At 50.2% G+C, this 47,033-nt stretch carries 52 protein-coding genes and 3 tRNA genes; 47 read left to right on the top strand and 8 right to left on the bottom strand.

From position 1 onward, the window contains the following. Nucleotides 1–93: 93 nt before the first annotated feature. From rpmH to SLIP_RS11795, 11 genes are all read left to right on the top strand, one after another. On the top strand, nt 94–228 hold the full coding sequence (gene rpmH, locus SLIP_RS12495; RefSeq protein WP_013176523.1) for a 50S ribosomal protein L34: 135 nt from the start codon (nt 94–96) through the stop codon (nt 226–228). A 42-nt stretch (nt 229–270) separates the two neighbouring features. Continuing rightward, complete coding sequence (gene rnpA, locus SLIP_RS11835) at nt 271–609, top strand: ribonuclease P protein component (RefSeq protein ID WP_013176522.1); 339 nt, start codon at nt 271–273, stop codon at nt 607–609. Next, nucleotides 606–812, top strand: a complete 207-nt coding sequence (yidD, locus tag SLIP_RS12490; RefSeq protein WP_013176521.1) for a membrane protein insertion efficiency factor YidD — start codon at nt 606–608, stop codon at nt 810–812. The genes rnpA and yidD overlap by 4 nt, the downstream gene beginning before the upstream one ends. A gap of 69 nt (nt 813–881) precedes the next feature. Further along, a complete protein-coding gene (locus SLIP_RS11830) occupies nt 882–1,661 on the top strand; it encodes a YidC/Oxa1 family membrane protein insertase (protein WP_013176520.1) in 780 nt (259 codons plus the stop codon). Next, nucleotides 1,624–2,247 carry an RNA-binding cell elongation regulator Jag/EloR gene (gene jag / locus SLIP_RS11825; protein WP_041433108.1) on the top strand — a complete coding sequence of 208 codons (624 nt, stop codon included), beginning with the start codon at nt 1,624–1,626 and terminating at the stop codon, nt 2,245–2,247. Before SLIP_RS11830 ends, jag begins: the two co-directional genes overlap by 38 nt. 194 nt (nt 2,248–2,441) lie before the next feature. After that, the gene (mnmE, locus tag SLIP_RS11820) at nt 2,442–3,824 is read left to right on the top strand and encodes a tRNA uridine-5-carboxymethylaminomethyl(34) synthesis GTPase MnmE (protein WP_013176518.1); all 1,383 of its coding nucleotides are present in this window, start codon (nt 2,442–2,444) and stop codon (nt 3,822–3,824) included. 11 nt (nt 3,825–3,835) lie between these two features. After that, entirely contained in the window at nt 3,836–5,767 is a 1,932-nt protein-coding gene (gene mnmG / locus SLIP_RS11815) for a tRNA uridine-5-carboxymethylaminomethyl(34) synthesis enzyme MnmG (protein ID WP_013176517.1), read from the top strand. After that, the gene (gene rsmG, locus SLIP_RS11810) at nt 5,712–6,362 is read left to right on the top strand and encodes a 16S rRNA (guanine(527)-N(7))-methyltransferase RsmG (RefSeq protein WP_013176516.1); all 651 of its coding nucleotides are present in this window, start codon (nt 5,712–5,714) and stop codon (nt 6,360–6,362) included. The genes mnmG and rsmG overlap by 56 nt, the downstream gene beginning before the upstream one ends. A gap of 21 nt (nt 6,363–6,383) precedes the next feature. After that, a complete protein-coding gene (noc, locus tag SLIP_RS11805) occupies nt 6,384–7,226 on the top strand; it encodes a nucleoid occlusion protein (RefSeq protein WP_013176515.1) in 843 nt (280 codons plus the stop codon). Nucleotides 7,227–7,484: 258 nt separating this feature from the next. Further along, nucleotides 7,485–8,246 carry a ParA family protein gene (locus SLIP_RS11800; RefSeq protein WP_013176514.1) on the top strand — a complete coding sequence of 254 codons (762 nt, stop codon included), beginning with the start codon at nt 7,485–7,487 and terminating at the stop codon, nt 8,244–8,246. Beyond that, nucleotides 8,239–9,066 carry a ParB/RepB/Spo0J family partition protein gene (locus tag SLIP_RS11795; protein ID WP_013176513.1) on the top strand — a complete coding sequence of 276 codons (828 nt, stop codon included), beginning with the start codon at nt 8,239–8,241 and terminating at the stop codon, nt 9,064–9,066. The genes SLIP_RS11800 and SLIP_RS11795 overlap by 8 nt, the downstream gene beginning before the upstream one ends. Before the next feature lie 542 nt (nt 9,067–9,608). Here the strand turns inward: SLIP_RS11795 and larC are convergent. Further along, nucleotides 9,609–10,811: a nickel pincer cofactor biosynthesis protein LarC gene (gene larC / locus SLIP_RS11790; protein WP_013176512.1), complete on the bottom strand. Its 1,203-nt coding sequence runs from the start codon at nt 10,809–10,811 to the stop codon at nt 9,609–9,611. Between the two features lie 143 nt (nt 10,812–10,954). Here larC and SLIP_RS11785 point away from each other — a divergent pair, with 143 nt between their 5' ends. The 4 genes from SLIP_RS11785 to SLIP_RS11770 are packed head-to-tail and all read left to right on the top strand — an operon-like array spanning nt 10,955 to nt 13,446. Further along, entirely contained in the window at nt 10,955–11,455 is a 501-nt protein-coding gene (locus tag SLIP_RS11785; RefSeq protein ID WP_013176511.1) for a DUF4446 family protein, read from the top strand. 4 nt (nt 11,456–11,459) lie between these two features. Further along, a complete protein-coding gene (locus SLIP_RS11780; RefSeq protein WP_013176510.1) occupies nt 11,460–12,380 on the top strand; it encodes a M23 family metallopeptidase in 921 nt (306 codons plus the stop codon). A gap of 3 nt (nt 12,381–12,383) precedes the next feature. Continuing rightward, nucleotides 12,384–12,773: a bactofilin family protein gene (locus tag SLIP_RS11775; protein WP_013176509.1), complete on the top strand. Its 390-nt coding sequence runs from the start codon at nt 12,384–12,386 to the stop codon at nt 12,771–12,773. A gap of 46 nt (nt 12,774–12,819) precedes the next feature. Further along, on the top strand, nt 12,820–13,446 hold the full coding sequence (locus SLIP_RS11770; protein ID WP_013176508.1) for a phosphoribosyltransferase: 627 nt from the start codon (nt 12,820–12,822) through the stop codon (nt 13,444–13,446). Nucleotides 13,447–13,525: 79 nt separating this feature from the next. On the opposite strand, the gene yyaC is transcribed toward SLIP_RS11770, so the two are convergent. Then, nucleotides 13,526–14,164: a spore protease YyaC gene (yyaC, locus tag SLIP_RS11765; RefSeq protein WP_013176507.1), complete on the bottom strand. Its 639-nt coding sequence runs from the start codon at nt 14,162–14,164 to the stop codon at nt 13,526–13,528. Between the two features lie 160 nt (nt 14,165–14,324). On the opposite strand from yyaC, the gene SLIP_RS11760 reads away from it, so the two are divergent. The 13 genes from SLIP_RS11760 to SLIP_RS12645 all read left to right on the top strand — a co-directional run bounded on the left by SLIP_RS11760 (nt 14,325) and on the right by SLIP_RS12645 (nt 27,526). Further along, entirely contained in the window at nt 14,325–15,356 is a 1,032-nt protein-coding gene (locus tag SLIP_RS11760; RefSeq protein ID WP_148216579.1) for a YkvI family membrane protein, read from the top strand. A 96-nt stretch (nt 15,357–15,452) separates the two neighbouring features. Beyond that, complete coding sequence (gene selA, locus SLIP_RS11755; RefSeq protein ID WP_013176505.1) at nt 15,453–16,853, top strand: L-seryl-tRNA(Sec) selenium transferase; 1,401 nt, start codon at nt 15,453–15,455, stop codon at nt 16,851–16,853. Nucleotides 16,854–16,860: 7 nt separating this feature from the next. Continuing rightward, the gene (gene selB / locus SLIP_RS11750; RefSeq protein WP_013176504.1) at nt 16,861–18,771 is read left to right on the top strand and encodes a selenocysteine-specific translation elongation factor; all 1,911 of its coding nucleotides are present in this window, start codon (nt 16,861–16,863) and stop codon (nt 18,769–18,771) included. Between the two features lie 92 nt (nt 18,772–18,863). Beyond that, nucleotides 18,864–19,868, top strand: coding sequence for an acyl-CoA dehydratase activase-related protein (locus tag SLIP_RS11745; protein WP_013176503.1), 1,005 nt, complete (start codon nt 18,864–18,866; stop codon nt 19,866–19,868). After that, nucleotides 19,858–20,961 (top strand): hypothetical protein, encoded by a 1,104-nt coding sequence (locus tag SLIP_RS11740; protein ID WP_013176502.1) that lies wholly within the window; start codon nt 19,858–19,860, stop codon nt 20,959–20,961. Before SLIP_RS11745 ends, SLIP_RS11740 begins: the two co-directional genes overlap by 11 nt. Then, a complete protein-coding gene (locus SLIP_RS11735; protein WP_013176501.1) occupies nt 20,958–21,938 on the top strand; it encodes an acyl-CoA dehydratase activase in 981 nt (326 codons plus the stop codon). The genes SLIP_RS11740 and SLIP_RS11735 overlap by 4 nt, the downstream gene beginning before the upstream one ends. An 87-nt stretch (nt 21,939–22,025) precedes the next feature. Beyond that, nucleotides 22,026–23,225, top strand: coding sequence for an ABC transporter substrate-binding protein (locus SLIP_RS11730; RefSeq protein WP_013176500.1), 1,200 nt, complete (start codon nt 22,026–22,028; stop codon nt 23,223–23,225). Nucleotides 23,226–23,367: 142 nt separating this feature from the next. Beyond that, nucleotides 23,368–24,255, top strand: a complete 888-nt coding sequence (locus SLIP_RS11725) for a branched-chain amino acid ABC transporter permease (RefSeq protein ID WP_013176499.1) — start codon at nt 23,368–23,370, stop codon at nt 24,253–24,255. Nucleotides 24,256–24,265: 10 nt separating this feature from the next. Further along, nucleotides 24,266–25,243 (top strand): branched-chain amino acid ABC transporter permease, encoded by a 978-nt coding sequence (locus tag SLIP_RS11720; RefSeq protein ID WP_013176498.1) that lies wholly within the window; start codon nt 24,266–24,268, stop codon nt 25,241–25,243. Beyond that, the gene (locus SLIP_RS11715; RefSeq protein WP_013176497.1) at nt 25,212–25,979 is read left to right on the top strand and encodes an ABC transporter ATP-binding protein; all 768 of its coding nucleotides are present in this window, start codon (nt 25,212–25,214) and stop codon (nt 25,977–25,979) included. The genes SLIP_RS11720 and SLIP_RS11715 overlap by 32 nt, the downstream gene beginning before the upstream one ends. Further along, nucleotides 25,980–26,684 (top strand): ABC transporter ATP-binding protein, encoded by a 705-nt coding sequence (locus SLIP_RS11710; protein WP_013176496.1) that lies wholly within the window; start codon nt 25,980–25,982, stop codon nt 26,682–26,684. It abuts the gene before it with no gap. Nucleotides 26,685–26,718: 34 nt separating this feature from the next. Next, on the top strand, nt 26,719–27,369 hold the full coding sequence (locus SLIP_RS11705) for a CBS and ACT domain-containing protein (RefSeq protein WP_013176495.1): 651 nt from the start codon (nt 26,719–26,721) through the stop codon (nt 27,367–27,369). 58 nt (nt 27,370–27,427) lie between these two features. After that, nucleotides 27,428–27,526: transfer RNA gene (locus tag SLIP_RS12645), tRNA-Sec, on the top strand. Between the two features lie 397 nt (nt 27,527–27,923). On the opposite strand, the gene SLIP_RS11700 is transcribed toward SLIP_RS12645, so the two are convergent. After that, nucleotides 27,924–28,352, bottom strand: a complete 429-nt coding sequence (locus tag SLIP_RS11700; protein WP_013176494.1) for a HEPN domain-containing protein — start codon at nt 28,350–28,352, stop codon at nt 27,924–27,926. Then, nucleotides 28,349–28,834: a nucleotidyltransferase family protein gene (locus SLIP_RS11695; protein WP_013176493.1), complete on the bottom strand. Its 486-nt coding sequence runs from the start codon at nt 28,832–28,834 to the stop codon at nt 28,349–28,351. Before SLIP_RS11695 ends, SLIP_RS11700 begins: the two co-directional genes overlap by 4 nt. A 396-nt stretch (nt 28,835–29,230) precedes the next feature. On the opposite strand from SLIP_RS11695, the gene SLIP_RS11690 reads away from it, so the two are divergent. The 5 genes from SLIP_RS11690 to SLIP_RS11670 are packed head-to-tail and all read left to right on the top strand — an operon-like array spanning nt 29,231 to nt 32,634. Continuing rightward, nucleotides 29,231–30,649, top strand: a complete 1,419-nt coding sequence (locus SLIP_RS11690) for an aminopeptidase (RefSeq protein WP_013176492.1) — start codon at nt 29,231–29,233, stop codon at nt 30,647–30,649. Nucleotides 30,650–30,690: 41 nt separating this feature from the next. Next, nucleotides 30,691–31,737: a selenide, water dikinase SelD gene (gene selD, locus SLIP_RS11685; RefSeq protein ID WP_013176491.1), complete on the top strand. Its 1,047-nt coding sequence runs from the start codon at nt 30,691–30,693 to the stop codon at nt 31,735–31,737. A 3-nt stretch (nt 31,738–31,740) separates the two neighbouring features. Next, the gene (yedF, locus tag SLIP_RS11680) at nt 31,741–32,139 is read left to right on the top strand and encodes a sulfurtransferase-like selenium metabolism protein YedF (protein ID WP_049765058.1); all 399 of its coding nucleotides are present in this window, start codon (nt 31,741–31,743) and stop codon (nt 32,137–32,139) included. Between the two features lie 17 nt (nt 32,140–32,156). Further along, on the top strand, nt 32,157–32,366 hold the full coding sequence (locus tag SLIP_RS11675) for a DUF951 domain-containing protein (protein WP_013176490.1): 210 nt from the start codon (nt 32,157–32,159) through the stop codon (nt 32,364–32,366). Continuing rightward, the gene (locus tag SLIP_RS11670; RefSeq protein WP_148216578.1) at nt 32,356–32,634 is read left to right on the top strand and encodes a hypothetical protein; all 279 of its coding nucleotides are present in this window, start codon (nt 32,356–32,358) and stop codon (nt 32,632–32,634) included. The genes SLIP_RS11675 and SLIP_RS11670 overlap by 11 nt, the downstream gene beginning before the upstream one ends. Before the next feature lie 45 nt (nt 32,635–32,679). On the opposite strand, the gene SLIP_RS11665 is transcribed toward SLIP_RS11670, so the two are convergent. Next, nucleotides 32,680–33,459, bottom strand: a complete 780-nt coding sequence (locus SLIP_RS11665) for an alpha/beta hydrolase (RefSeq protein WP_013176488.1) — start codon at nt 33,457–33,459, stop codon at nt 32,680–32,682. 211 nt (nt 33,460–33,670) lie between these two features. On the opposite strand from SLIP_RS11665, the gene rpsF reads away from it, so the two are divergent. From rpsF to SLIP_RS11610, 11 genes are all read left to right on the top strand, one after another. Continuing rightward, entirely contained in the window at nt 33,671–33,964 is a 294-nt protein-coding gene (gene rpsF, locus SLIP_RS11660; protein ID WP_013176487.1) for a 30S ribosomal protein S6, read from the top strand. Between the two features lie 13 nt (nt 33,965–33,977). After that, nucleotides 33,978–34,427 (top strand): single-stranded DNA-binding protein, encoded by a 450-nt coding sequence (locus tag SLIP_RS11655; protein ID WP_013176486.1) that lies wholly within the window; start codon nt 33,978–33,980, stop codon nt 34,425–34,427. Between the two features lie 15 nt (nt 34,428–34,442). After that, nucleotides 34,443–34,667 carry a 30S ribosomal protein S18 gene (gene rpsR, locus SLIP_RS11650; RefSeq protein WP_013176485.1) on the top strand — a complete coding sequence of 75 codons (225 nt, stop codon included), beginning with the start codon at nt 34,443–34,445 and terminating at the stop codon, nt 34,665–34,667. A gap of 162 nt (nt 34,668–34,829) precedes the next feature. After that, nucleotides 34,830–35,144, top strand: coding sequence for a MazG-like family protein (locus SLIP_RS11645; RefSeq protein ID WP_041433103.1), 315 nt, complete (start codon nt 34,830–34,832; stop codon nt 35,142–35,144). Nucleotides 35,145–35,244: 100 nt separating this feature from the next. After that, nucleotides 35,245–35,691 carry a 50S ribosomal protein L9 gene (gene rplI, locus SLIP_RS11640; RefSeq protein WP_013176484.1) on the top strand — a complete coding sequence of 149 codons (447 nt, stop codon included), beginning with the start codon at nt 35,245–35,247 and terminating at the stop codon, nt 35,689–35,691. A gap of 97 nt (nt 35,692–35,788) precedes the next feature. After that, entirely contained in the window at nt 35,789–37,063 is a 1,275-nt protein-coding gene (locus tag SLIP_RS11635; protein ID WP_013176483.1) for an adenylosuccinate synthase, read from the top strand. 207 nt (nt 37,064–37,270) lie between these two features. Then, entirely contained in the window at nt 37,271–37,894 is a 624-nt protein-coding gene (locus SLIP_RS11630) for a TetR/AcrR family transcriptional regulator (protein WP_013176482.1), read from the top strand. Beyond that, on the top strand, nt 37,887–38,993 hold the full coding sequence (locus SLIP_RS11625) for an HlyD family secretion protein (RefSeq protein ID WP_049765057.1): 1,107 nt from the start codon (nt 37,887–37,889) through the stop codon (nt 38,991–38,993). Before SLIP_RS11630 ends, SLIP_RS11625 begins: the two co-directional genes overlap by 8 nt. Nucleotides 38,994–39,017: 24 nt before the next feature. Continuing rightward, complete coding sequence (locus tag SLIP_RS11620) at nt 39,018–40,595, top strand: DHA2 family efflux MFS transporter permease subunit (RefSeq protein WP_013176480.1); 1,578 nt, start codon at nt 39,018–39,020, stop codon at nt 40,593–40,595. A 66-nt stretch (nt 40,596–40,661) separates the two neighbouring features. Then, nucleotides 40,662–41,852, top strand: a complete 1,191-nt coding sequence (locus SLIP_RS11615; protein WP_049765120.1) for an MFS transporter — start codon at nt 40,662–40,664, stop codon at nt 41,850–41,852. A 144-nt stretch (nt 41,853–41,996) separates the two neighbouring features. Next, nucleotides 41,997–42,071: transfer RNA gene (locus SLIP_RS11610), tRNA-Val, on the top strand. Between the two features lie 433 nt (nt 42,072–42,504). On the opposite strand, the gene SLIP_RS13165 is transcribed toward SLIP_RS11610, so the two are convergent. Continuing rightward, complete coding sequence (locus tag SLIP_RS13165; protein WP_423218569.1) at nt 42,505–42,741, bottom strand: helix-turn-helix domain-containing protein; 237 nt, start codon at nt 42,739–42,741, stop codon at nt 42,505–42,507. A gap of 125 nt (nt 42,742–42,866) precedes the next feature. Between SLIP_RS13165 and SLIP_RS11600 the strand changes: the two genes are divergently transcribed. Then, nucleotides 42,867–43,988 carry an AAA family ATPase gene (locus SLIP_RS11600; RefSeq protein ID WP_013176478.1) on the top strand — a complete coding sequence of 374 codons (1,122 nt, stop codon included), beginning with the start codon at nt 42,867–42,869 and terminating at the stop codon, nt 43,986–43,988. Between the two features lie 367 nt (nt 43,989–44,355). Here SLIP_RS11600 and SLIP_RS11595 read toward each other — a convergent pair whose 3' ends face one another. Both SLIP_RS11595 and SLIP_RS12215 read right to left on the bottom strand, forming a co-directional pair. Then, a complete protein-coding gene (locus SLIP_RS11595) occupies nt 44,356–45,126 on the bottom strand; it encodes a toxin-antitoxin system YwqK family antitoxin (protein WP_013176476.1) in 771 nt (256 codons plus the stop codon). Between the two features lie 59 nt (nt 45,127–45,185). Further along, nucleotides 45,186–46,538: an HD domain-containing protein gene (locus SLIP_RS12215; RefSeq protein ID WP_013176475.1), complete on the bottom strand. Its 1,353-nt coding sequence runs from the start codon at nt 46,536–46,538 to the stop codon at nt 45,186–45,188. Between the two features lie 219 nt (nt 46,539–46,757). Between SLIP_RS12215 and SLIP_RS11585 the strand changes: the two genes are divergently transcribed. Both SLIP_RS11585 and scfA read left to right on the top strand, forming a co-directional pair. Next, nucleotides 46,758–46,832 (top strand) — tRNA-Gly (locus tag SLIP_RS11585). Between the two features lie 58 nt (nt 46,833–46,890). Further along, complete coding sequence (scfA, locus tag SLIP_RS12485) at nt 46,891–47,031, top strand: six-cysteine ranthipeptide SCIFF (protein ID WP_013176474.1); 141 nt, start codon at nt 46,891–46,893, stop codon at nt 47,029–47,031. The last annotated feature ends 2 nt before the right edge of the window (nt 47,032–47,033 follow it).

Here is a 47,033-nt window from a genome sequence, read left to right as displayed (position 1 = left end):
TTAGAAGATGGTGGGGGGTTTTCTTGACAGGCCCAGGGGGAGAAAATATAATTGAAATGTGCATTGGTGAACATAAGGGAGGAAATCTGCGTTATGAAGAGGACGTACCAGCCAAAAAGGAGAGTTCGAAAACGGGTTCACGGATTCAGAACTAGAATGGCGAGTGCCGGAGGTAGGAGGGTTATTGCGAGACGACGGAGAAAAGGAAGGAAAAGACTCACAGCATAGGCCGGGAGCGGCCTTTCATTTGCTTTATGGGGTTTGTTTGACATGTTGAAGTCCGACCAACGGTTACGAAAGCGTAAGGATTTTGAGAAGGTTTATTCCAAGGGTAAGAAGGTTTTCGGGCGCTACTTGATACTGTACGTTGGTGAAAACGCGGCAGGAAAAAACCGCTATGGAATTGTGGCGAGTAAGAAAGTAGGGAAAGCAGTCATACGTAACAAAAGCAGGCGGAGGGTCAGGGAAGTTGCGCGAACCTTGGATTCGAAGCTGAGGCAAGGCTATGACGTGATTGTCATCGTAAAACCCCTGTGCAGGGAGGCTGATTTTGCAAGCGTGAAGAGTGATTATGAAAGACTGCTGAAGAGGAGCAAATTGTTAAAGTGAAAAGGGCATTGGTCGGGCTCATAAGGCTGTATCAGGTATTGTCCAAAGGGAAGATACCTTGTTGTCGGTTTGTACCTTCTTGTTCCGAATACATGATTAGAGCGATTGAAAGATACGGTGCCTTAAAGGGAGTATGGTTAGGGGTTAAGAGAATAGCAAAGTGCCACCCTTTTCATCCAGGAGGGTTTGACCCAGTTCCATGATAGAGAAAAGGAGGTGAACCTGCTGTCAAACAGTAGCCAAGGGATAGGGTTTGACAGACGGGGATAAGCTTGTGGTCTAGCATTGTCCAGGGTTTTGCTGATCTGATACAAGGCTTTTACCACATAACAGTAGCAATAGGTCTGCCAAATTATGGGTTTGCGATTATATTGGTAACGATAGCAATAAAGCTGCTTCTTTACCCGCTTACCCACAAGCAAATGAAGTCGATGCGGAAAATGCAAGAGCTTCAGCCTAGGCTGAAGCTCTTGCAGGAAAGGTATAAAGAAGATCCGCAGAGGATGCAAAAAGAAGTCTTCGATTTGTATAAAGAGCATGGGGTAAGCCCTTTGAGCGGTTGTCTGCCTCTGTTGATTCAGTTGCCTATCTTGGTAGCTTTTTACCGAGCCCTCTATCAATTAAAATATACGGTGCCCGCCCACGCGGCTTTTTTGTGGGTACCAACGCTCAGCAAACCCGATCCTTATTACGGTTTTGCAATATTAGCGGGTGTAACTACATACATTCAACAGAAACTTTCGACCCTGGATCCGAATGACCCGAGCCAAAAGAGCATGCTTTATGTCATGCCTGTTTTTATAGCGTGGTTGGCCGCGACTCTGCCGGCAGGGTTGGCTTTGTATTGGGTTACCTTTAACGTTTTAAGCATTGCCCAGCAAGCGTGGGTGAATGCGCGCAGCGGGGGAACAAAAGATAGCCCAGACGGTAGAGTGGAGAGGGGAAAAGTGGTGGCAGCAGGGGGAGAAGGCAAGAAAGAAAGTGTGATGAGCGACGAAGGAGGAAAGGATGGAGATGGAGAGCGTAGAAAAAAGGGGAAAAAGCGTGGATGAAGCGGTGAAAGCAGCTTTGGAAGAGTTGGGCGCAGAATTTGAAGACGTTGTAATTGAGGTTTTGGAAGAGCCGAGCAAAGGGATACTAGGGGTGATAGGCAAAAAGTCGGCCGTAGTTAGAGTGACCTTGAGGGAAAAACCGGAAGAAAAAGTCAGAGAAACTTTGGTTAACATTTTGAATAGTATGAAGCTGGATTATGAGATTCAGAAGGCAGAGTTTAACGATGGGGTGGTAAGGGTCAATATAGTAGGAAAAGACATGGGCTTGTTAATAGGCAGGAAGGGAGAGACCCTGAATTCGCTGCAGTTTCTCTTGGGGTTAATAGTAAACAAAGACAGGCAGGAGAAAGTAAGGGTAGTCCTGGATGTCGAAGATTATAGATTAAAGAGGGAAGAGTCCCTGAAAAACCTGGCTTTGAAATTATCAGATAAGGTAAAGCGCACGCGAAAAAGCATAGTGATGAGACCGATGAGTCCGCAAGAGAGGCGCATTGTACACACGGTGTTACAAAATGACCCGAGTATAGTCACTTTTAGCCAGGGCGAGGAACCAAATAGGAAAGTCGTCATTTCGTTGAAGCGGTGAGGGATGGGAGAGAAACCGAGAGAAGTCCAAGATAAAGTGTACATGTAGTACTATGGTGTATAAAAAGAACGAAAAAGGCCTTATAGAAGGCCTTTTTTTTAGGTAAATTTTAAATATAGAGTAAAGAAAACTGTCAGGCCGTCGGCGGGTTCGCCGGAAGCGTGTGTCATCATGTGCAGGAGGAGACGGATGGGATGATGGAGGATACTATTGCGGCTATCGCTACTCCCTTGGGTGAGGGCGGTATAGCCATCGTTCGGGTAAGCGGCCGTGAAGCGGTAGACATAGTAGAAAAGGTATTTCGGCCCGTGCCTGGGGGAAAGAGGCTGAAGGATCGAGGAGGTTATACCCTTGGGCTAGGCTGGATAGTGGACAGAAAAGGAAATCATGTTGACGAAGTTTTGGTCACAGTTATGAGGGGACCAAAAAGCTATACGGCAGAGGACGTGGTAGAGATAAACTGCCATGGGGGTGTATTGGCTGCCATAAGGTGTCTGGAAACGGTATTGGAAAACGGGGCTAGGCTGGCAGAACCGGGAGAGTTCACAAAGAGGGCATTTCTTAACGGCAGGCTGGATATTTCTCAAGCTGAAGCGGTGATAGACATAATCAGGGCTAAAACTGAAAAAGGTATGAGCATGGCGGTTAAGCAGCTTGAAGGGATGCTGAGAAAGCGGGTAGCAGAACTAGAGGACAGGTTAGTGGGTTTGAATACCATGGTTGAGGCCAGTATCGACTTTCCGGAAGAGGTGGGAGACCTTGACGAGGAAATAGCTAGGCAGCAAGCACAAGAGATATTACGGGAGTTAGAGGGTTTACTGAGGGCGGGAGAGAGGAACAGGGTGTACCAGTGGGGAGTAAAGGTAGTGATTGCGGGTAAGCCCAATGTGGGGAAGTCGAGTCTTTTGAATGCATTGTTGCGGAAGAAGAAGGCCATCGTAACCGACATTCCGGGAACCACCAGGGATATTGTGGAGGACTATATTAATGTCAAGGGAATTCCGGTCAATATCATGGATACCGCAGGGATAAGGGAGACCGGGGATTTGGTGGAGCGGATTGGCGTGGAGAGAAGCGAAGAGGTTATCAGCGAGGCCGATATAATATTGGCGGTTTTGGACGCGGGTGCTGGTATAAGCGAAGAGGACGAGAGGGTTGCGAAGATGGTTGCGGGCAGGAGGGTAATAGTGCTGGTTAATAAAGAGGACCTGGAAGAAAAACGCGTTACCCTAGAGGAAGTGGAGAGATTGTTTCCTGGGCAAACGGTGGTACGAGGATCGGTAAAAGAGGAAATCGGATTGGAGGAACTGGAATCCGCGATTGAAGAGGCGGTGCTGGCAGGAAAGGTAGAAGCAGGTGACGAAGATATAATGGTTAATTTGCGACAGGAAGAAGCTTTTCGGCGGGTTAAAACGTCAATGGAAGGTTTTTTAGCTGGGCTGGAAACAAATACCTCGTTGGACTGCCTGGCGGTCGACATCGGGGAGGCTCTAGAAGCCCTAGGAGAGATTACAGGGAAGACATTAAAGGAAGACGTGATTGAGAGGATATTTAGAGATTATTGTATAGGGAAGTGAGGTGAGGGAGAATGGAGTACCAGGCCGGAAGTTATGACGTCATAGTAATTGGGGCTGGACATGCGGGGTGCGAAGCGGCTTTAGCCGCTGCCCGGATGGGTTGCAAGACTTTATTAGTCACGATAAGTATAGACGGAATAGCATTAATGCCATGTAATCCTTCCGTGGGCGGCCCGGCCAAGGGTCAGTTGGTGAGAGAAATTGACGCCTTGGGGGGCGAGATGGGCAAGAACATTGACAAAGCTCGTCTGCAGATTAGGATGCTCAATACAGCAAAAGGACCGGCAGTGAGGGCTCTTCGGGCCCAGGCCGACAAGAAAAGATATCAGAAGGAAATGACCAAGACGCTTTTGGCAGAGTCAAATCTTGATATCTTACAGGCCGAAGTGGTGAAGATTTTAGCTGGGGCTGGCCGGGTGGAAGGAATAGTGACCAGGACCGGGGCTAAATACCAGACGAAGGCCCTGGTGGTGACGACCGGTACCTACCTAAAAGGGAGGATTATAGTGGGGGATGTCACCTATGATGGGGGACCAAACCCTTTTCCGCCGGCGACTAAGCTTTCAGAAAGCCTGCGAGAACTCGGTTTAGTTTTGGGAAGGTTTAAGACGGGTACTCCGCCCAGGGTAAGCAGAAAATCTATAGATTTCAGCAAAACCGAGGAACAGCCAGGAGATCCCGGAGTATTGAATTTTTCATACATGAGTCCGAGGGTGGAGAAACCCCAGGTATCGTGTTGGCTGACTCACAGCACTCCAGAAACTCACAGGATTGTCAAGGAAAACCTGCATCGTTCTCCATTGTTTACCGGAGTGATTCAAGGGGTAGGACCGAGGTACTGCCCGTCTTTTGAAGATAAGGTAGTGAGGTTCGCCCACAAAGAGCAGCACCAGATATTTATCGAGCCCGAAGGATTGGATACGGATGAAATGTACATCCAGGGGCTGAATACCAGTCTGCCTGAGGACGTTCAACTGGCAGTCTTGCATAGTATTCCGGGATTAGAGAGGGCTAGAATAGTCAGAACCGGGTACGCTATTGAATACGATTATGTCTTACCCTCACAGCTTAAGCTGACGCTGGAAACCAGGGTTGTGCAGGGCCTTTTTACGGCTGGACAAATCAACGGGACATCGGGCTACGAAGAGGCGGCGGCTCAAGGCATTATAGCGGGAATTAACGCAGCCCTGTTTGTACAGGAAAAGGAGCCGTTTGTTCTCAAGCGGAGTGAGGCTTATATCGGGGTATTGATCGATGACCTGGTTACGAAGGGCATTGAGGAACCGTACCGATTGATGACTTCTAGGGCTGAGTACAGATTGCTGTTAAGACAGGACAATGCGGATATCAGGTTAACGGAGAAAGGCCGCGATATAGGTTTGGTAGACGATGAGCGGTATACTCGCTTCAGGAGTAAGGTTAGGAGAATGGAAGAATTGCGGGAGATGCTTTTGAGGAACAAGGTAGGGGTGAGCCACGAAGGGGTTGCCAAACTGTTGCGAGAAAGGGGAACATCAGAACTTCGGGAGGCCGTATCTTTATGGGAATTGTTGCGTCGTCCCGAGGTGAGTATAGAGGACTTGGTATCGTTGGCCATGGTGGGGGAAGAGTTCGAGCCGGAGGTTAGGGAAGAGGTTGAGATAGAGTGTAAATATGAGGGTTATATAAGGAAGCAGGTGGAGATGGTTGAGCGCTTCGAACGGATGGAAAACAAACGTATCCCGCCAGACATCGATTACGACGATGTGGTTGGGTTGTCGAACGAAGGCCGGTTGAAATTGAAGACGGCTAGACCGGAATCAATGGGGCAGGCATCGAGGATGAGCGGGATATCACCCGCTGACATCACGGTGTTGCTGATTCACTTGGAGAGGGAACGCAGGGCGAATGAAGAAGGAAGGAAAGTTAAGACGGTTTCAGGAGCTGTTGGAGAGGGAGAATAAGAGGGTCAATTTGGTTAGCAAACAGATGTCGCGGGAAGAGTTGGAGAAGCACTTTGAGGACTGTCTGGAGTTTGCGAGGTACTGGGATGCAACAGGAAAGCTGGTTGCCGACATCGGTAGCGGTGGCGGGTTGCCCGGTATGGTATTGGCAATAGTTTTTTCGGAGGGGAAGTTCTGCCTGATCGAAGCTGATTCAAAGAAGAGTGCTTTTCTGACGATGGCAGGAAGGGAGTTGAATCTTCCGAACGTAAGCGTAATCACCGAACGGGTGGAGGCGATTGGAAGGGATGATGGATTCCGGGCAATGTTCGATTTTGTCTTGGTGAGGGCTGTTGCTAGGTTGAATGTGCTGGTGGAATACGGCTTGCCGTTGTTGAAGCGGGGAGGGCTATTGGTGGCCTGGAAGGGACGTAACTGTAATGTTGAATTGAAGGAGGCAGTCCGCGCATTAGAAGTAATAGGGGGTCAGGTAAAGGACCTGAAGGCTTATTGCCTGCTTGGAGGGCAGAGGTACTTGGTTGCGATTGAGAAGGTGAAGGAGACGCCGGAGGCCTATCCAAGGAGAATCGGGGTTCCGGAGAAGAGGCCCTTGTAGAATGGAGAGGGGGTGGATGGGGTGAAACTGCCGTTGCCGCGGGTTTTAGGCAGAGGCGTAGCGAGGAGGGAGGTTATCAACATCGGAGTGGAGGAGATAAGGGGCAATCCTTATCAACCGCGACAGGCAATTGACGAGTTGGAACTGCGGGACTTGGCGCAGTCGATCCAAGAGTACGGGGTGATTCAGCCGATTATTGTACGGAAGATGAAGGAAGGCTACCAGCTGGTGGCCGGTGAACGCCGGTTAAAGGCTTGTATGATGGCGGGCTGGAAGGAGGTACCTGCCATTGTATGTGATATGGAGGAGGAAGAGGCGGCAGCCGTTAGTCTGATTGAGAACTTACAGCGAAAGGAACTAAACTTCCTTGAGGAAGCTAGGGCGTATGCTCGTTTGATCGGGGAATTTGGGCTGACGCAGGAAGAACTAGCGCGGCGGGTAGGGAAGAGCCAGGCCGCGATAGCCAATAAACTCAGGTTGTTGCGCCTGCCGGGGGAGGTGCAGGACCTGCTCAGGCAGGGAGGGGTAAGCGAGAGGCATGCCAGGGCCTTGCTTAAGTTGGATAGTGTAGAGGAGCAGGTAGAGGTTGTTCGGAAGATTATCGAAAAAGAGCTTACGGTGAAGGAGGCCGAGGCGCTGATCGACAAAATAAGACAGGGTATTTCCCGGGAAATAAAGGGTGGTGAAAAGCGACGAAGTTTATCGATGTTTATCAGAGATGCGCGGATATATGTTAACACTATTAGAGAAACGGTTTATCGTGCCCGTGAGGCAGGAGTCAATATGGTGTTGTTAGAAACGGAGCGGGAAGACGAGTACGAGTTGGTGATTAGAGTTCCCAAGAGAAGAAGAGAATCGGGATAGGGGTATTAGGGGCTGGCTAGGTAAGGGGCGAGATGAAAGAAAGTAACAAGAAACGAATATGGAATCAATGACTTACGAGAAGGTATGGCAAAGGAGACGTGTAAGCGGGGCGTGGGAGTACTCGATTGGGTGCCAAGAGGGAGAGGCAGGGACTCCTACTTTAATAGCCAGTTTGGTTGTCTTTGCCGGGAGGGCGCCGAGAAGGGAAAGCTGGGGACATGTTGCGAGGAATCGTTTGAGTGAGGGATGTGGGAGAGGATGGGCAGAGTAATTGCGATAGCCAACCAAAAAGGTGGGGTCGGGAAAACAACGACGGCCGTCAACCTGTCTTCGTGTTTGGCTTTGGAGGGGAAAAAGGTTCTACTGGTGGATATTGACCCCCAGGGTAATGCTACTAGCGGGCTAGGGATTGACAGGCGAAAGATACAGTCCTGCATCTACAACGTGTTGATGGAAGAACTCGCGGCGCAGGGCGTAGTTGTAAGAACCCGGGTAAGGAACTTGGATGTACTTCCGGCGACGATACAATTAGCGGGGGCAGAAGTAGAATTGGCGGGAATGGATGCCCGAGAATTTAGGCTGAGGAAGGGCCTTGAAAACATCAGACGGAACTATGATTTCGTCTACATAGACTGCCCGCCTTCGTTAGGACTGCTGACCGTCAACGCCTTGGCGGCCGCAGATTCGGTTATGATACCTATCCAGTGTGAGTACTACGCGCTGGAAGGGTTGAGTCAGTTGATGCATACCATAACGCTTATTAAAAAACGTATAAATCCAGGGCTTCAGCTAGAGGGAGTCTTGTTAACGATGTTCGATGGGCGAACAAACCTGTCGATTCAAGTGGTGGATGAGGTGAAGAGGCATTTTCGCAGGCAAATGTATAAGACGATTATACCTCGAAATGTGCGCCTGAGCGAGGCACCGAGCTACGGGAAACCCATCGTCCTTTACGATGCGCGGTCGAGGGGTGCTGAGGTTTATCAAGACCTAGCAAAGGAGGTTTTGGAGCGTGGGTAGGAGAGGGCTGGGCCGGGGTTTAGATGCTTTAATTGGAACGGAGGAATCTGACTTCGAGCGGGATTCGTTGGAGTTGGATATCGGACTCGTGCAACCGCGGGGACGCCAGCCACGCAAAAAGTTTGAGGATGAGAGCATGGCAGAGTTGGCGGCGTCAATTCGGGAACACGGAGTGCTGCAGCCCATAGTCGTCAGGCCCGTGGAAGCTGGGAAATACGAGGTGGTGGCGGGAGAGAGGCGGCTGCGGGCGGCAGGGATGGTGGGGTTGGAACGTATCCCTGTGGTCATAAGAGAAATTGGGGAACACGAGGCCTCAGAGCTGGCCCTTATCGAGAACCTTCAGAGGGAGGATCTGAGCCCGGTTGAAGAAGCACTGGCCTTTCGGGAAATGATCGAACAATACGGGTACACCCAGGAGAAACTGGCGGAAAGGATTGGCAAGAGCAGATCATATGTGGCGAACGCACTGCGAATACTTAATCTTTGTTCGGAAGTAAGAGACATGGTAGAAAGAGGGGAGCTAAGTGCGGGACACGCACGCGCGATTTTAGGTGTGGCGAAGGACGAGAAGGAACAGGTCAAGATAGCACGGCGAATCGTGCGGTTTGGGCTATCTGTAAGAGATGTAGAGGGGGTAAAGAAGAAAGAGACGGGGAGGCATGAGCCGAGAGAATCTGAGCTGGTGGACCTGGAAGAACGATTGCAGGAGCGGCTGGGAACCAAGGCCAGTGTGAAAAGAAACCGTCGAGGTGGGAGGATCGAGATTTTTTTCTATAACGATGAGGATCTGATGAGAATAGTCGACATACTGAATTTGTAGGATGCGGGGCGCCGAGGTCGAACGGGGAGAAGTTTTGAGCGCTGAAAAAGGGGCTGTTTGTATACATCGAATCAGAGGAGGCGCCTCGGTGGGAACGGGGCGATGCAAGAGAGGACCGAGAGGTGAGGCTTCAAGCGACCCTGGAGACGTAGAAATAGAAACAGCTTAACAATTGGGTAACATATGGGCAGGCGTGCCCGGAGTGTATTGCTCGTGAGCCGCTGGCAGCGGAGTGTCCCGCGGTGGCAAGCATATACTCCGGTTGCTATGCGGGGGCACCGCTGGGCTTCGGAAGGGACTACGGCTGAGGGTGCTGAATGTTTCACGTGAAACATCGGGGATAATTGCATTATTTTACGGCATCATATCCGTTCCAAGAACGCCACAAACGGCCTTCCCGGGAGAGGGCACCGGCCCCCCTGCCGGAGGTACAGCCTCCGCAATTCCAATTGCAAGGAACCCTGGACGGGGGCGCCAGCGCTGCGTTCTCACAGACTGTTTCACATAAAGTTACCGACAAAGCCAAGACCACACGAACCTGCCTACGCCCCTTCAGAGCTATCTGCCAAACCCAAGCTGATAACCGCAGCAGACACCGCCTCTCGATAAACCACATCCAAAGACAGGTCCCGCGCCAAGGCTATGGAGCGGCAATCCTCAAACTCGGGAGATATCTTCGGAGCCCTTCCGCTAAGGTAGGCCACCTTTACCCTGACCTCACCCCATCTTGTGGATACCGTAATGATTTCTCTCTTTAACACCACCCGAGAAACCGTCTGGCAACGAACACCCAAAGTAGACGTATGTTCGAGGAGTAACGCAGCAACTTCCTGTCCCAGCCCCGCAGGTGCAATCACCGTCACCAAACAGCCCGGCCGCCCCTTTTTCATGTACACCGGGGTGTAAAAATAGTCGAGGGCAGCCGAATCCGCCAGCCTCTCGCTCAGAAACGAATAGAACTCCGGAACCATGTCATCTACTTGCGTTTCCAAAATATCCACCAGTTCCGTGAAAATCCCATCCTCCGACGGGGAATCCCCGATAACAACCCGGACAACGTTAGGGACATCCGGCCTCTCACGGTGTCCTGCCCCGTACCCGAAGCGCTGAGGAGACATCGGGGGCAGGGGGCCAAATTCTTCTACCATGCTCCGCAGCAAGGCTGCCCCGGTGGGGGTAACGAGCTCAAAAGGTGCCTCGCAACCGTAACATGGAACGCCCTGCAACAACTCGGCAGTAGCCGGCGCAGGCACCGGGTAGGTGCCATGCTCCAACGTGACAAATCCACGATTCCAAGGGATGTGAGAGGCAAAGACCCGGTCGATCCTCAGCAGATACAAGGCCAAAAAACACCCTACTACATCAACTATGGTATCTAAAGCGCCAATCTCATGGAAATGAACCTCGTCCACGGGAATGCCGTGCACCTTGGCCTCCGCCAAGGCTAAACGGCGGAAGGTTTTGAGCGACTGAGCTATCACCGGCCCGGGCAGGTTGCCACCGTTTAGAATCCGCTCTATCTTCGCCAGATTACGAAACTCGGCCCCACGCTCGCTTCCTATCCAAACCCTGGTAGCACTAACCCCCTTGACCCTCACCTTAGAGGTTGCAATGGAGACCGGAGGAATTGCGAGCGAATTGATCCCGGCCTCGACCTCAGAAACATCCGCGCCGGAGTCCACTAAAGCGGCCAACAACATATCCCCCGAGACTCCTGAAAAACAATCAATATAGGCTATTCTCACGCGACAACACCCTTTCCTTCTGTCAGATGTCGGGCGACTACGAATTAACACAACGGGACCTAAAGCAGCAACCTCCCCGAAGGTTTTACAAAGCCCCCGCGGCCTGCTATCATTTTATCAGAACTTATCTGGGGGACACGACAATGCTCGATGCTTATCACTGGCTAAACAGCCAAAGCCTTTCTATCGCCGCGGCGCTGTTCGCGTTACTGATACTGGTAAACATTATTACCCTTTGGCAGGTCAGAGCCTACCGCCGCCGGGTAAGGGTCTTTGAAACCCTATTCAAGGACTACTGTGGGCCAGGAATAGAGGATGTTCTAGAGGAAATCAGGCGGCTTGAGCACGAAAACCGGCGCCAAATTCATCGCTTGGAGGAAAGGGTGGAAAGTATCGAAGGGCGTCTCCCCGCGATGCTAAGTACCCTGCGGGTGATACGGTATAAGGCATTCCCCGAGGTCGGGGGAGACCTGTCCTTTTCCCTAGCGCTCTTGTCAGAGCGCGGAGACGGAGCTGTAATTACGGGATTGCATGGACGCGAGTATTCAATGGTATGGGCTAAACCCGTCCAAGCCTTCTCGTCCTCTTACCAATTGAGTGAAGAAGAACAGGCCGTACTGAGGATGGCTCAGAACAGGGGATGACGCGATGCCTCGCCGAAGAAGATCCGTACGCGACCGCAGCATCACTGTAATACTGCTATCAGGAAGCATCTCTCCGATTCGCCGCCTCTCGCTATCACCTAAGGGCGCTTGGGCTTTGGCAATACTATCGATGGCGATGATAATTTCCCTGTTCTGCATGGGGATCACCCTGGTAACGTTTAGGAACGACATGCGAAATATACGATCCATAAAGGAGGATAACCAGGCCAAGACAGAGCAACTGATGACGCTACAGGAACAACTCCGTTCACTAGAGAAAGAAAAAGAGAACATCGAGAGGGAGCAGTCGGAGATAAAACGCCTGATGGGAATTCGAACAGCCCGCCCGTCTTCAAGCGCAACCCCTTCTCGGTCCGGAATAATGCTAGATCGCAAGTCAGATCCCGGTAATTTGGCTTCAGTTATGGGGCGGGAAATAGAACGGATGCTGTCCTCGTTTAATACTACTAAAATCGAGCTAACAGAACTCCGAGACCAGGTCCTGGCCAACCGGGAATACTACCTGGCTCGTCCCAACTCCTGGCCGGTTATTGGCCAAATTACATCTACCTACGGAATCAGGAAATCACCATTTAGCAGACGCACTGAACAGCACAGCGGTTTAGACATCGCAGCCAATAGCGGCACACCTGTCCGGGCCGCAGCGTCCGGCACGGTAGTCTGCGCCGGCTTTGACCGGGTTTACGGACGACTCATAAAAGTGGATCACGGCAACGGCTATGTAACCTGGTATGGGCACAACCAAGTAATACTGGTCCAGGTGGGAGAGAAAGTGGAGAAGGGGCAGGTGATCGCCCGGGTCGGGTGCTCGGGAAGAAGTAGCGGACCTCACCTCCATTTCGCTATCCAGGGCAAAAACGGTTTTGTAGACCCCGAGTCCTATCTCGCAAAAACGGAGAGATGAATCATGGTGTTAAAGAGAAAAAAGCAGCGCGAATTCGGTGACATTGACACGATTATTTCTCATCGCCTAAGGATAGAAGGCAATCTCCACGGCGAAGGGTCTATCCGCGCCGACGGAATCATCGAAGGCGATGTAGATCTGAGGGGCGACCTCATAATCGGGGATAAGGGCACCATCAAAGGAAATATTCAAGCCGATAACGTACTGATTGCCGGAAGGGTGGAGGGTTCTATCAACGCCAGGGGGCGGGCGGAAATATTGGCCTCGGGCGAAGTACAAGGAGACATCACCAGCCAGGCTCTGGTTATTGAGGAAGGAGGTTGCTTCACAGGGACCTCCCGGATGCTGCGAGGGACCAACAAGGAGAAAACAGGAACGAAGACTGACTCCTGAGCCCGATCTTAATTCGAAAGCAGGCCATTCAAAGGAGGAGGCAAAGATGTTCCGAAATCGAAAGGAAGCCGGCGAGCAATTAGCAGAATTTCTGAGGGAAAAGGAAGCAGACTTCGATTTGGTACTGGGAATACCTCGCGGAGGTGTAGTAGTAGCCTATCCTATCGCTCAGAAATATGGTTGTCCGCTAGACGTAGTGATCGCCCGCAAAATAGGGTCTCCTTCCGACCCCGAGTATGCCATAGGAGCAGTAACGCCCGACGGAGAAATACTGGTCGATGAGAACCTGCTAATGTTTCTACACCTCGACAAAAACCAGTTCGAACAAGCGGCTAAGCATGTCCACCAGGAGATAAACTGGCGACTAACCGCATACCGGGGCGGGCGGCCCGCTCTGTCCATAGAAGGGAAAAGGGTTCTCCTCGTCGATGACGGCATAGCAACGGGATTTACCGTAAGAGCCGCAATTGCATACCTCCGCCGTCAGGGAGCTAGCTACATAGCAGTGGCAACTCCGGTAGCAGCTCCCGATACCTACAGCTCCCTCAAGAGACTTGCCGACGACGTGTTCTGCTTGCACGTTCCCTCAGTTTTCTACGCAGTGGGCCAGTTTTACGAGGATTTTTCGGCAACGAGCGACCAAGAAGTGATAAGCTTACTACAGGCAATCTGAGGAAATTCTTCGCGCCTCATACAGCACAGGGGAAGACAGATTGGGGCCCCAGCTTCTGTTTTTGCCCGCCACGCCGTCTTCAAACACCGCAGGGAAAGAGGGAACGGTGAGCCTGCCATAGGCCAACCGCAATAACCTCCGCCATTTGGTATACTAGATGAAGACGAGTATTCTGCAGGACCAGGTGTTCCAGAAAACCAGCCACATTTACAACACCAGAGATGTGCAGTTCCCCAACCGGTGGGAGTTCTTTTTTTACTGCACTGCCAGGATAGATTTGGCCGGGACGCACGTTGATGTAGCCGACCCGGTCTGTTCTTCCCAAACAAGCATCCAAAGCTACCACGAAAGGGTCGACATGGCGAGCATTAACGTCGGCCAGGGTTTGAACGAGATTGGTCGCATGTACGGGAGAAGCAAGAGTTCCGTACACGGACGCGCCAGGGATACCAAGTCCAACTAGCCTGGTTCCAACCAAGGGTCCCAAGCTGTCTCCCGTGGATCGATCCGTTCCGATACACAGAATAACCACTTCTCTGCGTAAGCGCGGGTTTAGTTCGAGGGTGAGTCGAAGATACGCGTCCCTAATATGCGCGGCACATAAAGAATCCTCAAAATGCCAAGAATACCCTATCCCAGGGTCAGCTACGGTCCCCGCCAAGGGGACTTCTAACACAGGTTCAATGAAAGTTTGAATTATTCGCCTACCACGCGTCATCTTCCGCCATTCCATAATTCCACGCGCCCGTTTTTCCAGATTGTTGCCTTTTTCCCACCCATTTATTCGGCATTTATAGCGTGTGATGAAGATATATTTTCTATAGACGGAACTTGGAAACGGGGTGAGGGGATTCAATAGGCAAGCGTGGGCGGTCGCCATGGGCTACATCGGGGCGGTGGTAGGGGCAGGCTTTGCCTCCGGGCAGGAGATAGTCCAGTTCTTTGTTGTGTTTGACAGGTACGGGCTTTACGGTGTGCTTTTGTCAGGAGCCCTTTTTGCCGCCATGGGTGCCCTGTTATTCTATATTTGCCATAGATCCAGAATAAACGGATATCAACGCGTGATAAGAACGCTTTTCGGGCCAAGGTGGGGAAAGCTGACCGACACGCTTTTTTCTCTCTTTTTGTTCCTGGGCGTTTGTACCATGTTCTCTGCCAGCGGGGCTGTCTTCTATGAACACCTCTACCTTAACAAAACGCTGGGCATCGGACTGACCTATCTAGCAACCATCCTGTTGTTAGCAGGGGGGGTGCGAGGGCTGGTATTTTCCTACAATCTTTTAGTTCCAATTAAAATTCTGCTATTATTATCAATAGCAGGTTGTGGAGCGTTCGGAATGAAAAACTATGCCCAGATACCGGCGGCATATGCGCCCTTGTTCGGCTATCAGTATTGGGCGATGGCGGCGGTTTTGTACGTTGCCTATAATTTTGCGTTGGCAACTGCGGTCTTGCCCGAGTACCAGCCGCTGGTTAACATGAGGAACGGAACAGCCGGGGCTATTGGCGGGGGCCTCGGCCTGGGGCTTATGCTTTGTATTTATTACCTGGCTTTATCAAATTTCAGTCCCGCGGTTTTGCACTATGAGGTTCCGATGCTACTCATAGCTGGACAAGTTGGGACCGGGGCCAAATTGGCATACGTCTGCGTTTTATGGATAGGGATTTTGACAACGGCTCTAGCCAACGGCTACGGCCTGGCTCAACGGGTGTCAGACTTGACAGGGATACCGTATAGCGCCAGCCTCTGTCTGATAATGACGGCGGCTCTACCTTTATCGTTTCGCAGCTTCGCCTCCCTGGTCGGGACGGTTTATCCTTTGTTCGGTTTGTTGGGAATATCGATTATGGCCGGGGTCATATACCGGTTTGTTAAGGTATTAAGTAGTCCAGATATACAGAAGGGATAAGGAGCAAGAAGGAGCTCAGGATTATGACGGGGACAGAACATTCCGGCTGTTGCGGCAATGTTTGGGTAGTCTCGTGAAGAGGGGGAACGGTTTTCTATGAACACTCTACGCAACATACCGGCCATCGATGAGATTTTGTTAGATCCGAGGGTCAAGAAAATAGAAGAGTCCGTCTCGCGGGAACTGGTTGTGAAGAAACTACGCGAAGTAGTGGAAAACACGAGAACCATGCTTCGCAACGACAATGTCTCCCTGTCACGACTCGAGATTACGGATATGGTCGTGACTAAACTTCAACAAGAGCTAAATCGAGTCACCAAGCCCACGCTCAACAAAGTAATCAATGCAACCGGGGTTGTTTTGCACACGAATCTGGGAAGGGCTTTGCTGGCACCCCCGGCGGTGCAATACCTGACCGAGATTGCGGGGGCATACGTGAATCTGGAAATCGACCTGGACACGGGAGAAAGAGGGTCGCGGTATGTCCATGTAGAGGACCTGCTTATCAATATAACCGGGGCCGAAGCCGCTTTAGTGGTTAACAACAATGCAGCCGCAGTATTGCTGGTGTTGAACACGATGGCGAATGGTCGTGACGTGATTGTATCGCGCGGGCAACTGGTAGAAATAGGGGGTTCGTTTCGAATTCCTGAAGTGATGAAAGCCAGCGGAGCCAGGTTGGTAGAGGTTGGCACTACCAATAAGACGTACCTCAGGGATTACGAAGAGGCAATCGACGAGAACACGGCCTTGCTTCTAACTGTGCACCCTTCCAACTACCGTATCCTTGGGTTTACTTCTGAGGTGACCTTAGAAGAGCTGGCGGAACTAGGTAGGAAAACTGGTCTTCCCGTAGTTCAAGACTTGGGGAGCGGCGTGTTGTGTGACCTAAAAGAATGGGGACTGCCAGGGGAACCGACGGTGAAAGAATGTATTGCCCGAGGGGCTGACGTCGTTACCTTCAGCGGTGACAAACTGCTGGGGGGGCCCCAGGCCGGTATCATTGTGGGGAAGCGACAGCACGTGGAAGCTATGAAACGGAACCAATTGACGCGTGCTCTTAGGGTGGATAAACTCACGATCGCGGCCTTAGAGGCTACCCTGGTCGAGTACTTAGCGGGGAAGCCCAACCGGACTATTCCTACTTTGCAGATGTTGACGGTTGATGAGGACACGTTGCACGACCGGGCCCAGCGGCTGTGCGGGATTCTGACAGAAAGTATCGGGGCGACCAGCCCGGTCAAGACTATTCAGGTGGTGAGGACCGAGGATCGGGTTGGTGGGGGCGCTTATCCAACCCACGGGCTGCCCGGGTTTGCCGTAGAGGTCACTTTTGAAGATGGGGTTTTAACGAATATTGCCAGAGCTCTTAGACTCGGTGAGCCGGCAATTTTAACCAGACTCCGCGATAACGCTATGCTCTTTAGTGTTCGCACTTTACTGGAGGGCGATTATGACCTAATAGCTACTAGAATGCGGGAGATAGTGAAAGGGTGAGGGGTACTTGCAAAGAATCATCATAGGCACCGCCGGGCACATTGACCATGGCAAGACAACCCTGGTGAAAGCTTTAACGGGGGTTGACACAGACCGCTTGAAAGAAGAAAAACAGCGCGGGATTTCGATAGAGCTCGGATTTGCCCCCCTGGATTTTCCTAATGGGCAGAGGGCTGGCATAGTGGATGTTCCCGGTCACGAAAGGTTTATACGACAAATGCTGGCCGGGGCCTCAGGGGTAGACCTGATCATTCTAGTCATAGCCGCCGACGAAGGGGTTATGCCCCAAACCCGCGAACACCTGGATATTATTGAATTGCTTGGAATAGAGCGCGGAGTGGTAGCTATTACCAAGAAGGATTTGGTAGATGAGGATTGGCTGATGCTGGTGGAAGAAGAGGTGCGAGAGTACCTGGACAAGACTGTTCTTAAGGAGGCCCCCATAATTCCTGTCTCGTCTGTAACCGGGGAAGGGATACCGGAACTCTTGAAGACACTGGAGGAGATGGCAAAAGATGTTTCCGGCAAGCCGGTTGTAGGCAAGGTTCGTCTCCCCGTAGACAGGGTGTTCACGATGACTGGTTTTGGAACAGTTGTCACGGGTACGTTGTGGTCAGGAGAGATTAGGGTTGGGGATACGCTCGAGATACTCCCTTCACTTAAACAGGTCCGGGTACGCAACCTCCAGGTCCACGGGCAAAAAGTGGAGAAGGCATTGGCAGGGCAGCGAGTAGCGGCCAACCTCCAGGGAATAGAAGTAGAGGAGATGAGACGAGGCTATGTCTTGGCAACACCAGGTTTTCTAAGACCTTCATATCGCGTAGATACGGTGTTCCGTCTGCTTAGTTCCAGCCCCTGGAAGGTCAAGAACTGGACTCGTATCCGTTTCCACTTGGGCACAGACGAAGCTCTCGGTCGGATAGTGTTGCTGGACAGAGATGAGCTTTTTCCTGGGCAGGAAACCTATGCTCAGATAGTGCTAGAAAAACCGATAGTCGCGTACCAGCAAGACCGATTTGTGGTGCGTTTCTATTCTCCTGTAACCACTATAGGTGGTGGAAAAGTCATAGATCCGCACCCCCCTAAGCAAAAAAGGTTTAGAGAGGACGTTTTGGCTCAGCTGGCGGTGAAAGAAGAAGGGAGTATCCTTGAAGTAATTACACAGGAGTTAGAATCTAGCCCCGACGCCGTCCTCGACGTGGCCGACCTGGCGCGAGAAGTAGGAGAAGATGAACAAGAAGTCCGTCGGGGGCTGGCTACTCTGCTGGAGGAGGCCAGGGTTGAAAAGGTAGAGATAGAGGGAAGGGAGTTTTATCTGACTCGCAATAGATTAGAACAAATGGCACAGCAGACACGGCAAGTGTTGGCGGATTTTCATCTTCGTCATCCTTTGCGCCGCGGGTATCCACGGGAGGAATTACGGACCCGGCTGTTCAAGAATTATCAAGCTAAGGTAGCCGGAGCCTTGATGCAGTTGATGGAGCGAAGAGGGTTTATTAAAACAGAAGCTAACTACGTAGCCTTGCCCGAGCACTACCCGACTCCTACGGTCGACCAGCAGAAGGCGGTAGACTTGATTTTGCAGGAGTTTGGCAAGCAGCCTTTTTCTCCCCCGGAGGTAAAAGAGCTGACGGCTTTAGTAAGACTGGAGCAGGAAGAATTTAACGAGGTTTTTGGCTATCTCTTGGAGCAAGGCAAGTTGGTCAAAGCCTCGGACAACACCTACTTTTCGGCCGAGGCGATAGAACAGGGTAAGAAAATTTTAGAGGAGTATTTTCAAACCAACCGCGAGCTGGGGCTTGCGACCGCTCGGGATCTTTTCAACAGCTCCCGAAAGTACACTTTGCCGCTTATGGAATACTACGACCGGATCCGGTTCACCAAGCGGGTAGGCGACGTGAGGGTAAGGTTTAAATAGGCTCTCCCTGCCATGGAAAAAGGAATCGGCCTGTTGGATGTAGAAGAGACTTCTCAAGGTTTTATATGGTTCATGGAGTCTAGGAGGCATTTATGGCAAGAATTGGTATACCGAGAACCCTGGCTTATTTTCTTTATTTCCCTTTCTGCAGGGAATTTTTCGGTTCGTTGGGGCATGAGGTTGTGACATCTCCTCCGACTTCCAAACTGATACTCGATGAAGGAATGAAAGAGGCGGTGAGTGAGGCCTGTATCCCTATCAAGGTCTTTCACGGCCATGTTAAGAGCTTAATCGGACAAGTAGATTATATATTTGCTCCCAGGCTGGTCTCGCTGAGAAAATTCGGAGACTTTGGAACAGAAACTTTTTGTCCGAAGTTTCTTGGGCTTCCGGATATGTTAAAGGCCTCGGTCAGTAATCTCCCCGATATTATTGACACGCGTATTGATCTGAAGAGAGGTTGGCGTGAAATAGTAAGGGTAGGTATGGAAATTGGTAAGATTTTAGGGGCGTCCAGAAGCAAGGTATGGTGGGCTTTAGCCCGGGCTCAAATGGTGCAAAAACGGTTTCAGCGATTGTTGCTGAGAGGACTCATGCCGGAAGAAGCGATGGAGATAGTATTCGATTCTACCTCTACGTTGGCGGCGTTCCAAAAGTTACAGCCAGAATTTCGTGTGGCAGTGGTCGGGTACCCCTATTTGATATACGACACGTTTCTCAACGTTGGGCTACTGGACATATTGCGCCGCGAAAACGTGGCTGTATATACCCAGGATATGCTGTCGTGGCACAAGCTCAAGGCTGCAGTTCGGGGTTTCCCCAAACACCTTTTTTGGTTTTTTTCAAACCGCGCTCTGGAAGGAGCTCTTCATTTTATGGGGAGAAAAGAAGTTGACGGAGTGATTCACGTGACCGCATTTGCTTGTGGACCTGATGCTATGGTTGATCGTTTAATGGAACTGGAGGCCAAGAAACGCGGACAGATCCCGTTCATGTCGATTATGGTGGACGAGCATACCGGTGAAGCCGGGATACGGACTCGGATAGAAGCCTTTGTGGACATGTTGCGCTACCGGAGGGCAAAAAATGAAGATTAGCTTTCCCCGGATGGGGTATTCATACATTGCTTTTAAATGGTTAATAGAGAACATCGGGCACGAGTGTGTGGTTCCGCCGGAACCCAGCAAACGGACCCTCGACCTTGGGGTTAGATACGCACCTGAGTTCGCCTGTATTCCTTTCAAAATACTTTTGGGGACCTACCTGGAAGTGGCGGAAATGGGGGCGGAACTGGTTATAACTTCGGGCGGAGTAGGTCCGTGTCGGGCAGGATATTATTGGGTTATGCACCAGAATTTGCTCGCTGACCTGGGGGTCAACCTCAAGGTCATAGGATTCGAACCACCATTGCACCACATAGGCGATTTTTGGAACAAACTCAAGCTGGTCTGGAAAACCGGGGGGAAGTCGTTTAAGGAGTTTATTGGAGCCTTGCACATTACCTGGGAGAAGCTGAAAGCCATTGATGACCTGGAGATGCTGTCGTTCAAGGTTCGACCCTATGAGATAAACCGGGGGGAGACTACTCGGACCCTTTGGAAAGCATTAGAGATGATAGATCAAGCTTCTACTTTTCAGACAATAGCCGAAGCCCGAAATGAAGGGATGCTGCTGCTGAATTCGGTGAGTCAAGATCCCAGCCGGGATCCGTTGAAAGTGGGTATAATCGGCGAGATATATGTCGTTTTAGAACCGGCGGCTAACCATTACCTGCAGATAATGCTCGGTGAGGCTGGGGTAGAAATCGACCGTTCCATTTACATAACAGGTTATTGTGGTCGAAACACGATTCGTACGCCGGACCGGGAACTCTTCGCTTTAGCTCGTCCCTATCTCAATGAAGCGCCTATTGGGGGACATGGAACCAACAGTATAGGCGAAACGGTGTTGTACGCCCGTCGTGGTTTTGATGGGGTCATACAACTCGCGCCTTTTGCCTGTATTCCAGAAGTCGTGGCGAAGAGTATCCTACCGCGGGTTAGCCGGGAATTGGACATACCGGTATTGACGTTCTTTATCGACGAGCAGACCGGCAAAGCCGGTATCCAGACACGAATAGAAGCTTTTATCGACCTTTTACAGAAAAGAAGGGAAAGAAGACGAATGCAGGCAGGGAAGTTGGCGGGATGAAGGGAAAGAGGGCTATGATCAAGGGATATCTAGGAGTAGACGTGGGATCCGTTAGCACCAACGTGGTAGTGATAGGAGAAGATGGTTCGGTTTTGGCCAGGCAGTACTTGCGTACCAATGGCAGACCTATTGAGACGGTTCAAAGAGGCGTAAGCCTTGTCGGCGAAGAGGTAGAGAAAGAAGTGATGATTGTTGGCTCGGGAACGACCGGCAGTGCTCGCTATCTGAGCAGCATGATAATCGGCGCTGACATTGTTAAGAATGAAATAACGGCTCACGCTGTAGCTGCCTTGGCGGTAAATCCGGAGGTGCAGACCATAATAGAAATAGGGGGACAGGATTCTAAGATAATCATCCTGCGTGATGGGGTAGTCATCGATTTTGCCATGAACACGGTCTGTGCAGCAGGTACAGGCTCTTTTCTGGATCAACAAGCAGCCAGGCTCAGGATACCGATTGAAGAGTTCGGCGACTTCGCTTTGAAGGCCAAGAATCCGGTGCGGATTGCGGGTAGGTGCGCGGTGTTTGCCGAATCGGACATGATTCACAAACAACAATTGGGGTACAATACAGAAGACATAATTGCCGGCTTGTGCGAGGCATTGGTTCGCAATTACCTTAACAACGTGGGAAAGGGTAAGGAAATACTTCCCCCGGTGTTGTTCCAAGGAGGAGTTGCCGCCAACCGAGGATTGGTCAAAGCATTTGAGAAATACTTGGGCATGGAAGTCATTGTACCGGAGAACTATGACGTGATGGGAGCAGTCGGCGCCGCTTTGTTGGCCAAAGAGGCGGTTGCCAGGAAGAGAAAAACGGCTTTTAAGGGTTTCAGAATTGGTGATGTCAGTTTTAGAACGACCAGTTTTGAATGCAAGGGTTGCTCCAACCTATGCGAAGTAGTACAGTTTTACGAAGGAGAAGAACTCGTGGCGCGTTGGGGTGATCGCTGCGGACGCTGGGAGGTACAAGCTTCTTGATGAGTCTGGGAAAAAGGAAAGGAGGGGGAACGGGACACTAAGAATGCAGGGCGGATTGCTCAGTACAAAACATAGGAGGGAAGAAGGATGAAAGTCAGTAAAAGGCTGGCGGTGTTATTGTTACTGGTATTTGTGGTTAGCATTGTGGCTGGGTGCCAGTCCAAGACTACAGAGAACCAGCCGGAAACGCCGAAGGCTCCTACCGAGACCAAAGAGCCCATCAAAGTAGGAGTTAATGTGGAGTTGTCAGGCGGGGTAGCTTCTTACGGGACTAACTGTAGAAACGGCGTGGTCCTGGCCTTTGACGAGATTAACAAGGCCGGGGGAGTTGACGGACGGACTATCGACTATGTCATAATGGATTGCAAGTCGGACAGCGCGGAAGCTACCAACGTTGCGGCGAGGCTTGTAGGACAAAAAGTAGTGGCTTTGATCGGACCGCTGGTAACAGGCAGTGTCCTGGGAGCTGAGCCGATTGCTTCGAAAAACAAGATACCGCTTATAGCCCCCGCAGCTACCGCGATGGCGGCTACAGTAGATGAAAAAACCGGAAAGACTAAGGAATTTGTCTTCCGCACATGCTTTATTGATCCCTTCCAGGGCGGATTAATGGGCAATTACGCCTATGATACCTTGAAGGCGAAAAAAGCGGCCATTCTGATGGACACGAGCACCGACTACTCAAAAGGGTTGGCTAAGGCTTTTAAGGAAGCATTTGTGGGCAAAGGCGGTACCATTGTAGCTGAAGAAGGCTATGTGAAGAACGACAAAGACTTCAAAGCCACCCTTACTAAGATCAAGAATAAGGCACCAGATGTAATCTATGTACCGGGCTACTATAACGAGGCCGGTTTGATAATCAAACAAGCTCGTGAATTAGGAATAACTGTGCCTATCCTGGGTGGGGACGGCTGGGATTCTGCCGAACTGGTGAACATTGCCGGGGCTAAGGCGTTAAACAACACCTTCTTTACCAATCATTACTCGTCTGCGGATAAGGACCCCAAAGTGGTGAAGTTTGTCAAGGCGTATGAAGCGGCCTACAAGACTACCCCAGACGCCTTCGCTGCTTTGGGTTACGACAGCGCCTATCTGCTAGTGGATGCTATCAAGCGGGCCGGCAGTACCGACGGGGTCAAAATAAAAGAAGCTTTGGCTGCTACCAAGGATTTCTCGGGCGTGACCGGAACGTTTTCGATGGACGAGCAGCATAATCCTGTAAAATCGGCAGTGCTGATCGAGATGGTTGACGGGAAACAGGTGGTTAAGACAAAGATCCAGCCCTAGTTATGAAACGAACAGAGGAAGGGGTTCTCTCCCTTCCTCTGTTCAAGTTAGAATGGACGCAGAAGAACGCAAATCTTAAATTGCCTTAGAGTCTGCATCGCCTAGCACCTAAACTGGAGACGGAAGCCGGAGGGGAAATGTATTGTATGAATTCCTGCAGCAACTGGTAAACGGAATATCACTCGGGTCAATATACGCTTTGATCGCGCTCGGTTACACCATGGTGTACGGGATAATCAACCTGATTAACTTTGCTCACGGCGATGTGATGATGGTCGGGGCTTTTATAGGCTTTTTTTCTATAACCGCTCTGGGTACTGGTGTTTTCCCGGCTATGGTTATGGCCATGGCGTGTTGTGCTGTTCTGGGAGTGGTTATCGAAAAACTAGCTTACAAGCCTTTGCGGAACTCTACCCGTATAGCGGCATTGATAACTGCCATCGGGGTTTCCCTGTTTCTTGAATACGGTACTATCTGGCTCTTGACTCCCCAGCAGCGTTCATTTCCGGCCGGAACCTTTCCCGAAAGATACTTTTATTTCTTCTCCAACAAGCTGGTGATTACAAATCGAGACGTCTTCGTTTTGGTCAGTGCGGTGATCTTGATGTTATTTTTGCAGTATATCGTCAAAAGAACGAAGATCGGTAAAGCAATGAGGGCCGTTTCCCAGAATCAGGAAGCAGCGATGTTGATGGGAATCGATGTAGACAAAACCATATCCTTTACTTTTGCTATAGGTTCGGCTCTAGCCGCTGCGGCGGGTGTGATGGTGGGAGTATACTACAACACCATTGATCCACTGATGGGGATAGTGCCAGGGCTTAAGGCTTTCGTAGCAGCGGTTTTAGGAGGCATTGGTATTATCCCAGGGGCTATGGTTGGTGGCTTTCTCATGGGGGTGCTCGAATCACTGGTGAGCGGTTACGGGAGCAGCTTATACAGGGATGCAGTTGCGTTTGCGGTTCTCATTATTATCCTGCTTGTCAAACCTGCCGGCATATTTGGCAAGGATGAAGGGGAAAAAGTGTAGGTGATAGAGTTTGGATAAGTCGAAGCCTAATTGGAGCGCATACTTATCAATTTCAGTTTTATTGGTAGCCATGTTTTTCCTGGTACAGTATCTTATCAACGCTCAGTTGCTGGATGTTTATTACCAGATTAACCTGTTTATGATGGGGATAAACATCATTTTAGCAGTGAGCTTGAATCTTATAACCGGCTTTACCGGGCAGCTATCCTTGGGTCACGCTGGGTTCATGGCAGTAGGGGCTTATGTGGCGGCTGTTATGACGAGCAAGCTGGGATACTCGTTGCCGGTGGCAGTGCTGAGCGGCTGTATTGCTGCGGGAGTAGCAGGCGTTTTAATAGGCGTCCCTACCCTCCGCTTGAAAGGCGACTACCTGGCTATCGCTACTCTAGGGTTCGGGGAGATAGTGAGGGTTGTGCTTTTGAACATCGATTACGTCGGGGGGGCGGCCGGGCTAATCGGAATAGCCCAGTTAACCAATTGGACGTGGCTCTTTTTTTCCGTGTTAGTGACCTTGTTGTTTATCCAAAACCTGATAAATTCCAGTTATGGTAGGGCGTGTTTGGCCGTGCGGGAGAACGAGGTCGCGGCAGAGATGATGGGAGTGGATACCACCAAATATAAAATACTCGCTTTCACAGTAGGGGCTTTTTTTGCCGGCTTGGCCGGTGCTTTATATGCCCACTACTTCTTTATCATTCAACCCGGGACGTTCAGCTTTTTCCGGTCATTTGACGTTCTGGTCATGGTGGTGCTGGGAGGCTTAGGCAGCACCACAGGAGCCGTATTGGCGGCCGTATTCCTTACGATACTGTCAGCTGGCCTCCAGAGTTTTCCGGAGATCCGAATGGTGATATACTCGGTAGTTTTGATCGTAACCATGATCTACCGGCCCCAGGGCTTGATGGGGAACAAAGAAATATCGCTTCGGATCTTCCGCAGAGTGAGGGGTGAGGACCGTGGCGCTACTCGAAGTGAAGAACCTCTATAAGTCGTTCGGGGGTCTTAGCGCTCTGGTGGACTTCAACATGATGATTGAAGAAGGGGAACTAGTAGGCTTGATCGGTCCTAACGGAGCAGGCAAAACCACGGTCTTCAACCTCGTAACCGGCGTGTATCGTCCTGACCGGGGCTCGATTATGATGGAGGGAAGATCGCTTGTAGGTAGGAAGCCTCACGACATATGTCGAACTGGTATTGCGAGGACCTTTCAGAACATCAGGTTGTTCGGGGGGCTTTCAGTTATCGACAATGTGAGAATTTCCTTTCACAAAGACGTTCCTTATTCACTGCCTGCGGCAGTGCTGCGCTTGCCGGTCTTTATACGTGGCGAGGGGTGGATGGACAAAAAGGCTTCCAAATACCTAGAGTTGTTGGGTTTGCTAGAAAAGAAGGATGAATTAGCCAAAAACCTTCCTTACGGAGACCAACGCCGACTGGAGATAGCGAGAGCCCTGGCCACGAATCCAAAATTGGTGATATTAGACGAACCTGCAGCGGGGATGAATCCTCAGGAAACCCAGGAACTCATGAAGCTGATTCTCAGCTTGCGGGATGAATTTAAGTTAACCATATTGCTAATCGAACACGATATGTCCCTGGTTATGGGCTTGTGTGAAAGAATCCTGGTTTTGGACTATGGGCGTACAATTGCCGAAGGCAGACCTGAAGAGATTAAGAACAACCCTCGCGTTATCGAAGCTTACCTGGGAGAGGAAGTGGTTTAGATGTTGCGTATAGACAATATCAATGTTTACTATGGGGCCATTCATGCGCTAAAGAACGTGTCTCTGGAGGTTGAAGCAGGAGCCATAGTAACCCTTATAGGAGCAAACGGTGCAGGAAAGACCACGACCTTGAAGACCATATCCGGAATCTTGCGTCCCAGATCAGGATCTGTGATATTTGAAAACCGCGATATAACTAAGCTTCCTCCACAGGCGATAGTGGGGCTGGGGATTTGCCAGGTACCGGAGGGGCGAAGGATATTCCCTTCAATGTCGGTTTTGGAGAACCTGGAAATGGGAGCTTATCTACGCAAGGACAAACAAGGTATAAAGACAGATATGGAAATGGTTTTTTCCAGGTTTCCACGCCTTGAGGAGCGAAAGAAACAGATTGCCGGGACTTTGAGCGGGGGGGAACAGCAGATGCTGGCCATTGGCCGGGCCTTAATGGCTAGGCCACGGCTTATGTTGCTGGATGAACCTTCAATGGGTCTGGCGCCCCTTTTGGTGAGGGAGATTTTCGATATCATCAAAGATATCAATTCCCAGGGAACTACCATTCTCTTGGTCGAACAAAACGCGCATATGGCCTTATCAATTGCCGATAAGGCTTATGTTTTGGAAACCGGAGAAATAGTCCTTGAAGGAGCTGCGAGGGACCTTATGGAGAGCGAAGAGGTGAAAAAAGCTTACCTGGGAGGATGAAAAGGCGTGAGTCTAGACAAGGAGGGGTTGCACAGTGAAGGTCAAAGACAAAATGACTCCCAACCCGATCGTCATTGCTCTAGATACGACCGTAGCTGAGGCCATGCAGTTGATGAGGGATCACAGTATAAGGCGTCTACCAGTCATGAACCGGGGGAAGTTGGTAGGAATCGTCACCGAGAGGGACCTGAGCGAGGTTTCTCCATCGCCTGCAACGTCCCTGAGTGTTTTCGAAATCAACTATCTTCTAGCCAAGACCAAGATAAAAGACATCCTTCCCAAGAACAGCCAGGTAATAACCGTCAGCCCGGACACTTTCATCGAAGAAGCAGCCCGCCTCATGCGCGCCCACAAGGTTGGCGGCATCCCGGTGATGGAAAACGGAAAACTGGTAGGGATAATCACGGAGACAAACATATTCGATGCGCTGATTGACATGCTCGGAGTCTACCGCAAAGGCACCCGTATTGACATGAAGGTAGAGGATAGGGTTGGAGTCGTGGCCGAGATATCAAGCATCATAGCCTCGAAAAGCATTAACATAGAAAATATCGTGCTTTACCCTGACCTGGCTCGCGGTGATTATAATCTAATTCTGCGCATCGACACCGAGGATCCGCAGGAAGTACTGGAAGAACTTAAGCACAGAGGGTACGAAATAAAGTCAGTCTTTGTAAAACGCTGATTTTCGTTGAGAAACTTGTTGGTTTCGATATAATGATAAAGGACCTGTAAAAAATCGTGGAAGCGGATCGGTTCTGGTGGGCCGCCTGGACTTCAAATCCAGTCTGCGCCGCAGTGGTCCTGCGGTGGGTGGGTTCGATTCCCACACGCTTCCGCCATTTTTTCGTTAGACGCAGATTTACGCAGACTCTCATGACACTTGGCGGTGTTACGGTTTTAGAGAATAAAAGCAGTGTTACACCACGTTGGGGAGTGTTCCACAAAATACAGTAAAGTTAATCTGCCCCGAAAATAGCCACAGATGCACACAGCCCGGCACTCAGCCTGGACTTTATTATCGATGAGCGTTCAACTACAATATTGAAGTTGTGTTTCACTTCTAGCCACCTGAGTGCCCGGGACAGATGTTCACAGATGATTATAGAATTGGTATTATTGATTGCCGCGTTGTTAGGAAGCCTCTGTGAATTTTCATTCTCTAGTGGTGACTCGGATGAGAGTCATAAAGGTCTGCGTTAATCAGGGTCTTAATTTTGGAGCATGAGAGTTAGAACTTTACTCATCTCTTTTTTGAGGGTAGCCGATGACCAGCGAAGCCATCTTTACGGTAAAGGTAGCGTCTTCGATGGCTGTAATTGCGTCCTGGACTGAGTATTCCTCCGTCGGGATGAAGTCTATATCGCCGTAAAAGGCAAATTCTCTTTCTTTGCGCAACCACTTCGATATCCCTGCCAGTTTAGCAGCGTTAGCCTCGACTTCATCGGGAAGGCGATCCTTGTACTCCACGATAAGGTACCCTACATCGTGCTGTTTGGGGGGGTCTATCCCTATTTGTCTCAAGATACCTTTCAAAGCCAGCTCGACTACCTCTTGGGCCTCCCGAACTACGTCAGAGTAAGCTTCTTCCGATAGCAGTACGTCGAGTATCTTCAGCCTTTTTGTGGCTTTGATCAGGTAGCTTTGAGCCAGCGTGGCCGCGTTCATATTTCTACCTTCTCCCCTGGTTTATAGTCTTTCTTGAGCACCCAGTACCACGCTCCTTTACGGTAGTGTTTAGCAGCTCCCAATTCGGCCAGCCGTTCTTTCTGTTTGCGCAAGAAACTCGCCAAAAAACCTCCTTGATCGTAGAGGATCCTGGCGTCTTCGATCATGTCCAAAAAGAGCAGGCTTCCAGCCAAGACTTCGTTTCTGTCCTTCAGTACAGGTGACAAGTCAACGGAGATGTGATTCAGTTGCGGAAGATGAGCTTTCATCTCTTCTTCCACCCGAACGAACTCTGCCATTCTCTTCATCCGACCCCGCGGCATGTCATCCGCCACCAGTAAAAGGTCAATATCCGAATCCGGGCGAGGAGTACCGCGTCCTACGGATCCGAACACTGCCAGCGACACAAGCCGGTCACCATAGACCTCCTTTGTTGCCCGTAAGAGGGCGTGCAAGGCCACCTCAAACTCTTCTCTAAACATAAGGGGAGCCGCCTCCCGATGTTGCTCGTTTATTCCCTTTCCTCTACTGTTTCTATTGTACCTAACATTGTCAACAAATACCAGCCCAGCCCTGAACTCACAAACTTGTTCAGGTTGGCAGGCGCGTTGCGAGAATGAGTTATATGTTCCGGTACAAACGGAAGGGAAAAAGTGCTACAATGAGGACAAAATTCCTGTCCTACCCGGCCTTGTTAAAAGAAAGAACGAAGGCTGGCGGGAAAAAACCTATCCATGCTTTCTTAGGAATTGTGAATGGCCCAGAAAACTGGGTTCGATGGAGGGCAAAGGTTAAGCTTTGATGCAGAGTATTATAATGATTGCCGATCCACACAATAATACAGAATAGCTGCACATTAACTTCAAGGAGGGATAGCAATGGGACAGCCACAAGAAAAAGAAGAGGTTTTCGGGAATGCGTGGCTCACGATGGAAGAGGAAGAGAAGCGCCGGGCATTCGAATTTGCAGCCGGGTATATTGAGTTTTTGAACCGGGCCAAGACCGAGCGAGAGACCGCAACCTTTATTGAACGGGCAGTGCACGAACAGGGTTTTCTGGATTTGGGTAAGTGTGAAACTCTGAAAGCGGGACAGAAGGTCTATGTTAAGCAAAAAGGGAAAATCGCGGCGGTGGCCGTGATTGGGCAGGAACCACTGGAGAAGGGTTTCAATATCATAGCCTCCCACTTGGATTCCCCTAGGTTAGACCTCAAGCCTCGGCCGCTGTATGAGAAGGACGGGATGGTTTGGCTGAAAACTCATTACTATGGGGGAATTAAGAAATACCAGTGGACAGCGATACCTCTTGCTCTACACGGCATAGTAGTGAGAAAGAATGGAACCAAACTTATCGTAAGATTGGGGGATCAAGAGTGTGAACCTGTTTTCACCGTCCCCGACTTGTTACCACATCTGGCCCGAGAACAGATGGAAAAGAAGATGAGCGAGGCCGTAAGCGGTGAAGGACTTAATCTTTTGGCAGGCAACATCCCGGGAAGCGAAGCGGAGAAGGAAGCGATTAAAGCGGCTATTTTGAAGAGACTCAGACAGGAATACGGGATTGAGGAGGAAGACTTCGCCAGTGCCGAGCTGGAAGCGGTTCCCGTATTTAGAGCGCGGGACGTTGGATTTGACCGGAGTATGGTCGGGGGCTATGGGCAAGATGATAGGGTCAGCGTGTATACCTCACTTAAGGCGATACTGGAAGTCGAAGAACCCCCAAGAACGGCAATGTGTATCTTTGCAGACAAGGAAGAAATAGGTAGCACTGGTAACACCGGACTCCGCTCATATTTTCTCGAGAACTTGGCAGCCGAAATGTTGTTCCGGGTTGGGCAACGCGAATATTTGTCGGTAAGACGGGCACTAGCATCGTCCAGAGCTCTTTCGGCCGATGTGAATGCAGCCGTAGACCCCAATTACGAACAGGTCTTCGAGAAGATGAACAATTCTTTCCTGGGACGTGGAGTGGTAATTACCAAGTATACAGGTTCTAAGGGTAAGTATGATGCCAACGATGCTAACCCGGAATTTGTAGCATGGGTTAGACAACTGTTCGATGCTAATGGAGTAGTATGGCAGGTAGGGGAATTGGGAAAGGTGGATGAAGGCGGCGGTGGCACGGTTGCACAGTATCTAGCTCGCTACGGGATGGAAGTGTTGGACTGCGGCGTAGCCTTACTGGCCATGCATTCTCCATTCGAAGTGGCTAGCAAAGCCGATATCTACCACGCTTACAAGGGATACAAGGCCTTTCTTATGGCCGGGGACCCAACCTACGAGCCCTCGTGGTGGTAGAAAACGGTCGGGGGAAAGGACAGGGGAAAGGAGGTAGGGTTATGGCCGGGGAAGCAAGACTAACTCAGATGGTCCGAGCGGCTGGGTGAGCGGCCAAGATAGAGCCGGGGGCTCTGGACGGCATTTTAAACGGTTTATACAGTCCATCGGATCCCAGGTTGCTGGTGGGGTTTGAAAAGTTCGACGATGCAGGAGTATATCTTCTGCGTGATGACCTGGCTTTGGTTCAGACGGTGGATTTCTTCACTCCTATGGTGGACGATCCTTATTGGTTCGGGCAAGTAGCGGCCGCCAATGCTCTGAGTGATGTTTACGCCATGGGAGGGCAGCCTTTGACAGCCATGAACATAGTGTGTTTCCCGGCTTGTGGAGACATCGAAGTCTTACGGGAGATTCTTCGGGGTGGGATAGATAAGCTCAAGGAAGCAGGAACGGTATTGGTTGGAGGGCATTCGGTAGACGATAACGAACCGAAGTACGGGCTGTCGGTAACGGGGATCGTGCATCCTAACCAGATTATTCGCAACGATACGGTTAAACCAGGAGATATCATTTTTCTGACCAAGCCGCTCGGCTCAGGCGTCATTGCTACTGCGATCAAAGCCGAGATGGCAGAGAAGAGCGTGCAGGTCGAGTGTATCAAGTGGATGACTACGTTGAATCGTGCCGCCAAGGATGCTGCGTTGGCAGCGGGGGTTAGTGCCGGTACCGATGTTACCGGATTTGGCCTGGTGGGACACTTGTTTGAGATGGCAAAGGGCAGCGGGGTGGCTGTAGAGGTTTATGCAGACCAACTGGGATTTATGACCGGAGCTCGGGAGTATGCGGCTGTGGGCTTGATCCCTGGGGGGGCTTACGCTAACCGCGAATACCTAGGGCAACGGGTCGTGTTTGAGGAAGGGATAGATCCGGAGATTAAAGATCTCATGTATTCGCCCGAGACATCAGGAGGGTTGCTCCTAGCGGTTGGGGAAGACAGGAAGGCAGATCTTGTGAGAGCGTTAGATAGAGAAGGTCTTCCGCTGTTCTTGGTTGGCCGAGCAATACCGTCTGAAAGCCCGAGGGTGGAGGTTAAAGGGGGAAGGTAGGAAATGGAGAGGATAGTCGATGCCCGCGATCTGTCGGGGGTGTTAACCCCTTCTCTTTCGCCTGTCGAGCAGGCGGTATTGCTGGTCACTGGGCGTACTCTAGGAAGAGGGGAGGAAGACCTGGGGAAAAAACTGATGAGAAGCTTCTTGTTCAACTTGAGCCAGCGGGAAGGAGTAGTAAAGACTATCGTCTTGATCAATTCGGGGGTTCTCTTGGCTATCGAGGGTTCGGATGTGGTTGAATACCTGATGACATTGGAAAGATCAGGAGTGGAGGTTCTTTCTTGTAACGCTTGCCTCGACTATTACCGGGTGAGAGAAAAACTCATGGTGGGCACAGTTACCAATATGTATAACGTAATAGACTTGCTGGCCAATGCTTACAAGGTGATTACGGTTTAGAAGTGAGGTAATACAAGGTGGAACCCAAACGTTTTTCTCTAGGCGACATCGTAAGGATGAGAAAGCCGCACCCGTGCGGCAGCTATGAGTGGGAGATTACCCGACTGGGAGCTGACATCAAGATACGTTGCCAAAAGTGTAATCGACAGGTAATGCTCCCCAGAGCCAAGTTTGAACGAAATGTTCTCAAGGTGTTGAGCCAGCAGGGAAAGGAACTTGATGGCTAATATTGGCATATACTGTACCAAGGAGTACGGCAGTTCCTTGGGAGGAGAATCTATGATTGTCAGGTATTTGGAGGACAAGCGATTTCGGGTAGGGGATCTGGTAACCGTCAGATCCTTGGGTAGTAACCGACATTTCTGCATAATAGGTTTTAAAAGAAAAAAGAACGGAGAAAGTCTAGCCGTTCTTAAGGGCTTGTTTCAAGAAACCCATGTCATCGAAAAACCGATATCTGAGTTACAGAATCTCCTCATACGGGGAATACTGTAGCTGACTTTGAGACTAAGCCCCAAAGTGAGCAAAGACAAAGCAATACTATTTAGGCGAGGTAAACACGAAATCATAGATAGCTTTGAAGTAAGACTGCAGCCCTACGTAGATAATGTTGTTGTGGTCAGCATACGGGATAACCTCGATTTTTTTTTGCAAGCTCCCGAGTTGCTCGAACAAAAGCTTTGCTTCGGATATCGGCACTAGTGTATCTAGCTGCCCGTGAATAATCAGCGCAGGAAGCCTAATCTCCCGAATCATTGACAGGCATTCCGTTTCAAGTTTATTTAAATCTACGTTGTGTGCGGGCAAGCCTAGATGGCGTATCAGCCGGGTAGGGCTGGCAAACCCGCTTTCGATGATAAACCCTTTGATAAGATCGGGATACGAACTGGCCAGTTCTAGGGCCGACACACTTCCCATTGACCTGCCCATTACCCATAATCCACCCGAGTAACCTCTGCGAGAAAAAGTTGCCCGAACCTCATCCCATATAGCATGAGCATCTTTAACCAGATTAGAAAACGTTGGCGAGCCGGTACTGGCTCCATAACCGCGGTAGTCAGCTACCACTAGATTAAGGCCGATGCGGTTATAGAACAGAGAGATATCGTCGTGGTCGCTGACAACCTCTCCGTTGCCATGGAAGTACAAGATCCAAGGGAGATCCCGAGATTCCACGTAGAAGCGACAAGAAACAAAAACATCAGGGTCTACATTTACCGAAACGTCAAAACTATGAGGAGGGCCAGGAGCATTATCCTTACGGGGGAAAAACAGATACTGGAGGATATCAGGGTGATCGATAACGGAGTAATCGGGCACAAGCCAGCACTCCTTTCAGGATGTTGTTGATATCATGATAGCAATCGCGGATGGATTTAGCCAGCACGGTTTTCAATCAAGTGCAGGACGTGTTTCTTTTCTTTTTTGTTAGGTTTCTTTGAACCAGACGGATTTTCCTGTTATAATGTCAAGGAAATCCCTGCTCCAGGGTGGACCTGGAGCCGCTAGACCATAGGGAGGAGGTGGAGAGATGCGCCCGTACGAGCTCATGTACATCTTGCGGCCAGATCTGACGCCGGAGGCTATCGAAGCTGCCAAGGAGAGGGTCAGAACCATAATAGCCTCAACAGGGGGAGAATTTGAGCGAGAGGCCGAAGGATGGGGCAAGCGAAGGTTGGCGTACGAAATCGAGGATTTCACCGAAGGATACTACGTTGTATGTTACTTCAAAGGCCAGCCTGAAACAGTCCGCGAACTAGACCGGGTACTGAAGATATCCGAGGACTTTCTGCGCCATATCATTCTGCGATTGGACGAACGCTAAGGGGGGAGAACCTTTGCTTAACCGTGTGATACTTATAGGGAGGCTTACGCGCGACCCAGAGATGAGGTATACGCCCAACGGGACTGCTGTTAGCAGGTTCACCCTGGCGGTGGATCGTCCTTATGCTAACCAGGCTGGAGAAAGAAAAGCGGATTTTATAGAAATCGTAGCCTGGAGACAACTGGGAGAAACCTGTGCCCAATATTTAGGAAAGGGTCGCTTGGTGGCAGTAGAAGGAAGGTTGCAGGTACGTAGTTACGAAACCCAAGAAGGCCAGAAGCGCCGTGCCTATGAGGTAATAGCTGACACGGTAAAATTTTTAGACCGGGCCGGGCAGCAAGGGCGGACCTCGTCGGTGGCTGCTGGGGGCCGCGCGAGTGACGACTGGGAGTCTTTAGGGGAAGAAGTGAACTTGGATGAAATAGACTTGATCGACGATTCAGAGGAAGAGGTTCCTTTTTAAAAAGGGGGTATTGGGTTGAAAAAAGAACGAAAAAAGAAGAGAAAACAGTGTAATTTCTGTGCGGAAAAGATAGAGAACATCGACTACAAGGACGCAGCCCGCCTTCGCCGTTATATAACCGAGCGCGGCAAGATATTGCCGAGGCGGATTACGGGGAATTGCGCTAAACACCAGCGTCGCCTAACCACTGCCATTAAGAGGGCCAGGGAAATGGCGCTGCTTCCGTTTACCGCTGAATAAGGGCTCGAATACTGCTAGAGTGGACCCCTGGGGAAAGCCTCAGGGGTTCTAGTTTTTCGGTTTATTTGCAGGAAAAAGGCTATGTAATATCGAACCGAGGATAGCAGATTAACTGAGGGCGAAAACGGGGAGGTTTACCGAGTTGGGGTAAGAACTAGAGATATCAGTATTGCCGAGAATCTCAGGGTCATCGAATGGCTAAAAGCCGAGTTGGTAGAGTCAGTAGCTGCTTTGTTTAAGTCGCTGACGCGAGGGGGCGAAGAAGCTATAAACGATGCGCTGGCCACGATAATCATAACTACGTATATTTTGGGGCGAAGGTTAGGGATTGCATTTAAGGACGTTGACAGGAAGGTTCAGGGGAAACTAAGGTTGAGTATCAGCGAAGCCCATGAGGTAGAAAAATGGTACGGTGACCTCTCGGAACTGCTCAAGTATTTGGAGGAAAATAAAGCTATAAAAAGCACCTTGGATTGAACAGAGACATCAAGAACCAGAGGTAAAGGCACTCTGGAGATCTTTACGCTTGGAACCCGGTTTTGCTGCTTGGTTAGACCGAGAGAAGGAGGTTTCGCCTGTGAAAGTAGTACTTTTGCGAGAGGTAAAGAGCCTGGGCAAAGAGGGAGATGTAAAAGAGGTATCAGATGGGTATGCCAGAAACTACTTAATTCCCCGCGGATTAGCGGTAGAAGCGACCTCGGTCAAATTAAAAGAACTCAAGGAAAAATCGGAACGGAAAGACCGAAAGCTGGAACGCGAAGAGGAAAAAGCCAAAACCATAAAGGGACGTATAGACGGGCAGGTCTTGTCCCTCAAGGTCAAGGCGGGAGAAGGGGGGCGACTCTTCGGTACGGTGACTGCGAAGGATATAAGCGATACTCTGCAGAAGGAATTCGGGGTGACCGTGGACAAGAAGAGAATAGAGATTTCGGAACCCATAAAGCATTTAGGAGAGTATCGGGTAAAGATAAAGCTGTTTCCTTCAATATCCGCTGATATAATTGTTGTGCTGCAGGCTGACTAGCGACGGAGAACCGGTTTCGGTTGACACATACAACGGGTTTTGCTAACATAAAGTGTGCTGCGATCCTGTCATTTTCTGGTTAAGGGGGTGAAGAACCTTGTCGGCGGTAGTTGTGGTGGGGTCTCAGTGGGGAGACGAAGGGAAAGGCAAGGTTACAGACTTTCTCGCTCGCAAGGCAGATTTGATAGTAAGGTACCAAGGGGGAAGCAATGCCGGGCATACGGTGGTGAACGGGGATAAAAAATTCATGCTCCACTTGATTCCTTCGGGAATACTGTATCCAGATAAGGTTTGTGTTATTGGAAACGGGGTAGTCCTCGACCTTGAACTGTTGCTAGAAGAAATAGACCGCCTAGAAAAACAAGGGGTAGACACCTCCAATCTGAGGATCAGCAGCCGGGCGCATATACTGATGCCTTATCATAAGAGACTGGATGAACTGCAAGAACTAGGTTGCAGGCAATTAGGGACAACCAAGAGGGGCATTGGCCCCGCTTACGCCGACAAGATCGAGCGGGTTGGGTTTCGCATGATAGACGCTCTGGATCCCGATTTTCCCAGCCGGTTTGAGGCGGTGGTTAGAGAAAAGAACCGGGTGCTCGAGACTGTATACGGTGACCCTGGTTATGATTATGAGGAACTGCTGAACCGGGTTCAAGATTGTATGGATCGACTGCGCAAATACGTGGTTGATACATCGATCCTGGTTAATAACGCGATTAACGAAGGCAAAAGGGTTTTGCTGGAAGGCGCGCAAGGGACACTCCTTGACATCGATCACGGGACTTATCCGTACGTGACTTCTTCGCATCCTACGGCCGGGGGGGCGTGTGTAGGTGCGGGAGTTGGACCTACCCGTATCGCCCGGGTTCTCGGAGTGGTAAAGGCTTATACTACCAGAGTTGGAGAGGGGCCGTTTCCTACCGAGTTGACCGATGAAGTCGGGGACTATATTCGCGCTCGTGGAGCTGAGTTCGGAACCACTACCGGTCGCCCTAGACGTTGCGGCTGGCTGGACGCGGTTATTCTCCGCTATGCGACCCGATTGAACGGGTTGACCGATTTGGCGGTGACCAAGCTCGATGTGTTAGATGATTTCGACCGCATTAAGATCTGCGTAGCCTACAAACACAAGGGCAAGATTATCGAGGAATTTCCAGAAAGCTTACGGGTTCTTAAGGACTGCGAACCCGTATACGTTGAGGTGGAAGGGTGGAAGTGTAGTCTTGAAGGCTGCAAGACCTACGAAGATCTACCTCTGAAAGCCCAAAGATATATAGAAAAAATCAGTGAATTGACAGGGGTTCCTGTTTGTCTTGTCGCCGTTGGCCCCAAGAGGCAACAGACGGTTGTCATAAAAGAGATTTTTTAACGCGGCACTCTGGATATTTCCATAGACGGTTAGGGATAGTGGCAACGCGCCAAAAACGAAAAGCAGGTTTTGATATGAAGGGTCAATAAGCAAGCCGGTATGTTACGAACATGCCGGCTTATTTATTGACATCGTTCAGTCCGTTGACTATATTGTACTAGAGAACTAACCAGTCAGAGCTAAAACTCTCGGGTCGGGGGTTGAAGAATGACCAGCAGGAAAGACGCGGAAAAGGAATTCAGAAAACGATTCATCGCTGAGGTCGCTTACCGGCTTTTTGCCGACCGTTCGTTCGAAACGGTTACGGTGGAAGATATCGCGCGGGCAGCTGAGTTTGGGAAAGGCACCCTTTACCAGTATTTCGAAAGCAAAGAAGAGATAGTGGCCTATGTCATCCAGCGGGGTATTTCGGAGTTATGCCAGCGCATTGAGGCAGAGTGCCTGCAGGAAACTGATCTGTATGTCGCACTAAACAGACTAATCGAATTGCAGTACGAGTTTCACGCGACCTATGGTCGGCTGTTTCTCTCTTTGCTGAGGAGGAATCTGGATGGGCTGTTGACCAGTCAGTACTTTGAAGACGTTAAGAAACGGTATGAAGCAAAAACCCAGTTGACAGCCAAGGTGTTGGAAAGGGGTATTGATTCTGGGGTTTTTGTTTCAGCCGAAAGCTACAGGTTAGCTCGGGCCGTGGAAAGCGTGGTGAAAGGATTTGTAGTAGAGGGATTCGAGCGTAAGCAGCAAAAACCAACGGCTAGCGACATTGGCCTTATTAAACAAGTGTTACTAAATGGCATCATTAAGCGTCGAGGGGAGAATGGTAATGGTTAACCATGAAGGGGGTCCTGTAGCCGAAACTAACAACAGCAGGTTCAAGCAAAAACTAAGCTGGTTGGTGGCATTGGTGGTGGTGCTGGGGGGGATTACCGCAGGTGCATTCTGGTGGCATGAAATGAAGACTTACGTCAGAACTGACAACGCCAAGGTAGCCGGGAATATCGTAGATGTGAGTCCCAAGGCTTCCGGACGCCTGGAAAAACTATTGGTCAGAGAGGGCGAATACGTAAAAGCGGGACAGGTGATAGCCGAGCTAGATAACGATCAATACAAAACAGCGATGGACCAGGCCGCAGCCAGCCTGGAATTGGCGCGAGCCAACTATGAACGTTTACCGGAGGACCTCAAGTCCCTGGCGGCTGCGGTTGAAAGGGCCCAAGGAGCACAGGTTGCTGCTCAGGCGCAGGTGGAATCGGCCCGCATCGCCCTAGAAGATGCCAAGCGTTCGCTCGAACAGAATCAAAGCCTGTTTGCGGCCGGAGCAGTTGCTAAAGAGAGCTTACTGGCAGCCGAATCCCGCTATGCCACCTGCAAAGCGGCGCTAGAAGCGGCTGAAGCCAACGCTAAAGCCGCGCAAGCGGCGGTGGATGATGCTTCGTCCAAATGGGAGGCGGCGAAAAAGTCGGGGGTTCCTGCAGGATTGGCCCAGATAAAACAGGCCGAAGCGGCCTACCGCTTGGCTCGCCTGAACTATGAGAACACCATAATCAAGTCTCCGGTCAGCGGAATGGTTCTGAAGACTTCGGTTGAGGTTGGGGAAACTGTTTCTGCGGGACAGACGCTGGTTACGGTGTGTGATTTGTCCTCTACCTGGGTCGCGGCTAACATAGACGAAAACAAGGTAGGGAGGATTAAGGTCGGCCAGAAAGTTGAGGTCAGGTTGGATGCTTATCCCGGCCGCGTATTTGATGGGAAAGTTGTCGAGATAGGAGGAGCCACTCAGTCCACGTTTGCCCTGATACCGACTGAGAACACCTCGGGTAATTATACCAAGGTTACCCAACGGGTGCCGGTCAAGATCGCGGTTGAGGGAAAAGGAGTAGAATTGAAACCGGGGTTGTCGGCCCAGGTGAAAATACGCACCTCCAAGTGATAACCGTTTAAGGGGGCAGGTTCAGTGACCACTATAGAAAAAGGTGGAGCTGACAAAATCAACTGGTCGATAGCGGTTGTAATCATTATTGGAACTTTCATGGCGATTCTGGACGGTACCATAGTCAACGTCAGCCTGCCCAAGATGATGGCAGTTTTTGGGGTTCCGGCCAATCAGATCCAATGGGTAGCTACGGCCTACATGCTTGCCCTGGGCGTTGTCATGCCTATGACCGGTTACCTCGGTGACAGGTATGGGTACAAGCGAATGTACCTTTTCGCGCTGGGGATGTTCACCCTTGGTTCTGCCCTATGCGGGGCTTCGTGGAATCTGGCCAGCATGGTAGTAGCCCGGGTTATTCAAGCGGTTGGGGGCGGCATTATGCAGCCTCTGGGAATGGCTATCATATACCAGAACTATCCGCGTTCACGCATGGGTACGGTCCTGGGGGTATGGGGGATATCGACTATGGCTGCCCCGGCTATCGGGCCGACCTTGGGAGGATATTTAGTCGATTACGCCAGCTGGCGTCTGATATTCTACATCAATTTACCGGTTGGCATCTTAAACCTGTTCTTAGCTGCCCTTATTCTCAGGGAAACTCAAAAGATCACAGGGAAAAACTTCGATTTTGTTGGGATAGTTACATCCACAGTAGGCTTTCTCTGTTTGTTGTTAGCTTTGAGCCAGGGCAACGAACACGGATGGGGGTCTCCTTATATCGTCAGTCTGCTAGCAATCGCTTTTACCAGTTTAACCGTCTTGGTCGTTAACGAACTGAGGCATCCGGAGCCTGTGCTGGACCTGAGGCTCTTTCGCAACTTCACGTTTACCTTGTCCGTAGTAATCGGTTCAATTATTTCTATCGGTATGTTTGGGGTAGTTTTTCTTTTTCCCATGTTCTTGCAGAATGTTTTGGGTCAGAGTGCTATGCAGACAGGGGTGATTATGTTTCCCGCTGCTTTGGCCTCGGGGCTGGTAATGCCCATCAGCGGACAGATTTTTGATAGGTACGGGGCTCGGGGAATCGTCGTGGTGGGAATGGCCATAGTGACTTTTACCACCTACATGATGAGTGGTTTCAATGCTTTGACTCCTTTTTCGGTTATGATTGGGTGGCTGGTTTTGCGAGGATTGGGGATGGGATTTTCTTTCATGCCGGTAAACACGGCGGGGATGAATACGGTTTCGCCAGCCTTAGTAGGTAGGGCTTCAGCTCTCAGCAACGTGGTACGTCAGGTCGCAGCCGCCTTTGGCATAGCAATGTTTACCACTATCATGCAGCACCGGCAGGTCTTTCATTACCATAACCTCGCGCAAAACCTCAACTTAAAAGGCGATGAAGGAGCGGCTTTAATGGCTGGTGTTACTCACCTGGCTGCCGGCCTGGGGTTGTCTCCTGCTGCGGCTCAGGGCCTGGGTGCAAGCCTCATCCTGCAGCAAGTGGTAAAGCTTTCTATGGTTCAAGCTATATGCGACTGTTTCATCGTTTCTACCGTGATGTGCCTTTTAGCGACACTGTGTTCGCTCATGCTCGGTGGTTCTCGACGCCGACAACAAGAGCTGGTCGTAACTTCGCGAGCTCCTGTTGTTGAAATGTAGGAGTTAGTAGATTTACAATTGATTTTGAAAGCAAGGGCTTAATCTATGCGAAAGGACGAGATGAAAATGGACAAAGCGGCACAGCAAGCCGAGGGCTTGCGGACGAAACAGTCGGCAATCAAGTTCGTTGTTCTTATTGGCCTCGTCAGTCTTTTTGCCGATATGACCTACGAAGGTGCCAGGAGCATAACCGGGCAGTACCTGGCGGTTCTTGGAGCCAGCGCTACTGTCGTTGGCTTGGTGGCTGGAGTTGGAGAATTCATCGGGTACGGATTGCGCTTGGTTTCCGGGTACATAAGCGATAAGACCCGTCAGTACTGGATGCTTACTATAATAGGTTATATGCTTAATCTTTTTGCGGTTCCGCTTCTGGCGTTGGTCGGACGCTGGGACCTGGCGGCTGCCTTAATGATTCTCGAGCGAATAGGCAAAGCCATTCGAACCCCGGCTCGGGATGCCATGCTTTCTCACGCCACCAGGGCTGTAGGCAGCGGTTGGGGGTTCGGTTTACACGAGGCCATGGACCAGGTCGGGGCTATGCTAGGACCTGTTATCGTGGCTGCCGTTTTATATCTTAAAGGGGGCTATGAAACTAGCTTCGGTATCCTTGTGGTACCGGCTCTGCTGGCAATAACCGTGCTGCTGACTGCCCGTTATTTTTATCCCAATCCCAGGGACCTAGAGGTTGGTTACCCGAAACTCAACACCAAGGGTTTTGCCCAGGTGTTTTGGCTGTATTTGGGCGCAGTGGCTTTGATCGCCTTTGGTTACGCTGATTTTCCGCTTATCGCTTTCCACTTCAAGAAGGTAGATATTGCACCCGACCAATGGCTCCCGACTTTATATGCGTTGGCCATGGGGGTGGATGCCCTGGCCGCCCTGGCCTTCGGCAGACTGTTCGATCGCATTGGGATAGCGGCATTGGCTTTGGGTTCATTGCTGACGGCATGGTTCGCCCCGTTGGTTTTTTATGGAGGACTTCCCTATGCGGTGGCGGGAATGGTACTGTGGGGGATAGGCATGGGGGCTCAAGAATCGATCATGCGGGCGTCGATTGCTGAGATGGTACCGATAGATAAAAGAGGCACCGCTTATGGAATATTCAACACGGGCTATGGAGTTTGTTGGTTTCTTGGCAGTGCTTTGATGGGGTACCTGTACGATGTTTCTCTGATGTTCCTGGTCGTATTTTCCGTTGTAGTGCAATTAGCATCGATTCCGTTGTTCCTTAAAGTTAGAAGACGACTAACGGCTTAAGATGGGAACGGAAGCGAGCTGAAGATGCCTTATAGCTTAACGATACTGGCGTAAGGTGCTTTGTGTTCCAATGCACAGAATGCCTGAGAAAGTTCAGACACATGTTGACATCAGCCGATGATGATACTATCATGATGATTACAAGGGCGATTAACTCAGCGGGAGAGTGCTTCCTTCACACGGAAGAAGTCACAGGTTCGAATCCTGTATCGCCCACCATTTTATTTTTAAGGAATCCTTGAAAATAGGGAGTCTTAGGGATTTGTCAAATCATGGAGGGCAGGTCAAGGTCTTTCTAAAAATCCCGTAATCTCGGGATTTACTTCTACGGTCAGTAACACGTCAGAGACAAAATCAGTAACAAAAGCAAAGCCGGGCTTTCAGCTCGGTTTTATTTTTGTGCTGCAAAAATTTTTACGAGAGTGTCAACGTTCTGAGAAAATGTCCCCATAATAGTTCTGAGAAAATGTCACCCCAGAATTTGAAGTAGAAGATTTGTTATGATGGGAACGGAAGTAATCTGGGTTCCACCTCTTCCAGGGGTGGTTTGGGGCAGGGCGATAGGGTGGCATTTGTCCTGCCTTTTCTTGTTGCTTGCTGGACTCAGCAACATCATTGTTAGAGTTGGGTCTGGCTGCAGAAGGAGCAGGAACTAAGCTGTAGACATTGCCGTTGAACGCAGCGCGAAGAGAGCCGTTGATATCAACGTGGATAGTAACCACTGATCCCCCTTTTTCAGTTTCTTGACCTGGCGGCTCGACAGGCCAAGGATTTCAGCGGCCTCATTGATGGTGATGAGACCTTCGATGTGCTTTTGAATAACAACCAGTCGACGAAGTTTTTTTGTGCTCAACTTTACATAATTCCCCTCCCATGGGGACTTTTTCACTGAACTATTAATTATAAGGTGACAATATCACAGAACGATAACATTTTTGAGCTGTCCAGTATTGAAATATTACGGCAAAAGTAATAACATATTACACAGAACGTAATAATGAGGAGGTGTTCACCATGCCGGGCAGATTATTCCCTGTCGGAGGCCCTGTTTCTGAAAGAGATATTGTAGACAGAGAAGACTTTATTAGCTCCATCGAATCAAGGCTGGCCGATGGTCAAAGCATAATGCTGGCCGGCCCCCGGAGAATAGGAAAGACCTCTATCGCCTACGAAGTTCTCAGAAGGCTGAAAGAACGGGGGTTTTACACAGCTGCGGTAGATTTTTTTCGTCTTTCGGATAAACGCGAGTTCGCTGTATCTTTGATCAACGCCTGCTTGGAAAACAGGACAGGAATCCGCAGAACCCTAGAAACGTTGAAAGATCGGGCCAAAAGCGTTGCAGGCCTAGCCAAACTGACGGTTAAGTTCAGAGACCTAGAGTTCAGCGTGGATTTTCTGCGGGATGACCCTGATGAAATCGCACTGCTCGATTACGCCCTGGATTTACCGGAAGTCCTGGCAAACCGCGATAAGAAAAACATGGTGGTCTTATTCGACGAATTTCAGGACGCTTCCCGTGTAGCCGGCCGGGCTGAAATTTATAAAAAGATGAGATCTCACTTTCAGAACCACCAGAATGTATCTTATCTGTTCCTCGGCTCAAAAGAAGGAATTATGAATTCCCTGTTCGGAAACCGGAAAGAGGCTTTTTACCGCTTCGCCACAGTCCTTCCTATTCCGCCTATTCTGGAAGAATCTTGGACCGAGTATATCAGCCAAAAATTTGCCGAACAGCACATCAAGACCGACGAAGAAACTATTAAGGAGATTCTGCAGAGAACTGGCGGCCATCCGCAGGACACGATGCTGGTCTGCTCCGAGATTTACTATGCTCTGCTCGAAACAGGGGAAAAGACGGTGACTCTGGAATATGTGCGGATAGGGCACGACCGGGCATTGCTTACCCTGGCCCAGGTCTATGACGAAATTCTGGACGAAATCGGTCAAAGGGTCTCCGCCCGTGAGGTGTTGAAGCGCCTTGCCGCTGGTGATAAGGTCTACGCGAAAGGAAATCCCAACGAAACAAAAAGAGTTTTGGACGTTTTAGTATCCAAAGCAATCATCGAAAAAAAAGGACGTGGGTCATATAAGTTTGTTGAACCGATGTTTCAAGAGTATATTTTGCGCGAATTTTGAGAAGTGAGACTTTTGCATAATTCAAAAAAATCACACTCGAACAAACCGGGAACAATCGTTACCGGCAGAATCATTACCAGTTATTGTCATAAAGAGATAGTGGACTCCATTTATGCTAATCTGGGACGGCCCAAAAAAGAGCCCTCATTTTATAGCTGTTTGGAAGAGCAGGGGGACATCGAAAGCGCCAAGGAGTGTTGGGAAGAGAACGTAGCTTTGGCCGAAAGTTATCAAGGCGGTCAGTGTTTAAAGAACGCCATGCAGGATTTGCAGCTTTTGTGTCTGAATCACCGGTCCTTAGTATCACATTGCCCGCGACATCTTATAAGATTGGGAGAACTAAGTAATAGCTACAAACACCTGGCAACTACAATTTGAAAGAAGACTCGCTGGTTATGACCAGGTTCCGCGACATCCGGTAGATTCTTACCCTTCGTTTAAAATCGCCTGGAGCTATCAGCTCCCCTTCCAGATAGAAATATCTTCGCGGCGCAATCAGCCGGTGGTTGATCGAAGTGCCATACACTTCGCGAGCGGGGCCGTCCTCGCGGTGGAGCCTGCCATGAAGGTACCATTCATAAAACCTGAGGGCGCCGTTTTCGAAGAACTCCTCTAAGGCAGGCCCGTCTTCCCGGTGAAGCAGGTTGTGCTGATACCATTTCCTGGACCTGGGAAGGCCGCTGGGATAGAATGATTCTTCAGCCGGACCTTCTAGCCGGTGACGGCGACCGTGTGCCCACCATTCTCGGCTGAGCATGATTTTGTGTTCATGGCGAAGCATATAAACCTCTACCGCCGGATAACCGTCGCGGTGGAGCTGTCCGTTTAGGTACCACCGCTCCTCACATTTTATGCCGGCTTCAAGAGTTTCCCATGTCGTGCAAGCAGGGCCATCTAGGCGGTGTCGTTTCCCTGATGAGAACCATTCTTGTTTCTGCTGGGTTCCGGAAGCGTTGCGAGCAATTACGGCCGGACCATTGTCCCGATGAAGCTGTCCTCGGTGATACCAGAGTTCCTCTATAACGGTGCCGTTTTCCGAGTACCTTATCAGGGCCGGACCATCTTCGCGGTGCAGCTTTTCGTCTACTTGCCATTGGAGGTTCTTTACATTCCCGTTAGGATAATGTTCGACCAACACGGTCCTTGCAGACTCCCTTCTTCTGCGTACTGCCATTAGGGCTTATTTATACTACACCGTTATGCTTTAATCCTTTCGAGCAACTGTTCTGCCAGCAGTATAAGCTCCTTGGCTTTTTGGGTTCTAAGCTTTTCTGGGTCAAGATCGCGGAGCCTTACACGGTCCAAACCGTCCGCGTCCTTGAACATACTGTACAAAAGCCATGCCTCGTTCGGGTCTACTCCGTGGCACAAGGGGAGTTTACCTTTCGCCGTTTTGTCATCAACAGAGTGGTTTTCGATTATAAACTGGATTAAGCGCCTGTCTCCCGTGTTTTCAGCTTTTAGCAGGTCCAACTGCGCGATTTTCTGGTAACTCTTCAGGCCATGCAGGGAGTCAACCCCGTCATGGGTGCGACCGATATCATGATACAGAGCAGCCTTGCAAATCACATCAGTTTCGCGGGTGGTCAGCTCGTTCCCATAGGCGAGAACCAGGCAAAGGAAAAGAACCCTCTTCGTATGACCTATGCCATGAATTCCAGAAGGATTACGAAAGTATTCAGGCTTTAGGTAAGAAGACCAAGTCTCGAACTGCTCCGTTATTGCCCGCACGTCTACTTCTGATTCGAGTTCTCTTAAGCCTATTACTTTTATGTTTTGCGCGTTCCTTAATTCGTCCTTTATATTCGAAGGCAACACTATTACTTCATCTTCCCTTCTGTCCGTTATATATGCAACTATCTTGTCCTGATGCACAGTAATCCTATAGACTTCCCCTGTTTCCCTTCCCAGACGGAACCTGATGGCAAAACAGATGGCGGTGCGGAGATTTAGTGTCCAGGAAAACGCTCTATATAAAGGCGTCGATTTCGAAGTCATTCCCCGGTAAATGTCGACAAACCCGTTGTGGTCGGCTCCGGGGATAAAAAGAGGCGTCTTCCGAAATAACACGGCTTTGCGTACGATTTCCTCTGGCAAACTGCCGAAACCGGATTCGGAACGGCAGTATACACGGAGGAAAAGGTTGTACTTGTCTTCATCGGGAATCAGGTCAAAGAGGTGCTGATAGGCCGTGAGAGCAATCCTTTTGTCGACAATGTTGTCAAACAGGGTAGTGAAGTTGTGAGATTGAAAGGCTTCGCGGCATGCTCTCTCATGTTGGTCGATATTCTCAGCTAGCTCCGGTTCGTCCGGGGAGAACCCCACGAACGCTAGACCATTATAATAAAGGTAGGGTTCTACCAAATCGCGTGGAGAGTAAAAGAAATCGGCGATATCTTTATTCATGGCATGTGCCCTTTTTTCGGCTTTAGCCAGGGAGAACCAGGAAGGGCAGTTAGGATGGTGCTCTAATTCAGTGAGCGGGATGAAACCTCGAGCCAGCAGGTTTCGGCGCACATCCAGCGAGATCATTTTTAAACCGTCATCCACGGCAATCACCTGCCTTTAATAAAGGACGATACGTCTTCTTTATGTTCGCACGAAAAATTGGGTCTGTCTACCGACATTTTGTGCTCAACTTTACATATCTCCCTCTCATGGGGATATTTTCGCTGAACTATTACAAGGTGACAATATCACAGAACGATAACACCGAACTAGTACATTGGGTTGACGATCGGGTTGGTTGTGAATAAAATAAAAGTGCGTGCGGGATTAGCTCAGTGGTAGAGCATCGGCTTCCCAAGCCGAGGGTCGCGGGTTCGAATCCCGTTTCCCGCTCCAGGTAATAACAGCCGCGTTGGCGGCTTTATTTTTATACCGATGGTTGGGAGAGTGAAGTATGAACAAGCACATACGGACCGTAGTAAAACCTAGCTTAAGAAAAGACTTAAAGGAGACCAATTGCCGGGAGTGCCAGACTTCCTGCCAGTCAGCCTGTAAGACCTCCTGCACGGTAGGCAATCAGGTGTGCAAGAGATAGAG

It is taken from the genome of Syntrophothermus lipocalidus DSM 12680 (assembly GCF_000092405.1).
Classification (GTDB): domain Bacteria; phylum Bacillota; class Syntrophomonadia; order Syntrophomonadales; family Syntrophothermaceae; genus Syntrophothermus; species Syntrophothermus lipocalidus.
Note: the sequence above shows the minus strand (reverse complement) of the source record. Positions and strands in the feature narration are given on the sequence as shown.

Excerpts from the sequence above, each read along its gene's own strand:
- rpmH (WP_013176523.1), top strand. The coding sequence starts at position 94 with ATGAAGAGGACGTACCAGCCAAAAAGGAGAGTTCGAAAACGGGTTCAC.
- rnpA (WP_013176522.1), top strand. The coding sequence starts at position 271 with ATGTTGAAGTCCGACCAACGGTTACGAAAGCGTAAGGATTTTGAGAAG.
- jag (WP_041433108.1), top strand. The coding sequence starts at position 1,624 with ATGGAGAGCGTAGAAAAAAGGGGAAAAAGCGTGGATGAAGCGGTGAAA.
- mnmE (WP_013176518.1), top strand. The coding sequence starts at position 2,442 with ATGATGGAGGATACTATTGCGGCTATCGCTACTCCCTTGGGTGAGGGC.
- mnmG (WP_013176517.1), top strand. The coding sequence starts at position 3,836 with ATGGAGTACCAGGCCGGAAGTTATGACGTCATAGTAATTGGGGCTGGA.
- rsmG (WP_013176516.1), top strand. The coding sequence starts at position 5,712 with ATGAAGAAGGAAGGAAAGTTAAGACGGTTTCAGGAGCTGTTGGAGAGG.
- SLIP_RS11800 (WP_013176514.1), top strand. The coding sequence starts at position 7,485 with ATGGGCAGAGTAATTGCGATAGCCAACCAAAAAGGTGGGGTCGGGAAA.
- SLIP_RS11785 (WP_013176511.1), top strand. The coding sequence starts at position 10,955 with ATGCTCGATGCTTATCACTGGCTAAACAGCCAAAGCCTTTCTATCGCC.
- SLIP_RS11780 (WP_013176510.1), top strand. The coding sequence starts at position 11,460 with ATGCCTCGCCGAAGAAGATCCGTACGCGACCGCAGCATCACTGTAATA.
- SLIP_RS11775 (WP_013176509.1), top strand. The coding sequence starts at position 12,384 with ATGGTGTTAAAGAGAAAAAAGCAGCGCGAATTCGGTGACATTGACACG.
- SLIP_RS11770 (WP_013176508.1), top strand. The coding sequence starts at position 12,820 with ATGTTCCGAAATCGAAAGGAAGCCGGCGAGCAATTAGCAGAATTTCTG.
- yyaC (WP_013176507.1), bottom strand. The coding sequence starts at position 14,164 with ATGACGCGTGGTAGGCGAATAATTCAAACTTTCATTGAACCTGTGTTA.
- SLIP_RS11760 (WP_148216579.1), top strand. The coding sequence starts at position 14,325 with ATGGGCTACATCGGGGCGGTGGTAGGGGCAGGCTTTGCCTCCGGGCAG.
- selA (WP_013176505.1), top strand. The coding sequence starts at position 15,453 with ATGAACACTCTACGCAACATACCGGCCATCGATGAGATTTTGTTAGAT.
- SLIP_RS11745 (WP_013176503.1), top strand. The coding sequence starts at position 18,864 with ATGGCAAGAATTGGTATACCGAGAACCCTGGCTTATTTTCTTTATTTC.
- SLIP_RS11740 (WP_013176502.1), top strand. The coding sequence starts at position 19,858 with ATGAAGATTAGCTTTCCCCGGATGGGGTATTCATACATTGCTTTTAAA.
- SLIP_RS11735 (WP_013176501.1), top strand. The coding sequence starts at position 20,958 with ATGAAGGGAAAGAGGGCTATGATCAAGGGATATCTAGGAGTAGACGTG.
- SLIP_RS11730 (WP_013176500.1), top strand. The coding sequence starts at position 22,026 with ATGAAAGTCAGTAAAAGGCTGGCGGTGTTATTGTTACTGGTATTTGTG.
- SLIP_RS11710 (WP_013176496.1), top strand. The coding sequence starts at position 25,980 with ATGTTGCGTATAGACAATATCAATGTTTACTATGGGGCCATTCATGCG.
- SLIP_RS11700 (WP_013176494.1), bottom strand. The coding sequence starts at position 28,352 with ATGAACGCGGCCACGCTGGCTCAAAGCTACCTGATCAAAGCCACAAAA.
- SLIP_RS11695 (WP_013176493.1), bottom strand. The coding sequence starts at position 28,834 with ATGTTTAGAGAAGAGTTTGAGGTGGCCTTGCACGCCCTCTTACGGGCA.
- SLIP_RS11690 (WP_013176492.1), top strand. The coding sequence starts at position 29,231 with ATGGGACAGCCACAAGAAAAAGAAGAGGTTTTCGGGAATGCGTGGCTC.
- yedF (WP_049765058.1), top strand. The coding sequence starts at position 31,741 with ATGGAGAGGATAGTCGATGCCCGCGATCTGTCGGGGGTGTTAACCCCT.
- rpsF (WP_013176487.1), top strand. The coding sequence starts at position 33,671 with ATGCGCCCGTACGAGCTCATGTACATCTTGCGGCCAGATCTGACGCCG.
- SLIP_RS11630 (WP_013176482.1), top strand. The coding sequence starts at position 37,271 with ATGACCAGCAGGAAAGACGCGGAAAAGGAATTCAGAAAACGATTCATC.
- SLIP_RS11625 (WP_049765057.1), top strand. The coding sequence starts at position 37,887 with ATGGTTAACCATGAAGGGGGTCCTGTAGCCGAAACTAACAACAGCAGG.
- SLIP_RS11615 (WP_049765120.1), top strand. The coding sequence starts at position 40,662 with ATGGACAAAGCGGCACAGCAAGCCGAGGGCTTGCGGACGAAACAGTCG.
- SLIP_RS11600 (WP_013176478.1), top strand. The coding sequence starts at position 42,867 with ATGCCGGGCAGATTATTCCCTGTCGGAGGCCCTGTTTCTGAAAGAGAT.
- scfA (WP_013176474.1), top strand. The coding sequence starts at position 46,891 with ATGAACAAGCACATACGGACCGTAGTAAAACCTAGCTTAAGAAAAGAC.